We start from the raw sequence: 57,671 nt of genomic DNA, 5'->3' as shown, positions 1-57,671 counted from the left end.
GTCCCCTTTGCAGCTGCTGGAGTCTGAAAGCATCCATATCCTGCGCGAGGCGCTGGCCGAGGCCGAGCGTCCCGTGATGCTCTATTCCATGGGTAAAGACAGTTCGGTGCTCTTGCATCTGGCGCGCAAGGCCTTCTGGCCGGCGCCGCTGCCGTTTCCGCTGCTGCATGTGGACACCGGCTGGAAGTTCCGGGCGATGTACGAACAACGAGACAGGGTGGCCTCGCTGCCGGGCGTGCAGCTGCTGGTGCATCGCAACCCGGAGGCACTGGCCCGGGACATCAATCCCTTCGACCATGGCTCCCAGCTGCACACGGATCTGTGGAAGACCCAGGGGCTGCTGCAGGCCCTGGCCTTGCACCGCTTCGATGCAGCGATTGGCGGCGCCCGGCGCGACGAAGAAAAGAGTCGCGCCAAGGAGCGGATCTTCAGCCTGCGCAGCAGCAGCCAGCGCTGGGACCCCAAGCTTCAGCGTCCCGAGCTCTGGCGCCTGTACAACGGGCGCAAGCGCGCGGGCGAGTCCTTGCGGGTGTTCCCGCTCAGCAACTGGACCGAGGCGGAGGTGTGGCGCTACATCGTGCAAGAGGGCATAGAGACCGTGCCGCTCTATTTCGCGCAGGAGCGCCCCGTGGTCGAGCGCGATGGCGCGCTGATCGTGGTGGACGACGCGCGCATGCGGCTGCGCCCGGGCGAGCAGCCCCAGTGGCGGCAGGTACGCTTTCGCACCCTGGGTTGCTATCCGCTGTCCGGGGCCATCGAGTCGCAGGCGCGGACGCCCGAGGCTGTGCTGGCCGAGATGCAGGCCTCGCGCAGCAGCGAGCGCCAGGGGCGATTGATCGACCACGATGGCGCGGCCTCCATGGAGCGCAAGAAGCAAGAGGGGTATTTTTGAATGACGGCGAACGGCCCGATGGGCACGCAGGCTGTGGATGCCGCTCCTCAAAGCGTTCTGAGGCTGATCACCTGCGGCAGCGTGGATGACGGCAAGAGCACCTTGATGGGGCGCCTGTTGTACGAGCTGGATGCCATTCCCGAAGACCAGCTCGCGGCGCTGAAGGCGGACAGCCGCCGTTGGGGGACGCAGGGGGCAGCGCTGGATTTCGCGCTGCTGCTGGACGGGCTCAGCGCCGAGCGCGAGCAGGGCATCACCATCGATGTGTCCTACCGCTACTTCGCGACGGCCCGGCGCAAGTTCATCGTGGCGGACACGCCGGGGCATGAGCAATACACCCGCAACATGGTCACGGCGGCGTCCACGGCCCAGTTGGCCGTGTTGCTGGTGGATGCGCGCCAGGGCGTGCAGACCCAGACGCGGCGGCACAGCCAGCTCTTGCGCCTGGTCGGCGTTCGTCACGTGCTGCTGCTGATCAACAAGATGGACCTGGTGGGCTGGAGCGAGGCGGTGGCCGCGCGCATCGCGGCCGAGTACGGCGATTTCGCGGCGCGGATCGGGCTGGCCGCGCCGCAGGTGATTCCGGTCAGCGCGCTGCGGGGCGACAACCTGCTCCGGCGCAGTGGCGCGATGGATTGGTACCGCGGGCCCACCCTGATCGAGGCGCTGGAGGATGATCGCCTCGACGATGGGGCGGCGCGCGGTCAAACCCCGCTGCGGCTGCCGGTGCAATGGGTGTGTCGGCCCCATTCCGATTTCCGCGGCTACGCGGGTCTGATCGTGGCCGGCAGCGTCAAGCCCGGCGACGCGATTTGCGTCCAGCCCTCCGGGCAGGAGGCGCGGGTGCAGCGTTTGGTCTCGCCCGGGGGCGATCGCGACCACGCAGGGGTGGATGAGTCGGTGATGCTGACCCTGGATCGCGAGCTGGACATCTCGCGCGGCGATCTGATCTGCGCCGCCGAGGCGCCCGCCGCCGTGGCGGAGCGTTTCGAGTGCAGCCTGGTCTGGATGGCGGAGGAGCCGCTGCTGCCCGGTCGGTCCTACCTGCTCAAGTTGGGCGCCCGCACGGTCGGGGCCCAAGTGGCCGAGCTTCATCATCGCCTCGATGTCGGGGGCGGGCAGACCCTGGCCGCCGAGGCGCTCGGCCTTAACGAGATCGGGGTGTGCACGCTGGTGCTGGACCGGGCGCTGCCCTTTGATCCCTATGCCGAGAATCGAGATACCGGTGGGTTCATCCTGATCGACCGACTGAGCCAGTCCACGATCGCCGCGGGCATGCTGCACCGTGCGCTGGCGCCGGCGCGCGATTTGCATCCACAGCGCCTGAGTGTGGACCGGGCCGCGCGCCAGCAGCTCATGGGGCATGGCAGCGCCCTGGTCTGGCTCACGGGGCTGTCCGGAGCGGGCAAGTCCACCATTGCCAATCTGCTGGAGCAGCGCCTGCATGCGCAGGGCTGTCACACCTATCTGCTGGACGGCGATCATGTGCGCCGAGGCCTGTGCAAGGACCTGGGGTTCAGTCACGTCGACAGAGTGGAGAACATCCGTCGCTTGGCGGAGGTGGGACGGCTGATGGTCGATGCCGGCCTCATCGTGCTGGTGGCCGCGATCTCGCCCTTTCGGGCCGAACGGCGACTGGCCCGCGAGCTGATGGAGCCGGGCCGCTTCCTGGAGATTCATGTGGACGTGCCCCTGGCCGTGGCCGAGGCGCGTGATCCCAAGGGCTTGTACCGCAAGGCCAGGCGGGGCGAACTGCCCAATTTCACCGGCATCGACTCGCCCTATGAAGCGCCAGATCAGCCCGAGCTGCGCATCGACAGCAGCCGGCAGAGTGCGCAGGAGGCGGCGCAGCAAATCCATGAGTTGCTTCGAAGGCAGAACATTGTTTGAGTGCATGCGTGGGATGCCGTCTGGCGATCGCGGAGATGCGATGCCGCAATGGCCGAAGCCGCGGATCATGATGGGCCTGAAGACGCCGATCACCGGCGGCGCGGTCCTGCCCATGTTCAAGGTCCACCGGCCCCACCGTCCGACTGTCCACGCCTTCGCGCGGACCACACCCAGAGCCCAGCTGAATCGCCGGTCAGGGCTGTTTCATTGCCGAGGAATTCGATGAAGGATCTTTCCCGTTTCGCCATCACGCGCAAATGGCCCGCGCGCCATCCGGACCGCCTGCAGCTGTACTCGCTGCCCACGCCCAATGGGGTGAAGGTGTCCATCTTCCTGGAGGAGACCGGGCTGCCCTATGAGGCGCACCGCGTCAGCTTCGACAGCCAGGACCAGCTGTCGCCGGAGTTCCTGTCGCTGAATCCGAACAACAAAATCCCCGCGATCCTGGATCCCGATGGCCCGGGCGGCGAACCGCTCGCCTTGTTCGAGTCCGGCGCGATCCTCTGCTATCTCGCCGAGAAGACCGGGCAGTTGCTGCCGTCCGATCCCGCGCAGCGCTACCAGGCGCTGCAGTGGCTGATGTTCCAGATGGGCGGCGTGGGCCCGATGTTCGGCCAGCTGGGCTTCTTCCACAAATTCGCCGGCCGCGAGTACGAGGACAAGCGGCCGCGCGATCGCTATGTGGCTGAATCGCGGCGGCTGCTGGGCGTGCTGGATCGGCATCTGGCGGGTCGCGACTGGATGCTGGACAGCGGCTACTCCATCGCCGACATCGCGATCTTCCCCTGGGTCAACAACCTGATCGGCTTCTATGCCGCGGGCGAGCTGGTGGACTATGCCGGCTTTGCCCAGGTGGATCGCGTGCTGAAGACTTTCCTGGCGCGTCCGGCGGTGCAGCGCGGACAGCAGATCCCGGCAGCCTGACAGGCCGGCCGCGGCCGGGCATACGCCTTGCCCGGCCTCACGCGGGCCCGGCGTTCAGTAGTGAGGTGGCAGTTCGTCGCGCAGGCTGCGCGGGCCGTCGCGGCCTTCGGGCATTTGCTGGCGCAGCCGGGCGATCTCGCGCAGCAACGCGTCGATCTGCGCCTGCTGCTGAGCCACCAGCGCGTTCAGGTGGTCCAGCAGGTCTTCGCTGAAGCTGGCCTTGATCTCGAGTTCGGTGACGCGCCGCTCCAGCGGCGACTCCTGTCCGGGGTCATGTGTTGCGCTCATGGCCCGCATTGGACCGCAAATCCATCCCGACGCAGGCGGGCGCGCAGCGCATTGTGACGGCGCCGCGCGCTTGCCGGCGCCCCGGGCATGCCGAGAATCGGGCGCATCGGGGGGACTGCATGGAAACAAGGGCAGGGGAGGCGCCGCGCGCCAAACGTCTGATCGGGCTGGACCTGGCGCGCGCCTGGGCGTGGTTGGGCATGCTGCTGGTCAACTTCCGCGTCGCGATGGGCGTGGCAGAGGACGCTCAGGCGCCGCGCTGGCTGCAATGGGGGTTCGACGCGCTGTCCGGCCGCGCCGCGGCCTTGTTCGTGGTGCTGGCCGGCATGGGCTTGGCGCTGGCCACGCGGGGCATGGACGGGGCCGAGCGCTGGGCATGGATCTGGCGGCGCTCGCTGTTCCTGGCGGCCGTCGGCTTGCTCAATCTGCTCGTTTTCCCGCCAGACATCATCCACTACTACGCGCTGTACTTTTTGGTGGGCGCGGGCGTGCTGGCCCTGCCGCGGCGCAGCTGGCCGGCGCTGGCGCTGCTGGTCATGGGCTTGTCCACGCTGTGGATGCTGACGCACGACTATGGGGCCGGCTGGGACTGGTCGCGCATGGAATACGTGGGCCTCGGTTCCGCGGCCGGCTTTGTTCGCCACCTGCTCTTCAATGGCTGGCATCCGGTGCTGCCCTGGTGCGCTTTCCTGATCTGGGGGCTGTGGCTGCAAGGTCTGGCGCTGCAGCGCGTCTCGACCGCGTGCTGGCTGGTCGCGGGCGGCGCGGCGGTGGCGGCGCTGGCGGGCGTCGTGTCTCGCGCGGGGCGTGCGGCCTGGCCGGACTGGGTCGGCTTCCTGGGGGTGGACCCGCTGCCACCGGTGCCGCTGTACATGCTGTCGGCGGGCGGCAGCGCGACGGCGGCCGTGGGCATGGCCTTGCTGCTGGGACGCCTGGGCGGCAGGGTCTGGGGCTGGCTGCTGCCCGCGGGGCGCATGACGCTGACGCTGTACCTGGCCCATATCCTGATCGGCATGGGCGTGCTGGAGGCGCTGGGTTGGCTGGACCCGGCGCGTCGGGCTGGCCTGCCCGAGGTGCTGCTGGCCGCGCTCGGCTTCGCGCTGGTGGCGCTGCTGTTGGCCTGGCTCTGGATGCGCCGCGTACCGCAGGGGCCGCTCGAATGGGTGATGCGCCGGCTCACCCGGCCGCCGAGGCCTCCCGGCCCCGGCGCCTGAGCAGCGGCGGTGCCGCTGGGGTCAGGGCTTGCCCGTGGCGGGCTGGGCCATCAGCGCCGCGATGGCGCTGACCGGCGCGTTGCCATAGCTCAGGAACTGCTCGTGGAAATCCTTGAGCCGGAAGGCCGGGCCCAGCGCCTGGCGGCGCGCTTCGCGCAATTCCATGATCTCGCTGTAGCCGCTGAAATAGCTGGTCAGCTGCACCGACGTGAGCTGCACCCGGCGCCATTTCTCCTGCGCCTCGCGCTCGGTCTGGAAGGCCTGGCGGCTCAGCAGGTCCAGGGCCTCGCGCTCCTGCATGCCCAGCACGTGCACGCTGTAGTCCAGGATGGTGTTGGTGACGCTGCGCAGATTCCATTTGCAGTACATCAGCCACATCTCGGGCGAATTGCCGCCGTAGCCCGACTCCAGCATCATGCGCTCGCCATAGACGGCCCAGCCCTCCACCATCGCGCCGTTGCCGAACAAGGCTTTCACCAGCGACGGCGACTTGTTGGCGTAGACCAGCTGGGTGTAGTGACCCGGGATGGCCTCGTGGATGTTGAGGATCTGCAGGATCCAGTGGTTGTACTCGCGCAGCGAGCTTTCGGCGTCGGCCTCGCTGAGGCCGTCCAGCGGGGTCACGTTGTAATAGGTGCGGTCCTGTGGCCGGTAGGGGCCGGGGGCTTCGATGCCCGCGCCGGCCACGCCGCGCTGGTAGACCGGGGTCTCGCGCACCACCAGCGGCTTGGCGGGGTCCAGCGTGAGCAGGTCGTGCGCCATGATCCAGCGCTCCAGCTCGGGGATCTGGGCGCGGATCTCCTTGACGAAGTCCTCGCGGCGGACGTGGCGCTCGGAGAGCTTGGCGATCACGCGGCCGATCTTGTCGATGCGATCGGCCGGCTTGGGGGTATCGCCCTGGGTCTGGGTCCACAGCTGGTCGGACAGCTGCTCCATCTGTGCCAGCAGCGCCTCGCGCGCGGCCAGGGCCTTGGCGTAGACCTGTTCGGCGCTGTGGGCCGATTGGATGTCGTGGCGGAACTTGGTGTCGTACAGCGACCGTCCGAGCCGGAAGGAGCGCGCCTGGCCGCTGGCCTTGAGTTCGGCCAGGCGCTGTTGCAGATGCGCGCGATAGCCGTCGACGGCCTGGCGGGCGGCGTCCACGCGTTGCCGCAACAGACGCTGCTCGGCCGCCGGCAGCGACGAGGACCGCGCCACCTTGAGCACCTCGTCCAGCACGGCCAGCACGCCGGGCGCCTGGGCGATCGCCAGCTCGGTGTGCTCCAGCGTCGGTGTGCCCAGGCTGGCGCGCGCCGCGCGGTAGTAGGCGGGCACCGAGGCCAGGCGCTGCGTCAGCGCGCGCAGGCGCTGCGGCAGCGGGGCGTAGTCGGTGTTCAAGATCGCGTCCAGCGGACCGGCCACGTTGTACAGCGAAGGGTTCCACTCGTGCTCACGCAATTCGGTGAGCGCGAAGACGTCGGCGCGCAGCTTGTTCAGCAGCTGGCCCAGGTCGGTGCGCTGGGCGGCGCTGAGACGGGCGGCATCCACGCCCTCGAACCGCGCCAGCCAGTGGCGCGCGAGTCGCTGTGCGCGCTCGCGCTGTGCGGCATCCGGGATGCTGGCGCGCGGGGCGAATTCATAGCGACCCACGGCGACCGCGTACTCGGGCTCCTGTCGCCACAAGGCCTCGATGTACTGGTGGCTCAGGCTCTCGAAGGCCTGGGCGTCGCGGGCCTGACTGGTCGCCGGGCCGGTCGCGGTGCCGGCCTGGGCCGGCGGCAGGGCGAGGCCGGCCAGGGACAGGCTCAGTGCCAGGGGGAGCAGGGCGCCGACGAGCGGGCGGCGGATGGGGCTGGGGCGGGCTTGCATGGGGCGCAAGCATAGGGCGTCCTCGCGCGCCCGCCAGCGGTCATGGGCGCGCCGGCTTCAGCCCCCGCCCAGCAGCCAGCGGCTGACGTGGAAGGTGATCCACGACGCCAGATAGGCCAGGCCGAACAGATAGGCCACCATCAGCGCGGGGATGCGGTAGCCGCCGGTCTCGCGGCGCACCGTCGCCAGTGTGGAGATGCACTGCGGCGCGAACACGAACCAGGCCAGCAGCGAGAAGGCGGTCGGCAGCCCCCAGGACTGGGCGATCAGCGGGGTCAGGGCTTGCGCGGTGTCGTCGCCGGTGGCGGACAAGGAATACACCGTGCCCAGCGCGCTGACGACCACCTCGCGGGCGCCCATGCCGGGCACCAGCGCCAGGCTGATCTGCCAGTTGAAGCCGATGGGCTCGAAGACCACGGCCAGCGCCCGGCCCAGCATGCCGGCGATGCTGTACTCGATCGGCGCGCCGGTGGCACCTTCCGGCGGACCGGGGAAGCTGGACAGCAACCACAGCAGCAGCGTCAGGGTCAGGATGATGCCGCCGACGCGCTTCAGGAAGATCTCCGCGCGCTGCAGCAGGCCGATCGCCACACTGCGCAGGTGAGGCCAGTGGTAGCTGGGCAGTTCCATCATCAGCGGACGCACCTGGCGCCCGCTGACGGTGAAGCGCTTGAGCACCCAGGCCACCGCCATCGCGGAGGCGATGCCGGCGAAGTACAGCACGAACAGCACCAGGCCTTGCAGTTCAATGCCGCCCCACAGCTCACGCTGCGGCACGAAAGCGCCGATGAGCAGCGCATAGACGGGCAGCCGTGCCGAGCAGGTCATCAACGGCGCGATCATGATGGTGACCAGGCGGTCGCGCGCATTGGAGATCGAGCGCGTGGCCATGATGCCGGGAATGGCGCAGGCGAAGCTGGACAGCAGCGGGATGAAGCTGCGCCCGGACAGGCCCACCGAGCCCATCAGCCGATCCAGCAGATAGGCGGCGCGGGGCAGGTAGCCCGACTCCTCCAGCACCAGGATGAAGAAGAACAGGATCAGGATCTGCGGCAGGAAGACCAGCACGCCGCCGACGCCGGCGATCAGCCCGTCCACCACCAGGCTGCGCAGCCAGCCCTCGGGCAGCCAGGCGCCGGCCTGTGCGCCCAGCCAGGCGGTGGCGGCTTCGATCCAGCCTTTTGGGGCCTCGGCCCAGGCAAACACGGCCTGGAACAGGAAGAACAGCAGCACGGCCAGCAGCACCGGGCCCAGCACCGGATGCAGCAGCACGCGGTCGATGCGGTCGCTGGGCAGCTCGCCGTGGTGGGCGTCCATTCCCAGCGCCTTCAGCAAGGCCTGGATGCGCACCTGGTCCTGTTCGGGACTGTCGTCCTGGGCGGGCGCGCTGGCGGTTTCGGGGCGGGTCCAGACTTCCGGGCGATCCAGCAACTGGCGCAGTTCTTCCAGGCCTTCGCCCTGGGTGGCGACGGTCTGAACCACCGGCAGGCCCAGCAGGCTGGAAAGCCGCTGCACGTCCACGCGCAGCCCGCGGCGCTCGGCCAGGTCGGACATGTTCAGCGCCACGACACAGGGCAGGCCCTGGCGTTGCACGGCCAGCAGCAGGCGCAGATTGCGACGCAGGTTGGTGGCGTCCAGCACGCAGACCACGAGGTCGGGGCGCTTCTCGCCTCGGGCCTGGCCGGCCAGCACCTCGCAGGTCACGCGTTCGTCCGGCGAGCGCGGATAGAGGCTGTAGGTGCCTGGCAGGTCCAGCACCCGCAGACTCTTGCCGCCGGGGGTGCGGAATCGGCCTTCCTTGCGTTCCACCGTGACGCCGGCGTAGTTGGCGACCTTCTGGCGGCTGCCGGTCAGGCGGTTGAACAGCGCCGTCTTGCCGCAGTTCGGGTTGCCCACCAGGGCCAGCAGGGGGCCGGCCGGGTGGACGTGGACGACGGCCTCATGCATGGGAAGCCCCCTTGCCCGGCTCGTCGCCGGCCTCGTGCAGCAGCACGCAGGCCGCTTCGGCGCGACGCAGCGCATAGGTCGATTGCCCCACGCGCACGACCAGCGGATCGCGGCCGGGCAGCGCGTGGCTCAGCACGCTGACATGCTCGCCGGGCAGGAAGCCCAGTTCTTCCAGCCAGGATTTCCATTCCGGCGCATGGTCGGGAGCCGCCAATGCCCGTACCCGGTGGGGCCGGCGCAGCGGAGCGAGTGAGAGGTTCAGGGCGTTGGGGGAGCGCATGGCGGTCCTGGGCAGACGGTCCGGTTCGAAACCGCAGATGATACTGATTCTCAATATCCGGTTCTTGCGCCAGCGCAGTGAAAGGGCGATTTTCAGACCGCCGGGCCGCAGACTTGGGCGCCGTCAACCCAGGCAACAGAGGGGCGCAAACGTTTAGCGTTTTCCTTAGAGTGGTCTACACTCCCGCCTTCTTAGAATTGCCGCTGCTCCGTTCAGTCCCTGGCAGGGGTGGCCGCGATGGCCTGCTTTCTGCTGCATGCTGGCGGGTCCATCAATCAGTCGCATTGGGTTTGCAATGAAGCGTTCCGCCCCGATTCCCGTGTCGTTCAAGCTGGCCGGCGTCCTGCTGGCGCTGGCATCCGGTCTGGCCTCGGCCCAGACGACGCCGGCGGTGATCTTCGACATGGGCGGCAAGTTCGACAAATCCTTCAACGAAGCCGCCTACCGCGGCGTCGAGCGCTGGAAGGCCGAAACCAAGGGCAAGTACCTCGAATTCGAGATCAGCAACGAAACCCAGCGCGTGCAGGCCATACGCCGGATGGCCGAGCGGGGCGCCAGCCCCATCATCTCGGTGGGCTTCGCTCAGGCCTCGGCGCTGAGCCAGGTGGCCAAGGACTTCCCCAAGACCAAGTTCGTCATCATCGACGAGAAGGTCGCCATGCCCAATGTGCAGTCGGTGGTCTTCAAGGAGCACGAAGGCAGCTTCCTGGTCGGTGCGCTGGCCGCGTTGACCAGCAAGAGCGCCAAGGTGGGCTTCGTTGGCGGCATGGACATCCCGCTGATCCGCAAGTTCCAGTGCGGCTATGAGCAGGGCGCCAAGGTGGCGAATCCCAAGGTCGAGGTCTTCAAGAACATGACCGGCACCACCGCGAGCAGCTGGAACGACCCCACGCGCGGTGGCGAGCTGGCCAAGGCGCAGTTCGCCAAGGGCGTGGACGTGGTCTTCGCCGCGGCCGGCGGCACCGGCGTGGGCGTCTATCAGGCGGCCAAGGATGCCGGCAAGTTCGCGATCGGCGTGGACAGCAACCAGAACCACCTGCAGCCGGGCACCATGCTGAGCTCCATGGTCAAGCGCGTCGACGTGGCCGTGTACAACGTGCTGAAGGAGTGGAAGCCCGGCATCAGCGTGCTGGGGCTGAAGGAAGGCGGCGTGGAATATGCCGTCGACCAGCACAACGAGAAGCTGATCCCCGCGCCCATCAAGGCCAAGCTGGAGGCCTACAAGGCCGACATCATCGCCGGCAAGATCAAGGTGGCGGACTACATGGCGGACAACGCCTGCAAGCTCTGACCGGCTCTTCCGCAGCACAGCGCATCTTCCATGGCTGAACTTCCACGCGGCGGCCCGGGCGTGCCGCCCGCTGTCCGTCTGTGCGACATTTCCAAGCGCTTCGGCGCCGTGCAGGCCAACCGCGCCGTCCATCTGAGCGTGGCGCCGGGCACCGTGCATGGCCTGATCGGTGAGAACGGCGCGGGCAAGAGCACGCTGATGGCCATCCTCTACGGCTACTACCTTGCCGACGAGGGACATATCGAGGTGAATGGCCGGCGTGTGCAGATCGGCAATTCGCACCAGGCCATCGCGCTGGGCATCGGCATGGTGCACCAGCACTTCATGCTGGTCGAGACGCTGAGCGCGCTGGACAACGTGATGCTGGGCGCCGAAGGCGGCTTCTTCCTCGGCGCCGCGCAGCGCCGCGTGCGCCGCGAGCTGGACCGCCTGATGCAGGAGACCGGGCTGCATGTGCGCCTGGACGCCCTGGTGTCCGAGCTGCCGGTGGGCGAGCTGCAGCGGCTGGAGATTCTGAAGGCGCTCTACCGCGGCGCGCGCATCCTGATCCTGGACGAGCCCACCGCGGTGCTGACGCCGCAGGAAACCGACCAGCTCTTCGAGGTGCTGCGCCGGCTGCGCGAACGCGGCACCACCATCCTGCTGATCACGCACAAACTGCGCGAGGTGATGGCCTTGTGCGATGCCGTCACGGTGATGCGCGCCGGCGAGGTGATCAAGACCTGCGCGATCGCCGACACCAGCCCCGAGGATCTGGCCGAAAGCATGGTGGGCCGCAAGGTCAACCTGGCGCGGCCGGACATGGACGGCGCGCCGCAGGCCCAGGCCCCGGTGCTCAGCGCCGAGGGGCTCAGTCTGCGCAGCGAGGCCGGCGTGGCGCTGCTCAAGGAGGTCAGCCTGTCGCTGCGTCCCGGAGAGATCGTCGGCGTGGCCGGCGTGTCGGGCAACGGGCAAAGCGAGCTGCTGGAGCTGCTGTCAGGCATGCGCGCGCCGGACGCGGGTCGGCTGTCGCTGGCTGGCCGCAGCTTCTCGGCCCAGTCCTGGCTGGACCCGCGCAGCGCGCGCGCCTTCCGGCTCGCCCACGTGCCCGAGGACCGACACCTGCTGGGCATGGTGCTGAGCTTCCCGGCCTGGGAGACCGCGGCGCTGGGCTATCACGAACAGGCGCAGTACCGCGCCGCGCCGCTGGGCTTGGGCATGGACCAAGCCCATATGCGCAGCCAGACGCGTCAGATGATGGAACAGTTCGACGTCCGCCCCCGCAACGCGGAGCTGGGCTCGTCCAAGTTCTCCGGCGGCAATCAGCAAAAGCTGATCCTGGCGCGCGAGATCAACCAGAAGCCGGCGGTGCTGCTGGTGGGCCAGCCCACCCGCGGCGTGGACATCGGTGCCATCGAGTTCATCCACGGCCAGCTGCGCCGCCTGCGCGACGAGGGCTGCGCGGTGCTGGTGGTGTCCAGTGAGCTGGACGAGATCCTGGCCCTGTCCGACCGCGTGCTGGTGATGAACTGCGGACGCATCACTGGCGAACTGGCGATTCACGAATGCAACGAAAAGACCCTGGGATTGCTGATGGCGGCGCAGCCCGACACCGCCGCGTCCGAGACGGGGAGGGCTGAGCCATGAGCAGCCAGGCGCTGACGATGCCGCGCTGGATGGACCTGGTGCTGCTGCCGCTGTGGAACCTGCTGGTGGCGCTGCTGGTGGCCGGGGGCGTGGTGCTGGTGATCGGCCAGAGCCCCTGGGACGCGTTGACGGTGCTGCTCAACGGCGCGCTGGGCAGTGCCCGCGGCCTGGGCTACACGCTGTACTACACGACGACCTTCATCTTCACCGGGCTGGCGGTGGCCGTGGCCTTCCATGGCGGCCTGTTCAACATCGGCGGCGAAGGCCAGGCCACGCTGGGCGGCATCGGCGTGGGCCTGCTGGCGCTGTGGCTGGGCCCCAAGCTGCCGGCGGCGCTGATGCTGCCGCTGCTGGTGTTGGCGGCGGCCGGCTTCGGCATGCTGTGGGCGGCGGTGCCGGGCTATCTGCAGGCCTGGCGTGGCAGCCATGTGGTGATCACCACCATCATGTTCAACTTTCTCGCCGCCAGCCTGAACGGCTATCTGCTCGTGAACTGGCTGCGCCCGGCGGGCTCTATGTCGGTGGAGAGCGAGGCCTTCGCCGACTCGGCGCGCATGCCGGCCATCCATGAACTGGCCGCCCGGCTGGGGCTGGAGCTGCCGTCGTCGCCGCTGAACCTGTCCATCGTGTTGGCGCTGCTGGCCTGCGTCTTCGTCTGGTGGTTCCTGTGGCGCAGCCGCGCCGGCTATGTGCTGCGCGCGGTGGGGGCCAACCCCAGTGCCGCGCATTACGCGGGCATCGCGCCGCGCTGGCAGGTGCTGGCGGCCATGGGGCTGTCGGGTGCGTTGGCCGGGCTGGTGGGCGTCAACGAGATTTCCGGCGTGCAGGGCAAGCTGACGCTGGACTTCGTGGCGGGCGCCGGCTTCACCGGCATCGCGGTGGCCTTGATGGGCCGCAACCATCCGGTCGGCATCGTGCTGGCGTCGCTGCTGTTCGGCATCCTCTACCAGGGCGGCGTGGAGCTGTCCTTCGAGCTGCAGGGCTTCAGCCGCGAGATGGTGGTGACGGTGCAGGGCCTGATCGTGCTGTTCGCCGGCGCGATGGCCATGGTCAGCGCGCCGCTGTTCGCCAGGCTCTATGCCTGCGTCCAACGTTCCGAGGTGAAGACTCATGGATGAGGTGCTGATCGCCTCGGTGCTGGGGTCGACGCTGCGCGTCACCACGCCGCTGCTGTTCGCGGCGCTCGCCGGCCTGCTGTCCGAGCGCTCGGGGGTGGTGGACATCGGGCTGGAAGGCAAGATGCTGGCCGCCGCCTTCGCCGCCGCGGCCGTGACCAGCGTCTACGGCTCCATGCCGCTGGGCCTGCTGGCGGCGGTGCTGGTGGCTTGTTCGATGTCGGCCGTGCACGGCTTTGCCTGCGTGACGCATCGCGGCGATCAGGTTGTTTCCGGTGTCGCGCTGAACATGGTGGCCGCCGGATTGACCGTGGTGCTGGGCATCGCCTGGTTCAACCAGGGCGGGCAAACGCCGCCCATCGCGGCAGAGCAGCGCATCACCGGCCTGGCCACGCGCTGGGCGGAGCCCGCGGCGGGCGACTGGCTCGGTTCCATCGTCGGCCACGGGCTGCTGAGCCACAACACGCTGGTGTATCTGGCGTTCGCGCTGGTGCTGGTGGTGTGGTTCTTCCTGGAGCGCACCCGGCCCGGGTTGCGCCTGCGCGCGGTGGGCGAGAACCCGGCGATGGTGGACGCCGCCGGCGTGTCCGTGCCGCGCCTGCGCTACGCTGCGCTGATGCTCAACGGCGTGCTCTGCGGCCTGGGTGGCGCCTACCTGACGCTGGCGCAGAATGCTTCGTTCTCGCCCAACATGACCGCGGGGCGTGGCTTCATCGCGCTGGCCGCGATGATCTTCGGCAAGTGGCGGCCCATCCCGACGCTGCTGGCCTGCCTGCTGTTCGGCTTCCTGGACGCGGTGGCGATACGCATGCAGGGCGTCACGCTGCCGGCGGCGCTGGGCGGCGGCGAGGTGCCGGTTCAGGCCGTCCAGGCCTTGCCCTATGTGCTGACGGTGGTGCTGCTGGCCGGCTTCATCGGCCAGGCCGTGGCGCCCAAGGCGCTGTCGCGCCCCTATGTCAAGGAACGGTGATCGCCCCATGAACGCCCCGAGTCTTTCCGACGATCTGCTGCAGCAGATGTTGCGCGCCGCGCTGGCGGCCCGCGAGCAATCCTACGCGCCGTACTCCCGCTATCGGGTGGGCGCGGCGGTGCTGGACGAGTTGGGCCGCATCCACGCCGGCTGCAACGTGGAGAACGCCGCCTATCCGCAGGGCTGGTGCGCCGAGACGAATGCGCTGGGACACATGATCATGGGCGGGGGCCGCCGCGCCCGCGCGGTGCTGGTGGCCGGGCCCGGCCCGGAAATCATCACGCCCTGCGGCGGCTGCCGCCAGAAGCTGCGCGAATTCGCGCAGCCCACCGAACTGCTGGTGCTGGCCGCCGACGCGGGCGGCGTGCGCCAGCAATGGCTGCTTGAGCAGCTGCTGCCGGCGAGCTTCGGCCCGGACCATCTGCGGTCCAGCTGATCGACGACGAACAACGAGAAACGCGCCGCCGCATCCTGGTGGCGCCAAGGAGAAGCACATGTCCCTGCCCCTGAGCGGCGCGGCGCTGGATGCCGCCATTGCCCAGAGCGTTGCCACGCTGAAGTCCAGCTTTGGCGAAAAGGCCCCCGAGGTCGCCGTCGTGTTGGGCTCCGGCTGGTCCGGCGCGATCCACCAACTGCAGGATGCGAAGCATCTGGCCTATGCGCAACTGCCCGCCTTTCCTCAACCCAAGGTCGAAGGCCACGTGGCCGAAATCGCCGTGGGCCAGGTGGGCGAACAGCGCGTGGCCATGTTGCGCGGCCGCGCCCACACCTACGAGAGCGGCGACTGCACCGGCATGGCCGGCGCGATCCGCAGCCTGAAGGCCTGGGGCGTCAAGCTGCTGCTGTTGACCAATGCCTCGGGCAGCCTGCGCAGCCACCTGCCGCCGGGCAGCCTGATGCTGATCGCCGACCACATCAACGCGCCGCAGCGCTCGCCGCTGATCGGCCAGCCCGGCAATGACCGCTTCACCGACATGAGCGCGGCCTACGATCCCGAGCTGCGTGAGCACGCGAAGAAGGTCGCCCGCGCGCACAACCTGGCGGTGGGCGAGGGCACCTATGTCTGGGCGCTGGGCCCTCAGTTCGAGACGCCGGCCGAGATCCGCATGTTCTCGGCCTGGGGCGCGGACGCGGTGGGCATGAGCACCGTGCCCGAAACCATCCTGGCCCGCCATGCCGGCCTGCGCGTGATGGGCCTGGCCTTGATGACCAACATGGCCGCCGGCCTGTCGGAGGAGGCGCTGACCCATGCGCTGACGCTGCAGCAGGCCCAGCTCTCTGGCGAGCGCGCGGCGAACTACCTGGGCTGGGTGCTGGGCTCGCTGGCCCAGGTCGAATCGCTCAGGAGCTGACCATGAACATCCGTGACGCGGCGCAACTGGCGCTGCAATGCCTGGACCTGACGAGCCTGAACGATCAGGACACGGCGGAGGACATCGCCCGGCTGTGCGCGCGCGCGCAGGGCCCGCATGGTGCGGTGGCGGCCGTCTGTGTGTGGCCGCGCTTCGCGGCGCAGGCGCGCGAGGCGCTGCCGCGCGCCATCCGCGTGGCCGCGGTGGCCAACTTTCCCGACGGCAGCCTGGACCTGGCGCGCACCCGGGCCGAGATCGATGAGATCGCCCGCGCCGGTGCGCAGGAGGTCGACGTGGTGCTGCCCTACCGCGCGTTGATCGCGGGCCAGACCGCGGAGGTGGCCGACTTCCTTGCCGAGGTGCGCGAGGCGGCCGAGGGGCTGACGCTGAAGATCATCCTCGAGAGCGGCGAACTGGCCCAGCCGGAACTGATCGCCGAGGCCACGCGCCTGTCGCTCGCCGCGGGCGCCGACTTCGTCAAGACCAGCACGGGCAAGAGCCCGGTGTCGGCCACGCCCGAGGCGGCCGCGGTGATGCTGCAGGAAATCGCCACCAGCGGCGTGGCCGCCGGCTTCAAGGCCTCGGGCGGCATACGCAGCGTGGCCGAGGCCCAGGTCTATCTGGACCTGGCCGCCGCCAAGCTGGGGGCCCAGGCCCTGAATCCGCAGCGCCTGCGCTTCGGCGCCAGCGGCCTGCTCAACGACATCGAGGCGCAGTTGTCCGGCCAGACCGGCGCGACGCCGGCCTCGCACGGGTACTGAAGATGCTGGCTCAGGAAATCATTCGCGCCAAGCGCGAAGGCGGGGCGCTGGACGAGGCGCAGATTCAGCACTTCGTGCGCGGCCTGGTGGATGGCAGCTGGAGCGAAGGGCAGGTGGCGGCGCTGGGCATGGCCGTCTTTCTGCGCGGCATGAACCGCGCAGAAGCGGTGGCCTTGACCCGCGCGATGATGCATTCGGGCCGCGTGCTGAGCTGGCCCGACATGCCCGGTCCGGTGCTGGACAAGCACTCCAGCGGCGGCGTCGGCGACAAGCTGAGCCTGATGCTGGCGCCCATGGTCGCCGCCTGCGGCGGCTACGTGCCCATGATCGCCGGCCGGGGCCTGGGCCATACCGGCGGCACGGTGGACAAGCTGGAGGCCATCCCGGGCTACAACACCACGCCGGCGCCGGCCGACTTCGACCGGCTGGTGCGTCGGCTGGGCTGCGCCATCATCGGCCAGACCGGCGACCTGGCGCCAGCCGACAAGCGCTTCTATGCCACCCGCGACGTCACCGCGACGGTCGAGAGCGTGCCGCTGATCACCGCCAGCATCCTGTCCAAGAAGCTGGCCGCCGGGCTGCAGGGGCTGGCGATGGACATCAAGTGCGGCAACGGCGCCTTCGCCGCGACGCCGGAGTTCGGTCGCGAACTGGCGCAGAGCATCGTCGAGGTGGCCGCGGGCGCCGGGCTGCGCACGCGCGCGCTGATCACCGACATGAACCAGGTGCTGGGCTGGGAGGTCGGCAATGCGCTCGAAGTGCAGGGCGCGATCGCCTATCTGAAGGGCGACGGCCCGCGCGAGCCGCGCACCCACGAACTGACGCTGGCGCTGTGCGCCGAGATGCTGGTGCTGGGCGGGCTGGCACCCGACACCGCGCAGGCGCGCACCCAGCTGCAGGCGGCGCTGGACAGCGGCGCGGCGGCGGAGCGCTTCGCGCAGATGGTCGCCGCGCTGGGCGGCCCGGCCGATCTGCTGGAGCGGCCCCAGGCCTACCTGCCGGCCGCGCCGGTCGTTCGTCCGGTGCCGGCGCCGCGCGCGGGTCGCCTCTGCGCGATGCAGACGCGTGAGATCGGTCTGGTCATCGTCGAGCTGGGCGGCGGCCGCCGCCAGCCCGGCGACGCGATCGACATGCGCGTGGGCCTGAGCGGCATGCGCCAGCTGGGCGAGGTGCTGGCCGCGGGCGAGCCGCTGGCCCTGGTGCATGCGGCCGACGAGGCGGCGGCCCAGCGCGCGGTCGCGCAGGTGCAGGCGGCCGTGACCCTGATCGACGCGGACGCGCCCTGGCAGGCGCATCCGCTGGTGATGGACCGGCTGGGCTGAGCCCGCGGGCGGTGGCCGCAGGACCTAAAATCCCGCGCCCGACTGCAGTTCTTTCGATGACCATGAGCCTTCCTTCCCCGACCTCCACGCCGGATCCGGCCACCCCGTCCGACGAGCCGCAGGCGTCCGGGGCCGCGGAGGCACCGCGCCGCGCCATCCGCAGTTTCGTGGTCCGTGCCGGCCGCATGGGCACGGGGCAGGTGAGGGCGCTGGCCGAGCTGGGGCCTCGGTTTGTGCTGCCCTTCAAACCCGCAGCGCTGGACTTCGCCGCCACCTTCGGCCGCGACGCACCGGTGGTGCTGGAGATCGGCTTCGGCATGGGGGCGGCGACGGCGCAGATCGCGCGCAGCCTGCCCGACCATGATTTCATCGGCTGCGAGGTGCATGAGCCCGGCGTGGGCGCGCTGCTGAAGCTGATCGGCGAGCAGGACATCCCCAACATCCGCATCTTCCAGCACGACGCGGTGGAGGTGCTGGAGCACATGATCCCGCCCGCCACTCTGGCCGGCGTGCACATCTTCTTTCCCGATCCCTGGCACAAGAAGCGCCACAACAAGCGCCGGCTGATCCAGCCCGCCTTTGTCGCGCGCCTGGTGCAGCATCTGCGTCCGGGCGGCTATTTGCATTGCGCGACCGACTGGGAACCCTATGCCCAGCAGATGCTGGAGGTGCTGTCGGCCGAGCCGCTGCTGGAGAACACGGCGGCGGGTTATGCGCCCAAGCCCGACTACCGGCCGCTGACCAAGTTCGAGGCGCGCGGGCTGCGGCTGGGCCACGGGGTCTGGGATCTGGTGTTCCGGCGCAAGATCTGACCCCACGCGCCGCGGTCAACGGCGCGCTGCTGATAGAGTGCCACCATGTCTGAAGCCACACCCCTGGCCGGCAAGCATCTGCTGCTGGGCCTTTCCGGCGGCATCGCCTGCTACAAGGTCGCCGAACTGACGCGGCTGCTGGTCAAGGCCGGCGCCACGGTGCAGGTCATCATGACCGAGGCCGCCGAGGCCTTCATCACGCCGGTCACCCTGCAGGCGCTGTCCAACCGTCCCGTGTACACCAGCCAGTGGGACGCCCGCCAGGACAACAACATGGCGCACATCAACCTGGGCCGCGAGGCGGACGCGATGCTGATCGCACCGGCCAGCGCCGACATGATCGCCAAGCTGGCACAGGGCCGGGCGGACGAGCTGCTGAGCCTCACCGCGCTGGCGCGGCCCGCGCAGCGCTGCGCGCTGCTGGTGGCGCCCGCGATGAACCGCGAGATGTGGGCGCATCCGGCCACGCAGCGCAATGTCGCGCAGCTGGTGGCCGACGGCGCGGAGCTGCTGGGCCCCGGCACCGGCGACCAGGCCTGCGGCGAGGTGGGCGATGGCCGCATGCTGGAGCCGCAGCAACTGCTCGATCGGGTCGTGGCGCATTTCCAGCCCAAGCTGCTGGCGGGGCGCCGGGTGCTGATCACCGCCGGCCCGACCTATGAGGCGATCGACCCGGTGCGCGGCATCACCAACCGCTCCAGCGGCAAGATGGGCTTTGCGATCGCGCGAGCCGCGGCCGAGGCCGGTGCGCAGGTGACCCTGGTCGCCGGGCCTGTCCACCTGCCGACGCCGCAGGGCGTGCGCCGCATCGACGTGCAGAGCGCACGCCAGATGCTGGACGCGGTGCTCGCCGAGACCGCGACCCAGGACGCCTTTGTCGCCACCGCGGCCGTCGCCGACTGGCGGCCGGCCGACGTGGCCGAACACAAGATTAAGAAGAACGCCGCGCCCGGCCAGGCCGCCGTGCCGGCGCTGGCGCTGACCGAGAACCCCGACATCCTGGCCACCGTGGCCGCGCTGCCGACGCCGCCGCTGTGCGTGGGCTTCGCCGCCGAGAGCCAGGACCTGTTGAAGAACGCCCGCGACAAGCTGGCGCGCAAGCGCGTGCCGCTGATCGTGGCCAACCTGGGGCCGGCCACTTTTGGCCAGGACGACAATGCGCTGCTGCTGGTGGATGCCCGTGGCCAGCGCGAACTCTCGCGCGCCGACAAGCTGACGCTGGCGCGCGAGCTGGTGCGCGAGATCGCGCAGCGGCTCAACACGCCGGTGAGCCCGGCCTCCGCCTCCTGAACTCCTGAACCCGCGATGACCACGATAGACCTGAAGGTGCTCGATGCCCGCATGGCCGAGCAACTGCCCCAGTACGCCACCCCTGGCAGCGCCGGCCTGGACCTGCGCGCCTGCCTGGACGAGGCGCTGACCCTGGAGCCGGGCCAGACCACGTTGATTCCCACCGGACTGGCCATCCACATCGGCGATCCGGGGCTGGCCGCGCTGATCCTGCCGCGCTCGGGACTGGGCCACAAGCACGGCATCGTGCTGGGCAATCTGGTCGGCCTGATCGACTCGGACTACCAGGGGCAGCTGATGGTCAGCTGCTGGAACCGCGGGCAGAGCGCCTTCCGCATCGAACCGATGGAGCGCATCGCCCAGCTGGTGCTGGTGCCCGTGGTGCAGGCCAGCTTCCGCCGCGTCGACGACTTCGACGCCTCGGCGCGCGGCGAGGGCGGTTTCGGGTCGACCGGCAAGGCCTGACCCCGTCCCGGCCGCAGCGAGCAGGGCGAGGCCCCGCCCCAGGCTGCGTCAGTGGAGGGACTCGCCCGCCGACGGGCCGCTCATCACCGTGAAGCCGGTATCGCCCAACGTGCCGGCCTCGGCCTCCTCATCGGTGGCCTCGCGCACGTCGCAGACCTTGATGTGCATGCGCAGTCCCAGGCCCGCCAGCGGGTGGTTGCCATCCAGCACCACATGCTCGGGATAGACCTCGGTGACGGTGTAAATGGTGTCGGGTGGCATGTCCTCGGTCGCCGAGCCTTCGGGCAGGCCTTCGAACTGCATGCCGACCTGCACGTTGTCCGGGAACAGACCGCGCGACTCGAAGCAGACCAGGTTGGAGTCGTAATCGCCGAAGGCGTCCTCGGGCTGCAGTGCGACGCTGACCTCGTAGCCGTTTTCCTGGCCGGCCAGCGCCTGCTCGACCTTCTCGAACAGATCCTCGCCGCCGAAGAAGAATTCCATCGGCTGGTCCAGCGACTCGATGGGCTGGCCTTGGGCGTCCTCCAGTCTCCAGGTGAGGGAGACGACGCAGGGAGCATTGATTTGCATCGTCAAATTGTCTCACGCGATGTTGCGCGCCGCGTTCAGCGCCGACAATCGCGCCCATGGACATCGACATCGAACAAAAGACCCCGCTGCTGGGGGGACTGAGCCCCGAGCAGTTCATGCGCCGGCACTGGCAGCGCAAGCCTTTGCTGGTCCGCCAGGCGCTGCCCGGCATCCAGCCCCCGGCCTCGCGCGCCGAACTGGCGCAACTGGCGACCAGCGAGGATGTGGAATCTCGGCTGGTGACGCAGTTCGACGACCGCTGGGCGCTGCGTCACGGCCCGGTGGCCAAGCTGCCGCCGTGGAGCAAGCCGCGCTGGACCCTGCTGGTGCAGGGGCTGGACCTGCATGTGCCGGCCGCGCGTGCGCTGCTGGAGCGCTTCCGCTTCGTGCCCGAGGCGCGGCTGGATGATCTGATGGTCTCCTATGCCAGCGATGGCGGCGGTGTCGGCCCGCATTTCGATTCGTACGACGTCTTCCTGATCCAGGTGGCAGGCAAGAGGCAGTGGCGCATCGGCCGCATGGGTGTGTCCACCACGGGTGAGCTGCGCCAGGACGTGCCCGTCAAACTGCTGACCGAGTTCAACCCCGAACAGGAGTTCGTGCTTGAGCCCGGCGACATGCTCTACCTGCCGCCGGGCTGGGCGCATGACGGCATCGCGGTGGGCGGCGACTGCATGACGGCTTCGGTGGGCTTCCGCACGCCCTGGGGGCGTGAACTGGCCAACGAGCTGCTGGTGCGGCTGACCGAGGAGGAGGAAGACGGCCATCGCGGCGACCGCATGTACTGCGATCCGCGCCAGGAGGCGACGCAGGCGCCGGCCCTGATTCCCCCGGCACTGCAGCAATTCGCGCGCGACGCCGTGCTGAAAGCGGCCAACGCGCCACTGGCACTGGAGCGCGCGCTGGGCGAGGCGCTGACCGAGCCCAAGCCGCGTGTCTTCTTCGATGCCGGCCGGCCGCTGCGGCCCGGCGAGGGCGTGCGCCTGAGTCCGCGCAGCCGCATGATGTATGACCGCGCCCATGTGTTCATCAACGGCGAGTCCTTCCGTGCCGGCGGGCGCGACGCCACGCTGATGCGCCGTCTGGCCGACCGCCGCCGCCTCGCGGGCGCCGAAGTCGCTCGCCTCAGCGAAGGCGCGCGCGAGCTGCTGGACCAATGGGCGGAAGACGGCTGGGTGCTGGCCGAGTGAGGTAAGCGCAATGGGCGTGAGCGAAGGGCTGATCGAATCCCGCGCGGGCGTCGCGACCGCCCTGGCCGAGGCCTTGCTGAAGGCCGCGACACAGGGCGGACGCGAGCTGTGCTGGATGGCGCCGGATTTGGCCGACTGGCCGCTGTCCGACCCCGCGCTGCTGGATGCGCTGCACGCCTGGGCTTTGCCGCATCGTCGCCTGCATCTGCTGTCGCAGGGCTACGAGGCGGTGCGTCGCAAGCATCCGCGCTTCGTGCAATGGCGCGTGACGCACGACCACGTGATCAGCGCGCGCAGCTTCCAGCCGGACGACCTGAAGGCCGCCGGCGAGGACCTGCCGGGCGGCATGCTGCTGGCGCCGGGGCTGCTGCTGCTCAAACTCTGGACGCCGGAGCGGGCCTGGCTGAGTTGTCAAGCCGCCGACTTGCTTTACGCAAGAGAAGCGTTTGACGCAATAGCGCAACGCTCGTGCGATAGCTTCAGCGCTAGCACTCTGGGCTTGTAAAAGGATTACAAAAGCCGTGGCTATAATTGCGGGCTAGGCGAAGGAAGCGCTCGAGGTTTCCGCGTCTTGGACATTGGGGCTTTCACGGAGGCTTGCCTCCCCCGAGCTTCACAATTACCGGTAATTTGTTCGTCTCAAAGTCACCTGAGGACAAGTATGAAAAAGTCGATCCTGTTGGCCTCCCTGCTGGCCGCTGTTGCTCTGACCGCTTGCGGCAAGAAGGAAGAAGCCGCTGCTCCGGCTGCTGCTCCCGCTCCCGTGGAAGCCTCGGCGCCTGCTTCGGCTCCGGTGGAAGCTTCGGCTCCCGCGGCTGACGCTTCGGCTCCCGCTGCCTCCGCTGCCGCCAGCAACTAATTCTGCTGCGTCCGCAAAGAAAGCCGCCGGGTTCGCCCAGGCGGCTTTTTTACGTCCCTGCGAGTCTCGGCGCATTGGCCCTGGCGCAAATGAGGTCCAGACGTCGTTTCTCGCAACACGGGGACACAAAAGAAAACGCCATCGCGTCTGCGATGGCGTTTGCATTTGCGGTGATCTGCTGGATTTAGCGCAGGTCGTCCATCAGCAGGTTCAGGATGCGCTTGGCGATCTCGTTGGTCTGCTGCTGGCCCTTGTCGTCCAGGATGGTGATGGTGCTGCGCTCGCCTTCGGACTTGACCGACACGCGATAGCGGCCGGCCACGACACCCTTGTCGCCGCCGAAGAGCTTGGAGAAGAAGCCCGGCTCTTCCTTGCCCACCATGTTGGGGTCGGCGTAGCGCAGGAAGAACAGGCCCTGCTTGCGGTCGCGGTCTTCGATGGTGAAGCCATGGCGGTCCAGCGATTGGCCGACACGGCGCCAGGCGCGCTCGAAGCCCTCGTTGACCTGCAGTGCATTGGGCACCTCGGACAGCGGGCGCGTGGCGGCCTGCGACTGCGGCACCGCGGGCTGGCTGAACTTGCTGTCCTGACGCGCCGGCGTGGCAGCCTGCTGGGCGAGGACGGCCTTGGCCTCTTCCTCCTTGGCGCCCAGCTTGAGCATCAGGCGCGACAGCATCTCGGCTTCCAGGGCGGGATCGCTGGGGCGGGCCTGCCAGCCGGTCTGGTCGCGCTGGGCGCCGGTGTACACCTCCTGCACGCCGCGGTGGGCGATGTAGATGTCGGTGCCCCCCTGTGCGTTGCGTTCCACGCGGGTGCGATATTTATCGCGCTCGCCGGTGGAGTAGAGGCCGTCCAGCACGCGGCCCACGGTCTGGCGGACGATGTCCTGTGGCAGCTTGGCGCGGTTCTCCAGCCAGTTGGTTTCCATCACGCCAACGGCCGCGTCGTCCAGCGGCAGCTCGAAACCGCGCTCCTGCCAGAAGCTGCGCAGCTGAGGCCACAGCTGTTCGGGCGCCAGCGCGCTGCTCAGCCAGCGCTGATCGCCTTCGCGCATCAGCTTGACCTGACCGACGGCCTGGACCGCGACGTTGTTGACGAGGGCCGGATTGTTGGCGGCCGGCGCGGCATTGGCCGCCTGCAGCAGCTGCGACGCGCTGACGCTGCCGCCCTGGACCGGCGAGCGGTTCTCGCGCGACAGCTGGGTCAGGTCGGGCGGCACGTCCAGGCCGGTGGTCTGCTTGGCGGCGCCGCGGTAGTCCACCCGGTCGGAGCTCAGCACGCCGTCCATGGCGCTGCAGCCGGCTAGCAGGCCCGTGATCAGGGCAGCGCAGGCCAGGCGAACCGGCGTGGAGCCGGTGGATTCGGAAAGAGAACGGATCACGCTAGACATCTCCGGGGTTGGGCCTGCGGCGGCGCCGCAGGTCAGGGAAATCGGGTGGGAATCAGAGCAGGCCGGCCTCGCGCATGGCCTCGCGCACGCTGGCCTGGCCGGCCGGCGTCAGCGGGGTCAGCGGCAGGCGCAGATGCTCGCTGCAATGGCCCATCTGGCTCAAGGCCCACTTGGTGGGGGCCGGGGAGGGCTCGCAGAACAGCTGCTTGTGCAGGCCCAGCAGCTTGAAGTGCAGTTCGGTGGCATCCTTGACGCGGCCTTCGATCGCGGCCTTGCACATCAGGTGCATGTCGCGCGGCGCCACATTGGCGGTGACGCTGACATGGCCGCGGCCACCCATCAGCATCAGCGCGATCGCGGTGCCGTCATCGCCCGAATAAATGCCGAAGCCGGCGGGCGCGTTCTTGATCAGCCAGGCGGCGCGCTCGATGTTGCCGGTGGCTTCCTTGATGCCGAACACGCCGGGCAGGCTGGCGCAGCGCAGCGCCGTCTCGGGCTGCATGTCCGCCACGGTGCGACCGGGCACGTTGTACAGCATCATCGGAATGTCGACCGCCTCGGCAATGGCCTTGAAGTGGCGGTAGATGCCTTCCTGGGAGGGCTTGTTGTAGTAGGGCACGACGGACAGCGTCGCGTCGGCGCCGACGGCCTTGGCATAGCGGCTCAGCTCGATGGCTTCGGCGGTGGAGTTGGCGCCCGTGCCCGCCAGCACGGGGCGACGGCCCTTGACATGCTCGACGGCCACACGGATGACCTCGCGGTTCTCCTCCATCGTGACGGTGGGCGATTCGCCGGTGGTGCCCACCACGCCGATCACGTCGGTGCCCTGGGCGATCTGCCAGTCGATGAGCTTGCGCAGACCGTCGAAGTCGATCTGGCCGTCTTCATGCATGGGCGTGACCAGCGCCACGATGCTGCCAACAAATGCGTTCATGGAGGGATTCCTTGAGATCGGAGGATTCTACTGAAGCGCGAGGCCCCGAAACCGTTGTCACGCACCGGGGCCCTTCAGCCCAGGTGGTAGCGGGCGAAGCCTCCGGGTTCGGGCGCCTCGGCGCGAACCGCTGCAACGCGCTGGACAAAGCGCTCGTTGACGCCGCCGCCGTGGCCCGCGCCCAGAAATCCATCCTCGTAGGCGACGATGCGCAGGCCCTCGCAGGCGCGCAGAAGCTCGCCAGGCTGGAGCAGGAAATCCGGCCGCGAGGGCCGGCCCACGCTCTGTTGCCCGTGGGCAAAGGTCTCGTAGATCAGCCAGCCGCCAGGCGCCACGGCATCAACGATGCGCGGCAGCAGCGGTCGCCAGAGATAGTGGGTGACCAGCACCAGGTCGAAGCGGCGCGCGGCCAGAGGCCAGGGGCCTTGTTCGATGTCGGCGGCGATCAGCTCGGCCGCGGGCGCCCGGGCGGCGGCCGTGGCCAGTGCCTGTGCGTCGCGGTCCACGCCGGTCACCCGCAGGCCGGCTTCGGCCAGCAGGGCCAGATGGCGCCCCGAGCCGCAGGCCAGGTCCAGCGCCGTTGCGCCAGGACGCTCGCGCCAGGCCTGGGCCCAGCGCATCAGCCAGTCGCTGGGCGCGCCGGCCATGCCTTGTTCGACGACGGTCATGAACGCGCGGCCTCCTCGCGCTTGACCGCCTTCCAGGCCAGGCGGTCGATCAGCGCCGGCGCCAGCAGCTTGAGCCAGCGGCCCAGGCGGCCCTGGACGGTCATCACGATGTCGCGCCGGCGCGCCAGCGTGCCGTCCAGGATCAGCCGCGCGCAGGTCTGCACCGACATCGCGCCATCTTCCACCAGGCCGCTGACGCCGGCCGGTTCTCCGCGCGCATTGAAGCCGCGGTAGCGGATCTGCGTGGAGACCACGCCAGGGTAGGCGATGGTGACGCTGACGCCATCCTCGGTCAGCTCGGTACGCAAGGCCTCGAAGAAGCCGTTCATCGCGAACTTGCTCGCGCTGTAGGCGGTGCGGCCCGGCACGCCGACCAGCCCGGCCAGGCTGGAGACCGCGACGATGCGGCCGCGGCTGGCCTTCAGCGCGGGCAGCGCGGCCTGGGTGCACCAGACGCTGCCCCACAGATTAATGCGCATCAGCCGCTCGTACCAGCCCAGGTCCTCGACCTGCTCGAACAGCGCATGGGCCGAGCGTCCGGCGTTGTTGACCAGCACGTCGATGCGGCCGAAGACCCGCAGCGCCGCGTCGATCAGCGCGCGGCAGTCGTCCTGCGACTCGACGTCGCAGCGCAGGGCCAGCGCCTGCGCGCCTTGCGCGCGGCAGTGCTGGGCGACCTCGGCCAGCTTGTCCTCGCCGCGCGCCGCCAGCACCAGCTTCAGCCGGCCGCCCTCGCGGGCCGCCCATTGGCGCGCCAGCTCGGCGCCTATGCCGTCCGAGGCCCCGGTGATCACGACCACTCGCTCGTCCATGGACTCACTCCTCCCGTCAAAGTCGGTGGCGCGCCAGGCTGTGCCCAGGCGCGGCGCTCAAAAGCAGGCCCAGATCTGGTCGGCCATGCTCTGCATCAACGCCGGCTGGGCATAGGCGAGAAAGACCAGCGTCAGCGCGGCGGCCAGGGCCAGCCGCCAGATCCAGGACCGCAGGCGCTGGCGCATCGCGTCAGGCCATCCCGGGCTGCGGCTGGCGGGCGATCGCGGTCTCGCGCACCGGCAGGTTGACCAAGGCCGCCATCACGCCCAGCGCGACGGCCAGCCACCAGACGATGTCGTAGGAACCGGTCGTGTCGTAGAGCTTGCCGCCCAGCCAGACGCCCAGGAAGCTGCCGATCTGGTGACTGAAGAACACGAAGCCGCCCAGCATGGACATGTGCTGCACGCCGAAGATCTGCGCCACGATGGCATTCGTCGGTGGCACGGTGGACAGCCACAGAAAGCCCATCACCGCGGCAAACACGTACACGCTGGTCGGGCTCAGCGGCACGTTCAGGAAGGTAACGATGGCCACCGAACGCAGGCCGTAGATGGCCGACAACAGATAGCGCTTGGGCAGGCGCTGGCCCAGGCTGCCGGCCGCATAGGTGCCGAACACGTTGAACAGGCCGATCAGCGCCAGCGCATAGGTCGCGACCTGCGGCGACAGGCCGTGGTCCTTCAGATAGCTCGGCAGGTGCACGCCGATGAAGACGACCTGGAAGCCGCAGACGAAGTAGCCCAGCATCAGCAGCTGGAAGCTGCGGTAGCCGAAGGCTTCGCGCAGGGCCTCGGCGATGCTCTGGTGCGGGCCGCTGGCGGCCTTGCCCAGCTGCGGTTCGCGCAGCTGGAAGGCCAGCGGCACGATCAGACAGGCCGCCAGTGCGAGGATGAACAGCGCGTTCTGCCAGCCGGTATGGCCGATCAGCCAGCTTTCCACCGGCACCATCAGGAACTGGCCGAAGGAGCCCGCGGCGGCGGCCACGCCCATGGCCCAGGACCGCTTGTCCGGCGCCACATTGCGCCCGATCACGCCGTAGACCACCGCATAGGTGGTGCCCGACTGGGCCAGGCCGATCAACAGCCCCGCGCTGCCGAGGAAACCGCTGGCGGTGGTGGAGACGGCCATCAGCGCCAGCCCCAGCGCGTACAGCAGCGCGCCGGAGATCAGCACGCGCATCGCGCCGAAGCGGTCCGCCAGCATGCCGGCGAAGGGGCCGGCCAGGCCCCAGGCCAGGTTCTGCACCGCGATCGCCAGCGCGAAGGCCTCGCGGGTCCAGCCCCGGTCCACCGTGATGGGCGTGAGCCACAGGCCGAAGCCGTGGCGTATGCCCATGGAGAGCGTGACGATCATTGCGCCGCAGAGCAGCACCTGCTGCAGGGACAGGGGCTGTGGCGCGGCGGCGGGCTGGGGGTGGGGCGTGGAGGGCATCGGCGCAATGTAACGGCTTCAGCGTTTGCTTGCCGTCGCCTTCTTGACGGCCGACTTGGCCGTGGGCTTGCTCGCCGCCTTGGTCCCGCCGCTTTTGCCCTTGGCGGCGCCGGCCTTGGTGTTCTTGCCGCCCCCCTTGGCGGACTTGGCGCCTTTCTTCTTGGCGCCGCCCGCGGCCTTGCCCGAGGCGAGCGCTTGTTCGCGCTCGGTGCTCTCGGCCACCTGTTCGGACTGGGTCAGGATGCGTCCGCGTTTGACGCGCAGCAGGGGCAGGTCCAGCGCCGCCGCGTCTTCCAGCGGATTGCCGGCCAGCACCAGGAAGCTGGCCTCGCAGCCGGGCTCGAAGCAGCCCAGGCGGCGCTGCGGGAACAGCGCGCGCGGCGTGTCCACGGTCGCGATGCGCAGCAGTTCGGCCGGCTCCAGCACCTTCAGCGCGTCCAGGCTGTGCCATTCCGCCAACGCGGTCGCGGTGAAGACGTCCGATCCCAGCAGCAGCGCGACACCGGCCTCTTTCAGCTGGCGCAGGTTCTGCTGCTGCACGGCGCGGATGCGGTTCAGGCGCTCGGGTTCGGCCTGGAAGAGCTGGGTCGCGGCCGTGGTGGTGATCACCTGGATGCGCGCCTGCGCGGCGCGGCGGGCCAGTTCGGGCGGGATCAGATAGGTGTCGGGATCGGCGCCATGGTGGTTGAAGTAGCCCGGCAGGTGGGCGATCTGGTCGGCGCCGGCATTCACCGCCGCCTCGAAGTCGGCCACGCTGTCTACATGGACCGCGACGCGCAGCTTGGATTCGTGCGCCTTGCGCACGATGGCCGCCAGGGTTGCGGCGTCCACGCCCAGCTTGCCGCGCAGTTCCGGCTTCTGGTGCAGCTCGGGATGCTCGCTGTAGCTCATCACGACCTTGATCAGGTCGGTCTTGCGGCCCATCACCAGCTGCCATTTGTCGCGGACCTGCTGGGGGTTGTCCATCACGATCACAGCTTTGTCGATGAAGTCGCTGGCCGGCAGCTCCGACTTGCCGTCCGGTCCGGTGGGGCCGGTCAGCATGGCCAGCGGATGGCCGTCGGACGAGGTGATGCAGGCGGTGACGAACAAGGTGTCCGGCGTCGCGTCCAGGGCCGCCAGCGGGCGCAGCGGGTCCACTTCGCTGGGGTCGCCGCAGAGCATCGCGGTATAGAACACGCCGTCCTGGATGTAGCGCTGGGCGAAGCGGTCCCAGCCCCACTGGTTCTGCAGGTTGTGGTTGTGCGCCTCGGCCAGCGGGGGCACCAGGTACTGCCCGCGCAACTCCATGTGACGGTGCACCTTGGCCGGGCGGCTGGCGACGAATTGGCCGTCGACGACGAACAGGCTGCCGCGCTGGAAGCCCTTGCCGTCGAACCAGCGCGCGTTCTTCAACTCCATGGTCAGGCTCTGGCTGGCATGGAAGGGGGCAACGGCCTTCAGGGCCGTTGGCTCCTGCTGGGCTTGGATGGCGGGGGCGCAGAGGCTGAGCAGCGAAGCCAGCAGGGCGGAGACGGGGAGACGCATGAAGTGAGGCAGTGCGCGCGAGAGCTTGGCAAGCCGCGCATATTAAGCCCGGTCAAGCGCGCCGGAAGCCGGTGCGGATGGACTGGCCCGTCCGGGGCGCCCTGCGCGCTGCATAGAATCCCGCCCCATGGCAAGCAAAGCAGTCTCTTCCCCCGGCAGCTACGGTGAGGGTTCGATCCGCGTTCTCAAGGGTCTGGAGCCCGTCAAGCAGCGCCCGGGCATGTACACCCGGACCGACAACCCCCTGCACATCATCCAGGAGGTGATCGACAACGCCGCCGACGAGGCCCTGGCCAGTTTCGGCAAGCGCATTGCGGTGACCCAGCACGCCGACGGCTCGGTGTCGGTCGAGGACGATGGCCGCGGCATTCCCTTTGGCCTGCATCCCGAGGAAGGCGTGCCGGTGGTGGAGATCGTCTTCACCCGGCTGCACGCCGGCGGCAAGTTCGACAAGGGATCGGGGGGCGCCTACAGCTTCTCTGGCGGCCTGCACGGCGTCGGCGTGTCGGTGACCAACGCCTTGGCCAAGCGGCTGCAGGTCACGGTGTACCGCGAGGGGCAGGTGGCGACGCTGGCCTTCTCCGGCGGCGACGTGGTCGAGCCGGTGCAGGTGCGCAAGGCCGAGCCCAAGGCCGGCGACCGCAAGCAGGGCACCACGGTGCGCGTCTGGCCGGACGCCAAGTATTTCGAGAGCGCCGAGCTGCCCAAGGGCGAGCTGGTGCATCTGCTGCGCTCCAAGGCGGTGCTGATGCCCGGCGTGACGGTCACGCTGACGAACGAAAAGAGCGGCGAGGTCCAGACCTGGACCTACAAGGGCGGCCTGCGCGACTACCTGATGCAATCGCTGGCGGCCGACCCGCTGATCCCGCTGTTCGAGGGCGAACAATACGCCAACAGCCAGGAGAGCGAGAACTTCGCCGAAGGCGAGGGCGCGGCCTGGTGCGTGGCCTTCACCGAAGAAGGCCAGGTCATGCGCGAAAGCTATGTGAACCTGATCCCCACGGTGGCCGGCGGCACGCACGAGTCGGGGCTGAAGGACGGCCTGTTCGGCGCGATCAAGAGTTTCATCGAGCTGCACAGCCTGCTGCCCAAGGGCGTCAAGCTGATGGCCGAGGACGTCTTCTCGCGCGCCAGCTTCGTGCTCTCGGCCAAGGTGCTGGACCCGCAGTTCCAGGGCCAGACCAAGGAGCGGCTCAACTCGCGCGACGCGCTGCGTCTGGTATCCACCTTCGTCAAGCCGGCGCTGGAGCTGTGGCTGAACCAGCATGTGGAGCACGGCAAGAAGCTCGCCGAGTTGGTCATCAAGCAGGCCCAGACCCGCCAGCGCGCGGCGCAGAAGGTCGAGAAGCGCAAGGGTTCCGGCGTTGCCGTGCTGCCCGGCAAGCTGACCGACTGCGAGAGCCGCGACCTGCTGCACAACGAGCTCTTCCTGGTCGAGGGCGACTCGGCCGGCGGCTCGGCCAAGATGGGGCGCAACAAGGAGACCCAGGCCATCCTGCCGCTGCGCGGCAAGGTGCTCAACGCCTGGGAGGTGGAGCGCGACCGTTTGTTCGCGAACAACGAAATCCACGACATCTCCGTCGCCATCGGCGTGGATCCGCATGGCAAGAACGACAGTCCTGATCTCTCCGGGCTGCGCTACGGCAAGATCTGCATCCTGTCGGACGCGGACGTGGACGGCGCCCACATCCAGGTGCTGTTGCTGACCCTGTTCTTCCGCCACTTCCCCAAGCTGATCGAGACCGGCCATGTCTATGTGGCGCGTCCGCCGCTGTTCCGCGTCGATGCGCCGGCCCGTGGCAAGAAGCCCGCGGCCAAGCTCTATGCGCTGGACGAGGGCGAGATGAGCGCCATCCTGGACAAGCTGCGCAAGGAAGGCGCCCGCGACGGCAGCTGGACCATCAGCCGCTTCAAGGGCCTGGGCGAGATGAGCGCCGAGCAGCTGTGGGACACCACGCTGAACCCCGAGACCCGCCGCCTGCTGCAGGTGGCCTACGGCGCGCTCGACCTGGGCGAGACCGAGGGCGCGATCAACAAGCTGATGGGCAAGGGCGAGGCTGCCGCGCGCCGCGAGCTGATGGAGCTGCATGGCGACGCGGTGGAGGTGGATGTCTGATGACGACGGGGGCCGTCTTATGAAAACCGTGTTCAACGGCCGCCATGGTCTGCATGCGGCCACGCACGAGTTCTTCCGCGGGCGGCTGGTGCCGGCCTTCGAGATCCCGGCGCGGGCCGACTTCGTGCTGAACGCGCTGCGGGAGCGGCCGCTGGGCGAGCTGCTGGCGCCGGTGGACCACGGGATGGCGCCCCTGGAGCGTGTTCACGCGCCGGCCTATCTGCGCTTCCTGCAGGGCGCCTGGGACGAATGGCAGCAGCTGGGCGGCGAGGGCGATGCCTTCCCGGCCGTGTGGCCGGTGCGCACGCTGCGCAGCGACGTCGAGCCGCGCAGCTTCGCGGCGCGCATGGGCCTGTATTCGATGGACAGCGGCACGCCGCTGACCTCGGGCAGCTGGGAGGCGGCCTATTGGGGCGCGCAGTCCGCGCTGACGGCGCTGGACCAGGTGCTGGCCGGCGAGCGCGGCGCCTACTGCCTGACGCGGCCGCCCGGCCACCATGCCGGGGCCGACTTCTTCGGCGGCTATTGCTTCGTCAACAACGCCGCGGTGGCGGCGCAGGCCGCCCGCGATGCGGGGCTGGCGCGCGTGGCCATCCTGGACGTGGACTACCACCACGGCAATGGCACGCAGGCGATCTTCTATGAGCGCGCCGACGTCTTCTTTGCCAGCATCCACGGCGACCCGCAAACCGAGTACCCCTTCTTCCTCGGCCATGCCGACGAGCAGGGCGCGGGCGCGGGCCTGGGTTTCAACGCCAACTTTCCGCTTCCGGTGGGCGTGGACAACGAGCGCTGGTTCGACGCTCTGGAGCAGGCGCTGGGCCGGCTGCAGGCCTTCGATCCGCAGCTGCTGGTCGTCTCGCTGGGCGTGGACACCTATGGCGGTGACCCGATCTCGCATTTCAAGCTGGACCGCCCCGAGTTCGCGCGCCTGGGCGAGCGCCTGGCGCGCCTGGGCTGGCCCACGCTGTTCCTGCAGGAAGGCGGCTATGCCACCGAGGCCATAGGCTGGAACGTGCATGCCGTGCTGCAGGGCTTCGCGCAGGCGGCGCGCTGATCGGCCATGGCCATGACACCGGCTCGCGTGCATCTGCGTCCGACCATGCTGTCGGACCTGGACTTCGTCGTCACGGTGGAGCAGGACGCGGCCAACCTGCCCTTCATCACGGCCTGGGAGCGCACCCAGCACGAGGGCGCGATCCGCTTCCCCGATGCGCGCCACTTCATCGTCGAACTGGACGGCCAGCGCGCCGGCTTCGTGATCCTGCAGGGCTGCCGCAATCCCCATCGCTCGGTGGAGCTCAAGCGCATCGTGCTGGGCCCCAAGGGGCAGGGCCTGGGTCGCGCCTGCGTGCGGCTGCTGAAGAAGATGGCCTTCACGCAGCTGGGCGCGCACCGCTTCTGGCTGGACGTGAAGGGCTTGAACCTGCGCGCTCAGCAGCTCTATCTGAGCGAAGGCTTCGTCGAGGAGGGGCGGCTGCGCGAGTGCGTCAAGGTGCAAGGAGCCGATGGCTACGACGCCCTGATCGTGATGTCCATGCTGGACCGCGAGTACCAGGCCCGGCTGGCGCTGGGCGAGGAGCTGGCGTGACGGGGGCTCGATCGGGCCTGATCGCCCTCGGTCTGGCGCTGGTCCTGGCGGCCCCGGCGCGCGCGGAGCTGTGGGGCTATGTCGATGCGCGCGGCATCGCCCATTTCGCCGCCCGTCCGCTGGATTCCCGCTACCAGCCGGTGCTGTCCACCGGCACCGCGGTGCAGCGCGTGCCGGGCAAGACCGACCATGGCCGCGGCGTGCTGACCTGGCTGGACATCGCGCCGGAGGTGAAGGCGGTCCAGCCCTATCTGCGCGAAGCGGCCGAGGCCTCCGGCGTGGACGTGGAGCTGCTGAAGGCCATCATCGCCGTCGAAAGCAGCTACCAGCCGCAGATCGTGTCGCCGCGCGGCGCGACCGGGCTGATGCAGATCACGCCGCAGGCGGCGCAGCGCTATGCCAGCGAGGCCGAGCAGAAGCGCCCCGACCTGCTGCTGGACGCGCGCAGCAATGTGCGGATCGGCGCGCGCATGCTGGCCGATCTGCTGCGCCGCCACGAGCGCCTGGACGCGGCGCTGGCGGCCTGGAATGCGGGCGAGGGCGCGGTGCGCCGCGCCGGCGGGCGCATGCCCGATATCGCCGAAACCCAGGCCCATGTGCAGATGGTGCTGGAGCTGTACTGGGCGCTGCTGCAGCGCAGCCAGAGCCGCCTGGCCCAGGAAATGAGAATCCACAGCCCGACGCCCTAGGCGCGGCTTGATCCCGTATGAACCAAGACACTTTCGATTTCGACGATCCGCAAGCCCAGCCGTCCGGTGCGACGGCCGACGATGGCAACGCCCTGACGCTGGGGCAGTACGCGCAGCAGGCCTACCTGGAGTACGCGCTGTCGGTGGTCAAGGGGCGCGCGCTGCCGCTGTTCTCCGACGGCCAGAAGCCGGTGCAGCGCCGCATCCTGTACTCGATGGAGCGCATGGGGCTGGCCTTCGCCGGCACCAGCGGCGCCAAGCCGGTCAAGAGCGCGCGCGTGGTCGGCGACGTGCTGGGCCGTTTCCATCCGCACGGCGACCAGGCGGCCTATGACGCGCTGGTGCGCATGGCGCAGGACTTCAGCCAGCGCTATCCGCTGATTGACGGCCAGGGCAATTTCGGCAGTCGCGATGGCGACGGCGCCGCCGCGATGCGCTACACCGAAGCCCGCCTGGCGCCCATCGCGCGGCTGCTGCTGGACGAGATTGACGAAGGCACGGTGGACTTTCAGCCCAACTATGACGGCTCCACCGACGAGCCGCGCCAGTTGCCGGCGCGCCTGCCCTTCGTGCTGCTCAACGGTGCTTCGGGCATCGCGGTGGGCATGGCCACCGAGGTGCCCAGCCACAACCTGCGCGAGGTCGCCGATGCGGCGGTGGCACTGCTGAAGAACGACAAGCTCAGCGACGACGAGCTGTTCACCAAGCTGCCGGGGCCCGACTATCCCGGCGGCGGCCAGCTGATCAGCTCGCCCGACGAGATCCGTGCCGCCTATGCCAGCGGGCGCGGCAGCCTGAAGCTGCGCGCGCGCTGGAAGATCGAGGACCTGGCGCGAGGTCAGTGGCAGCTGGTCGTGACCGAGCTGCCGCACGGTGTCTCCAGCCAGAAGGTGCTGGAGGAGATCGAGGAGCTGTCCAACCCCAAGGTCAAGGCCGGCAAGAAGGCGCTGAGCCCCGACCAGCTGCAGCTCAAGGCCAGCCTGCTCGCGGTGCTGGACGGCGTGCGCGACGAGTCGAGCAAGGACGCGCCGGTGCGCCTGGTCTTCGAGCCCAAGAGCCGCACGGTGGAGCAGCAGGACCTGATCACCACGCTGCTGGCCCACACCAGTCTGGAATGCTCGGCGCCGGTGAACCTGACCATGGTCGGCGCCGACGGGCGCCCGACGCAGAAGACGCTGCGCCAGATCTTGACCGAGTGGGTGGAGTTCCGGCTGCAGACGGTGACCCGCCGCACCCAGCACCGGCTGGACAAGGTGCGCGACCGCATCCATGTGCTGGAAGGCCGGCAGCTGGTGCTGCTGAACATCGACGAGGTGATCGCGATCATCCGCGGCTCGGACGAGCCCAAGGCGGCGCTGATCGCGCGCTTCAACCTGAGCGACCGCCAGGCCGAGGACATCCTCGAGATCCGGCTGCGCCAGCTGGCGCGCCTGGAGGCGATCAAGATCGAGCAGGAGCTGAAGGCGCTGCGCGAGGAAGCCGCCAAGCTGGAAGACATCCTGGGCAGCCCGGCCAGCCTGCGCCGCACCGTGGTCAAGGAGATCGAGGCCGACGCCAAGCAGTTTGGCGACGAGCGCCGCACGGTGATCCAGGAGGAGAAGCGCGCGGTGGCCGAGGTGCGCATCGTCGACGAGCCGGTCACGGTGGTGGTGAGCCTGAAGGGCTGGGTGCGCGCGCTGAAGGGCCACGAGGTGGACCCGGCGGCCCTGAGCTTCAAGTCGGGCGACAGCCTCTACGGCGTCTTCCCCTGCCGCAGCGTGGATCCGCTGATCGTGCTGGGCAGCAACGGCCGGGTCTACTCGGTGGCGGTGGCGACGCTGCCCGGGGGGCGCGGCGATGGCCAGCCCATCACGACGCTGATCGACCTGGAGCCGGGCACGCAGATCGCGCATTACCTGGCCGCGTCGCCGACGCAGCGCCTGGTGCTGGCCGGCACGGGCGGCTTCGGACTGGTGGCCGAGGTGGGCGACCTGGTGGGGCGGCAGAAAGCGGGCAAGAGTTTCCTCAGCCTGGAAGGCGACGAGCGGCCGCTGGCGCCGGCGCTGGTGCCGGCCGGCGAACTGGCGGCGCTGCAGCTGGGTTGTCTGTCGTTGAACGGCCGGCTGCTGAGCTTCCCGCTGGACGAGCTGAAGCACCAGCCCAAGGGCGGTCGGGGCCTGACGCTGATGGATCTGGAGCCCAAGGACGCGCTGGTCAGCGTGGCCGCGTTCGGCCAGCAGTTGCTGGTGCAGGGCAGCGGGCGCGGCGGCAAGGCCAAGGAAGAGCTGCTGAAGGGGGCGGCGCTGGCGAGCTATGCGGGCAAGCGCGCGCGCAAGGGCAAGGCGGTGGAGGGGCTGCAGAAGGTGTTGAGGCTGCTGGATCCGCTGTCGTCGCGCTGAGTCTGTGTTGTGGGTTGTGGGAGCGCGATGGATGCGCCGGGCCAGGGCCGCCACTCGTGTCCCCCGGCCTGCGGCCTCCTCCTTGACCTCGCGGCAGCCCTGACCCGACACATCCATCCGGAACCGCTCTGGCATCTCTGATGCTCTCTGGATTATTCGGGCCGCTTTGGCATCTCTGATCCCTCGGATCATTCGGAGCGCTCTGGCCCTGTGGTCCAGGCGGCTCTGATTCATCGTGAGAGGGACCGGAAAGACAAACGCCCGGCGGTGCCGGGCGTTTGCAGCGGAGGCGAGAAATGCTTACTCGCTGGCGGCCAGCGCGATGTGGCTGAAGCCACCGTCCACGTAGATGATCTCGGAGCTGATGCCGCCCGACAGGTCGGACAGCAGGAAGGCTGCGGTGTTGCCCACGTCGTCGATGGTCACGTTGCGGCGGATCGGCGTGCTGGCGGCGAACTGGCTGAGCAGCTTGCCGAAATCCTTGATGCCGGAGGCGGCCAGGGTCTTGATCGGGCCGGCCGAGATGCCGTTCACGCGCACGCCCTTGGCGCCCAGGTTGTAGGCCAGATAGCGCACGCTGGATTCCAGCGAGGCCTTGGCCAGGCCCATGGTGTTGTAGTTGGGCACATAGCGCTCGGCGCCCAGGTAAGACAGGGTCAGCAGCGCGCTGCCGGCGCGCAGCCGGGGCAGGGCGGCCTTGGCCATCGCGGGGAAGCTGTAGGCCGAGATGTCATGCGCGATGCGGAAGTTCTCGCGGCTCAGGCCGTCCAGGAAGTCGCCGGCGATGGCCTCGCGCGGAGCGAAGCCGATGGAATGCACGAAGCCGTCGAACTCGGGCCAGACCTCGCCCAGCTCGGCGAACAGGCGCTCGATCTGCGCGTCGTCGCCGACGTCGCAGTCATAGATCAGCTGGGAATCGAACTCGGCGGCAAATTCGGCGATGCGGTCCTTGAAGCGCTCACCCACATAGCTGAAGGCCAGTTCGGCGCCCTCGCGGCGGCAGGCCTTGGCAATGCCGTAGGCAATGGAACGGTTGGACAGCACGCCCGTGATCAGCAGTCGCTTGCCGGCGAGAAAACCCATGTCTACTCCTGTATTTCGAACGAGTCCGGGATTCTCTCAAGAAAACGACAGGCTGCCCGGAGTTTCTTGAACCCGCCGCCAGCGGGCCGCGCACGGTGGGCCGCGGGCTGCCTCCGCCACTCTGGGCTGGCAGTCATGTTGCTGATGGTGTCTTTGCGTTGTACAATCTGAGCTTCGCTGTGAAAGCAGGCCGCAAGAGCTTAGGGCTTTAGAGGCTTGCTGGGTGGGAGTGACGGAATTGGGCGGATTCATCCAGCCCATTTTTTTTGCTCCGTTACCGAGCCTTCAGGTTTGTTGCCGATATTTCGCGGGTCCCGGTGGGGTTTTCGAGCGCGGCTGGGGTCTGGAGTATTGCAGCGTCTGGATTTTGTGAGGCCTTGCCGGGCTGTCGTGGCGGTTGGAAGTTGCCCCTTGGGGCGCGCCGATCACTGCGGCGGCGGGCAGGGCTGTTGTACTGAGGAATCGCCAGCCAGGCGATCCGGGGTCGCCGGCCCTGGGGATTCTGGCGCCGGGGAAACATTGAGAGAGTCGTCACACGTCGAATGAATTGGCAAGCCGTTGTTGAAAAGACCGTGACCGGTCTGGGTTATGAGCTGGTGGGCTGCGAGCGCAGCGCCGGTGGCTTGCTGCGTGTGTTCATCGACAAACCTTGGGCGCCGGGCCAGGATCCGACGGAGCCTGTCAATGTGGACGACTGCGAGCGCGTGACGCGCCAGCTCCAGTACGTGCTGGAGGTCGAGAACTGCGACTACCAGCGCCTGGAGGTGTCCACGCCGGGGCTGGACCGCCCGCTGACCAAGCCCGTCGACTACGAGCGTTTTGTCGGCGAACAGGTCGAGATCACGCTGCGCCAGCCCTTCCAGGGCCGCAAGAAGTACCGCGGCGAGCTGGCCGCCGGTGTGGCGGATGCGCAAGGCGAAGCGACGCCGTGGCGGGTGATCTTCAACGACGGCAAAGAGGACCAGGCGCTGGATTTCGCGCTGGACGAGGTGCGCTCGGCCAAGCTGGTTCCCATGGTGAGTTTCAAGCGCGCCCCGCAGGGCCAACCAGGCGGCAAGGGCGCGAAAGACACGGGCAAGGCGGCCAAGGCTTCGAAAACATCGAAGAAGAAGAGCAATGCCAAGTCCAGGCAGGCGGCGGACGAGCCGGCTGCCGCACAGGATGACAAGGTTGACGGAGGTCTCGAGCAATGAACCGCGAACTGTTGATGCTGGTGGACGCCATCTCGCGCGAAAAGAGCGTGGAGCGCGATGTGGTGTTTGGCGCCGTGGAAGCCGCGCTGGCTTCGGCCACGAAGAAGCTCTACAGCGGCGAGGTCGATATTCGCGTGGCGATTGACCGCGACACCGGCGAGTACGAGACCTTCCGCCGCTGGCATGTGGTGCCCAACGAGGCCGGCCTGCAGAACCCGGACGCAGAAATCCTGCTGTTCGAGGCCCAGGAGCAGATCGCCGACATCGAGGTGGACGACCACATCGAGGAAGGCATCGAGTCCGTGCCCATCGGCCGCATCGGTGCGCAAGCCGCCAAGCAGGTGATCCTGCAGAAGATCCGCGACGCCGAGCGCGAGCAGCTGCTGAACGACTTCATGTCGCGCGGCGAGAAGATCTTCGTCGGCACGGTCAAGCGCCTGGACAAGGGCGACATCATCGCCGAGTCCGGCCGCGTCGAGGGCCGGCTGCGCCGCAACGAAATGATCCCCAAGGAAAACCTGCGCACCGGCGACCGCGTGCGTGCGGTGATCCTGGGCGTGGACCCCACGCAGCGCGGCCCGCAGATCATGCTCTCGCGCTCGTCGCCCGAGTTCATGAAGGAGCTGTTCGCGCAGGAAGTGCCCGAGATCGAGCAGGGCCTGCTGGAGATCAAGAGCTGCGCCCGCGACTCCGGCAGCCGCGCCAAGATCGCCGTCGTGTCGCATGACAAGCGTGTCGACCCGATCGGCACCTGCGTCGGCGTGCGCGGCTCGCGCGTCAACGGCGTGACCAACGAGCTGGCCGGCGAGCGCGTGGACATCGTGCTGTGGTCCGAGGACCCGGCGCAGTTTGTGATCGGCGCGCTGGCGCCGGCCAACGTGCAGTCCATCGTCGTCGACGAGGAGCGTCACGCGATGGACGTGGTCGTCGACGAGGAAAACCTCGCGATCGCGATCGGCCGTGGCGGCCAGAACGTGCGCCTGGCCTCGGAGCTGACCGGCTGGAAGATCAACATCATGACCGCCGAGGAATCGGCGGCCAAGCAAGCCGAGGAATCGGAGTCGGTGCGCAAGCTCTTCGTCGACAAGCTCGACGTGGACGAGGAAGTCGCCGACATCCTGATCGCCGAGGGCTTCACCAGCCTGGAAGAAGTGGCCTACGTGCCCATGCAGGAAATGCTGGAAATCGAGGCCTTCGACGAAGAGACCGTCACCGAGCTGCGCACCCGTGCCAAGGACGCGCTGCTGACGATGGAAATCGCCCGCGAAGAAAAGGTCGAGGAAGTCTCGCAGGATCTGCGCGACCTGGAAGGGATGACGCCGGAGCTGCTGGCCAAGCTGGCCGACGGCGACATCCACACCCGCGACGATCTGGCGGACCTGGCTGTGGACGAGCTGGTGGAGATCGCCGGCATGGACGAGGCGGCTGCCCGCGCGCTGATCATGAAGGCGCGCGAGCACTGGTTCAACGCATAAGCCCTAAACAAGGCTGCAAGCCGAACCGCATCGCCCGCCCCGTCGTATTGGATTAAGGATTTCACAATGGCCGTGACCACCGTCGCCCAGTTTGCTGCAGAGCTGAACAGGCCTGCGAGCACGCTGCTGGAGCAGCTGCAAGCCGCGGGCGTCAAGAAGGCGTCCGCCGAGGACACCCTCAACGAAGCCGACAAGGAACGTCTGCTGGACCACCTGCGCAATGCGCATGGCACCGGCGGCGCCGAGCGCAAGAAGATCACGCTGACTCGCAAGTCGACCAGCGAGATCAAGCAGGCCGATGCCTCCGGCAAGGCCCGTACCATCCAGGTTGAAGTGCGCAAGAAGCGCGTCTTCGTCAAGCGCGAGGACGGCATGGACGAAGCCGCCGCCCAGGCCGCCGAGGAAGCCGAGCTGAAGCGCCGCGAAGAAGAAGCCCAGGCTCAGGCCGAGGCTCTGCGCCGCCAGGAAGAAGAGCTGGCGCAGCGCATGCGCGAGCGCGAGGAAGCCGAGCGCAAGGCGCGCGAGGCCGAAGAGAAGCGCCGCGAGGAAGAGCGCCTGGCCCGCGAGGCCGAGGCCGCCCGTGCCGCCGCCGAAGCCGCCGCCAAGGCCGCGGCCGAGGAAGAGGCGCGCCGCGCCGCCCAGGCCCAGAAGAAGGAAGCCGAGAAGAAGGAAGCCGCGCCGGCCGCTGCCGCGCCGGCACCTGCGCCCGTGGCTGCGGCGCCGGCCGCCCCCGTGGCTCCGGCTGCGCCGGCCGCGCCGGCCGAGGCACCCAAGCCCGTGCTGCGCGTGGTCAAGGCCGCCGACAACGGCGCCGACGAGAAGGCCCGCCAGGCCGAGCTGGAGCGCCGCCGCAAGGCCGCCGAGGCCGAGGCTGCTGCCATCCGCGCGATGATGAACGCACCCAAGAAGGTGCTGGTCGCGAAGAAGGAAGAGCCCAAGCCCGAAGCCGCCGCCGGTGGCATCAAGGGCACCATCCACAAGAAGCCTGGCGCCGCGCCGGGTGCCGCCGGTGCGCCGGCGCCGGCCGGAGCCGGTGCCAAGCCGGGCGACAAGAAGTCGGTCAAGAGCGAGAAGCTCTCGTCCAGCTGGGCCGACGACGCCGCCAAGAAGCGCGGCCTGAAGACTCGTGGCGACGCACCGGCCGGTGCGGGCGCCGCGCGTCCGGGCTGGCGTGCGCCGGGCGGCAAGGGCCCGGGCCGCCGTGGCGACCGCAACGACCGTGGTGCCAGCAGCTCCAACTTCGTCGCGCCGACCGAACCGGTGGTGCAAGAGGTGCATGTGCCCGAGACCATCTCGGTCGCGGACCTGGCGCACAAGATGTCGGTGAAGGCCTCGGAGGTCATCAAGCAGTTGATGAAGCTGGGCCAGATGGTCACCATCAACCAGCAGCTGGACCAGGAAACGGCCATGATCCTGGTCGAGGAAATGGGCCACAAGGCCTTCGCGGCCAAGCTGGACGATCCGGATGCCTTCCTGGAAGAAGAGGGCGCCGCCGCCGAAGCCGAACACGAGCTGCTGCCGCGTGCCCCGGTGGTGACCGTGATGGGTCACGTCGACCACGGCAAGACCTCGCTGCTGGACTACATCCGCCGCAGCCGCGTCGCCGCGGGCGAAGCCGGTGGCATCACCCAGCACATCGGTGCGTACCACGTGGACACCCCGCGCGGCACCATCACCTTCCTCGACACCCCGGGTCACGAGGCCTTCACGGCCATGCGTGCCCGCGGTGCGAAGGCGACCGACATCGTCATCCTGGTCTGCGCGGCCGATGACGGCGTGATGCCGCAGACCAAGGAAGCCATCCACCATGCCAAGGCCGCGGGCGTGCCCATCGTCGTGGCGATGACCAAGGTCGACAAGCCCGACTCCAACCTGGATCGCGTCAAGAGCGAGCTGGTGGCCGAGCAGGTCGTGCCGGAAGAGTTCGGCGGCGATTCGCCCTTCATCGGCGTGTCGTCCAAGACTGGCCAGGGCATCGACGAGCTGCTGGAGCAGGTGCTGCTGCAGGCCGAGGTGCTGGAGCTGAAGGCGGCCAAGGATTCGCTGGCCAAGGGTCTGGTGATCGAAGCCAAGCTGGACAAGGGCCGCGGCCCGGTGGCCACGGTGCTGGTGCAGAGCGGCACGCTCAAGCGCGGCGACGTGGTGCTGGCCGGTTCGACCTATGGCCGCGTGCGCGCCATGCTGGACGAGGACGGCAAGCCGACGAACGAGGCCGGTCCCTCCATCCCGGTGGAGATCCAGGGCCTGACCGAGGTGCCGCAGGCCGGTGACGAGTTCATGGTGCTGGCCGATGAGCGCCGCGCCCGCGAGGTCGCGACCTTCCGCCAGGGCAAGTACCGCGACGTCAAGCTGGCCAAGCAGCAGGCCGCCAAGCTGGAGAACATGTTCTCCGACATGGCCGCCGGCGACGTGCAGACCCTGCCGCTGATCATCAAGGCCGACGTGCAGGGCTCGCAGGAAGCGCTCGCCGCCTCGCTGCTCAAGCTCTCGACCGACGAGGTCAAGGTGCAGATCGTGCACGCCGCGGTCGGTGGCATCAGCGAGTCGGACGTCAACCTGGCGATCGCCTCCAAGGCCATCGTCATCGGCTTCAACACCCGTGCCGATGCCGGCGCGCGCAAGCTGGCCGAGGGCAATGGCGTCGACATCCGCTACTACAACATCATCTACGACGCCGTGGATGAGGTGAAGGCGGCGATGGGCGGCATGCTGGCGCCCGAGCAGCGCGAGGAAGCGCTGGGCACGGCCGAGATCCGCGTGGTCTTCGTCGCGTCCAAGATCGGCACGGTGGCCGGCTCCATGGTCACCTCCGGCCTGGTGCGCCGCAACGCCAAGTTCCGCCTGCTGCGCGACAACATCGTGGTCTACACCGGCGAGGTCGAATCGGTCCGCCGCGAGAAGGACGATGTGAAGGAAGTCAAGGAAGGCTTCGAGTGCGGTATCAAGCTCAGGAACTACAGCGACATCAAGGAAGGTGATCAGCTGGAGTTCTTCGAGATCAAGGAAGTGGCCAGAACGCTCTAAACCCCGAGCGCCCGGCCAGATGCCCGGCGGGTCGCCCCGCCGGGCTTTGTTGTTTGAAGGAAGGACGAGGTATGCGACACAAGCGATCCATCCCCAACCGCGGTCTGCGCGTGGCGGACCAGATCCAGCGCGACCTCTCGGAGCTGATCCGCGAGCTGAAGGACCCGCGCATCGGCATGGTCACGATCAATGCGGTCGAGGTCACGCCGGACTATGCGCACGCCAAGGTGTTCTTTTCGCTGCTGGTCGGCGACCCGCAGGGCAACGAGGAGGCGCTGAACGAGGCGGCGGGTTTCCTGCGCAACGGCCTGTTCAAGCGCCTGCAGATTCACACCGTGCCCAGCCTGCATTTCCATTTCGACCGCACCATCGAGCGCGCGGCCGAGATGGGCGCGCTGATCACCAAGGCCAATGCCAGCCGCGCGCTGGACGACAGCGACGGCCGCGAGGACTGAACCCTCCGGGCCGCCCGATGACGATTTGACGATGTCCGCTCCCGCTCCCCGCCCCAAGATCCCGCGCCGTGCCGTGCATGGCGTGCTGATGCTGGACAAGCCCCTGGGCCTGACCAGCAACGACGCCTTGCAGAAGGTCAAGCGCCTGCTGCGCGCGGAAAAGGGCGGGCATACCGGCACGCTGGATCCGCTGGCCACCGGGCTGCTGCCGCTGACCTTTGGCGCGGCGACCAAGTTCAGCCAGGTCAGCCTGGAGGCGGACAAGGCCTACCGCGCGACGCTGCAGCTGGGCGCCACGACCACCACCGGTGACGGCGAGGGCGAGCTGCTGCAGCAGCGCGAGGTCCAGGTCACGCCAGCGCAGATCGCCGAGGCCTGCGCGGCCTTCACCGGCACGATCTCGCAGCTGCCGCCGATGTATTCGGCGCTCAAGCACCAGGGGCGGGCGCTGTACGAGCTCGCCCGCGAAGGCAAGACCGTCGAGCGCCAGCCGCGTGAGATCACGATTCATCGCATTGCCATCGTCGGCTGGGACGATGCAAGCCACCAGCTCGTGATCGACGTGCGCTGCAGCAAGGGCACCTACATCCGCACGCTGGCCGAGGACATCGGCGAGCGCCTGGGCTGCGGTGCCCACCTGGCCGGACTGCGGCGCACCGGCAGCGGGCCGGTGGCGGTGGAGGGCAGCGTGACCCTGGAGCAGCTGGAGGCGATGGACGAGGACGCGCGCCTCACGCTGCTGAAGGCGCCGGACAGTCTGCTGGCCGAATGGCCGGCGGTGGCGCTGGATCCGGACGAGGCGGGGCGCTTCCTGTCCGGCATGCGCCGCCGCGTGGACCAGCCCGACGCCCCCCAGGTGCGGGTCTATGGCCAGCGGCCGCACGCCTTCCTGGGCAGTGCCCACATCCAGGCCGGCGAGCTGATCGCCGACCGCCTGCTGAGCCCCAACGAGATTGCCACCATGCTGTTGCAGCAGGCGGCCTGAGCGAATTTCCCAAGAAAGCTGTTTATGAGCAAGCAAATCCGCAACATCGCCATCATCGCCCACGTGGACCATGGCAAGACCACCCTGGTGGACCAACTGCTGCGCCAGAGCGGCACCTTCGCCGAGCACGAGAAGGTCGGCGAGTGCGTGATGGACAGCAACGCGATCGAAAAGGAACGCGGCATCACCATCCTGGCCAAGAACTGCGCGGTGCGCTGGCAGGATACCCACATCAACATCGTCGACACCCCGGGCCACGCGGACTTCGGCGGCGAGGTGGAGCGCGCGCTGTCCATGGTCGACGGCGTGGTGCTGCTGATCGACGCGCAGGAGGGCCCGATGCCGCAGACCCGCTTCGTCACCAAGAAGGCGCTGGCCCTGGGCCTGCGCCCCATCGTGGTGGTGAACAAGGTGGACAAGCCGGGCGCCAAGCCCGACGCGGTGATCAACGCCGCCTTCGACCTGTTCGACAAGCTGGGCGCGACCGACGATCAGCTGGATTTCCCGGTGGTCTACGCGTCCGGCATCAACGGCTGGTCCTCGCTGGAAGAGGGCGCCCCGGGCGAGAAGTGGGGCGAAGACATGGCCCCGCTGTTCAACACCATCCTGAAGCATGTGCCGCCGCACGCCGGTGACCCGGCCGCGCCGCTGCAGCTGCAGATCAGCTCGCTGGACTACTCCACCTTCGTCGGCCGCATCGGCGTGGGCCGCATCAACGCCGGCACGCTCAAGCCCGCGCAGGACGTGCTGGTGATGGAAGGCCCGGACGGCAAGTCGCTCAAGGGTCGCGTCAACCAGGTGCTGAAGTTCCAGGGTCTGGACCGCATGCAGGTCAGCGAGGCCGGCCCCGGCGACATCGTGCTGATCAACGGCATCGAGGACATCGGCATCGGCGTCACCATCACCGACCCGGCCAATCCGCAGCCGCTGCCGATGCTCAAGATCGACGAGCCGACGTTGACCATGAACTTCTGCGTCAACACCTCGCCGCTGGCCGGCCGCGAAGGCAAGTTCGTCACCAGCCGCCAGATCTGGGACCGCCTGCAGAAGGAACTGCAGCACAACGTCGCGCTGCGCGTGCGCGAGACCAGCGAGGACGGCATCTTCGAAGTGTCCGGCCGTGGCGAACTGCACCTGACCATCCTGCTGGAGAACATGCGCCGCGAAGGCTTCGAGCTGGCCGTCTCCAAGCCGCGCGTGGTGTTCCAGGACATCGACGGCGAGAAGTGCGAACCGATCGAGATGGTCACCGTGGACGTCGAGGAAAACCACCAGGGCGGCGTGATGCAGGCGCTGGGCGAGCGCAAGGGCGAGCTGGTCAACATGGAGCCGGACGGCCGTGGCCGCGTGCGCCTGGAATACCGTATCCCGGCGCGCGGCCTGATCGGCTTCTCCAACGAATTCCTGAACCTGACCCGGGGCTCGGGCCTGATCTCCAACATCTTCGACGGCTACGAGCCGCACAAGGGCGAGATCGGCGGCCGCAAGAACGGCGTGCTGATCTCCATGGACGCCGGCGAAATCTTCACCTACGCGCTGGGCAAGCTGGATGACCGCGGCCGCATGTTCGTCAAGGCCGGTGACCCGGTCTATGAAGGCATGATCGTCGGCGTGCACAACCGCGACAACGACCTGGTCGTCAACGCCACGCGCACCAAGCAGCTGACCAACTTCCGCGTCAGCGGCAAGGAAGACGCGATCAAGATCACCCCGCCCATCGAGCTGACGCTGGAGTACGGCGTGGAGTTCATCGAGGACGACGAGCTGGTCGAAATCACGCCCAAGAGCATCCGCCTGCGCAAGCGCTTCCTGCAGGAGCATGAGCGCAAGCGCCAGGCGCGCGAAAGCGCCTGAGGCGGTCCGAGGCAGGCGTCCGCGGCCGCAAGCCACAAAGGGGTATGACGCACCGCAAGGCGGTCTTCCTGATGGTGCTGGTCACGCTGCTGTGGAGCACGGCGGGCGTGGTCACGCGCCATCTGGAGGCGGCGCGCAGCTTCGAGATCACCTTCTGGCGCAGCGCCTTCAACGCGCTCACGCTGATGGTCGCGCTGCGCTGGATGCGCGGCGCGGCGTTCTGGGGCCAGCTGCGCCGCGCGCCGCGCGTGGTGTGGTGGTCGGGGCTGTGCTGGGGCGTGATGTACACCGCCTTCATGCTGGCGCTGACCCTGACCAGCGTGGCCAACGTGCTGGTCACGATGGCGCTGGGGCCTCTGCTCACGGCGCTGTTCGCACGCGTCTTCCTGCACCACCGGCTGCCCGCCCGTACCTGGGCCGCGATCGGCCTGGCCAGCGGTGGCATTGCGTGGATGTTCGGGCGCGAAATGCAGGGCAGCCCCGGCTCGCTGGCCGGCATGGCGATCGCCTTCGCGGTGCCGGTGGCCGCGGCCAGCAACTGGACCCTGCTGCAGCATCAGCGTGCGCATGTCGACCGCCATGCGGGCTCGGGCAATGCGGCGCCGGACATGCTCAGTGCCGTGCTGCTGGGCGCGCTGATCTCTGCGCTGGCCACGCTGCCACTGGCCTGGCCCATGCAGGCCTCGGCCCATGACCTGGGCCTGCTCGCGCTGCTGGGCGCCACGCAGCTCGCGCTTCCCTGCCTGTTGGTGGTCGCGCTGGCGCGCGTGCTGCCCGCGCCGGAACTGGCGCTGCTGGGGCTGCTGGAAGTGTTGTTCGGTGTGCTGTGGGCCTGGCTGGGGGCAGGGGAGATCCCGTCTTCCTCGGCGCTCTCCGGCGGTGCTATGGTGCTGGCTGCGCTGATTGGCAATGAGTTGCTGGGCCTCTGGACCCGTCCGCCCGCCTCGCGCACCACCCCCCGTTCCAACCTCTGAGCACCTCACAAAGGGAGTCGGCCATGTCTGCCGCTTTGATCCCCGCATTGCAGTCCCAAGGCCAGATCCTGGCCGAGGTGAACGGCTGCCTGGGCCTCATCACGCTGAACCGCGCGAACGCGCTCAATGCGCTGTCGCTGGCGATGATCCGCGACCTCACCACGCTGCTGCGGGCCTGGGCCCGCGAGCCGGCCATCCAGGCCGTGGTGGTGCTGGGCGCTGGGCGCGAGGGCAAGCCGGCGGCCTTCTGCGCGGGCGGCGACATCCGCTTCTTCCACCAGGCCGCGATGGCGCAGACCCCCGAGTCGCTGGCCGAGCTGGATGCCTTCTTCACCGAGGAATACGCGCTCAACCATCTGATCCACAACTTCCAGAAGCCCTATCTCGCGCTGATGGATGGCATCGTGATGGGTGGCGGCATGGGCATCAGCCAGGGCGCGCGGCTGCGCGTGCTGACCGAGCATTCCAAGCTCGCGATGCCCGAGACCCACATCGGTCTCTTCCCCGATGTCGGCGGCGGCTACTTCCTGTCGCGCTGCCCCGGGTCCAGCGGCGAATGGCTGGCGCTGACCGGTCAGGTCATCGGCGCGGGCGACGCGATCGAGCTCGGGCTGGGCGATGTGTTCGTGCGCAGCAGCGAGCTGCCCGCCATCGTCGAGGCCTTGCGCCACGGCCGGCAGGACAGCGCCGAGCACGTGGTGGCGACCGTGATGGAGCGCGCCGACCTCGCGCCGGCGCCCGAGCACTGGGCCTCGCGCGCGCGCATCGACCGCCACTTTGGCCAGCCCGACCTGCGCGCCATCCTGGCCTCGCTGCAGGCCGCCGCGAACGCCGACGATGCCTGGGCCGCCCAGCAGCTGGCGACGCTGTCCAAGCGCTCGCCGCTGATGATGGCGGTCACGCTGGAGCAGGTGCGCCGCGCCCGCCGCATGGAGCTGGCCGAGGACCTGCGCATGGAGCGCGATCTGGTCTATCACTGCTTCCGCCTGCGTCCCGGTGCCGCGAGCGAGACGGTGGAGGGCATACGCGCGCTGGCGGTGGACAAAGACCACCAGCCGCGCTGGAACCCGGACTCGGTCGACGGCGTGGACGCTGGGATGGTCGAGGCCTTCTTCCAGAGTCCCTGGACGCCCCAGCAGCACCCGCTGCGCGAGCTGGCCTGAGGGCCCGCGGGGCCACGGGGCCGCAACGGTCCCGTCCTTTGACGCAGAGCAAGCAGCGCGGCGGCTCGCGGCGGCGGCGCAGCGCGTGGCAGGCATGATGGGCGCTTTGATTGGAGTGCCCTCATGCAAGGCCAAGCCGCCGTGATCGACGCCCTCAATGCCCTGCTCGCGGGCGAACTGGCGGCGCGCGACCAGTATCTTTTCCATGCCCATGTGCTCGCCGATGCCGGGCTGGCCCGCATCGCGGCTCGCATCGCCCATGAGTCGACGGACGAAGCGGCGCATGCCGAGGTCCTGATCCAGCGCATCCTCATGCTGGGCGGCCTGCCGCGCATGGTGCCCGCCGCGTTGAACGTCGCCACGGACCTGCCGACCATGCTGGCCAACGACTTGGCCGTCGAGGTCCAGGTCGCCCAGCATCTGCGCGAGGTGATCGCGCTGTGCGAGACGCAGCGCGACTACGTCACCCGCGATCTGCTGCTGCCGCTGCTGATCGACACCGAGCAGGACCACGCGCACTGGCTGGAGCAGCAGCTGCGCCTGATCCAGCAGCTGGGCCTGCCCCACTACCTGCAAAGCCAGCAGGGCTGACCCGGCCCGCTGTCCCGGCCCAGCTCCTGGGCCGGCGCGGAGGTGCCCGGGATGCGATGGGCACCGTCCGCTGCCGCGCGCGCCACCGCTGCGCCGCGGAACGACGCATCAGTCCTCCTTCCTCCTCCTCCGCCCCCGCCCCCGTATCCCCGCATCGCCACGCGGCAGCGCTTCGCCGCGGCCCTGGCATCGCGTTGCCGTGTTGGCCCATGTCAAGGTCGACAAACAGTTATCAGCAGTTGTTTCGAGTCCGCACCTACCAGGGCATGTAGGTGGTGCGCGAAGGCATCCGATGGGACAGTGGGCGCTGTTCTCTTTGGCAGGCGCAAGGCCGCGCACCTCCTCGCAAGGCCGTGCACCTGATCGAGTAAGCACTCAAGAGTACGCCAGCCAACTTCATGCTCAACGAAGTCGAGCCAGTCAACGTGACAGATCCATCTGTCATCGCGTGGAAGGAGCAGGGGATGCTGATCGGGACAGACGAGCCATTCGGCTCGTAGCGCCACGCGGCGCGACATCAACAAGTCATCAAAGCTGACTCGACGCCGCCATGGCGTCGAGCGGACGAGCTCGGCCATTCACCAGGCGCGGACTGGCGGACGGGCTCGGTAGCACAGGGGGATCCATGGTCATGAATCGGGAATCGGGGCGGCGACACGCCCATGCGGCGCAGATGCAGGCAGGGCCGGCGGCCGAGGTGGCGTCAATGCCTTTGACGGGGTCGCAGCGCGACATCTGGGTCGAGCAGATCATCTATCCCACGCTGCCGCTTTACAACATCGGCGGACGTCTGCTGATCTCCGGGCCGTTGGACCCACTGCGCTTGCAGCGCGCGCTGCGCCATCTGATCGCGCAGCACGATTCGCTGCGCACGCAGCTGCTGCCGCCGGCCGAGCCGGGCGCGGTGGCGCGCCAGGCCCTGATGCCGCAGCTGGACCTGGCGCTGACGGTGCACGACCTGCGCGCCGAGTCCGACGGCGAAGCGATCGCCCAGCGTCTCATCGACGAGCAGGCCGCGCAGCCCTTCGAGCTGTATGGCCGCGCACTGTGCCGCTTCTCGCTGATCCTGGTTGCCGACGAGCGCAGCTACTTCGTCGACACCTACCACCACCTGATCACCGACGGCTGGGGCATCTCGCTGCTGCACCGCTCGCTGGCGGCGCTGTACAACGCCGACGCTCCGCCGACCGAGGCGGCACCGTCCTATCTCGACTACGTGCGTGACGACCAGGCGTTCCACGCCTCGCCGGCGCACGCGAAGCAGCTGCAGTACTGGCGCGACAAATACGCGGTGCCGGTGGAGCCGATTCTCGAGGCCAAGCCCGGCGCCGGCGTTGAGCCGCGGCCCAGCCGCCGTCACGGGGCCTGCATCGAGCGCGGTCTGTACCGGCGCATCGGCGCGCTGGCGCAGGCACAGGGGCTGTCGACCTTCCAATGGCTGCTGGCGTCAATCTGCGTGCTGCTGGGCTCGGTGTCGCAGCGCCAGCGCTTCGCGATCGGCCTGCCCATCGTCAACCGCGGCCATGCCCGCTGGAAGACCTGCAGCGGGCTGTTCGTCGGCGTCAGCCCGCTGCTGGTCGAGATGGACGCGGAGCAGTCCTTCGACAGCCTGGCGCAGCAGCTGGCCCGCAGCCTGAAGCAGGACTACCGCAACCAGCGCATCGCCATCGGCGAGCTGCAAAGCAGCTCCGGCGCGAAGAACGCCGAGCGCCGCATCTTCGACCTCAGCCTGTCCTACGAACCGCACAGCCACGACGTGTGCTTCGGCGACAGCCCCGCCACCGTCACGGCGCTGATGAACGGCTGGCAGCAGACGCCGCTGACGCTGTTCATCCGCGACTTCCATGAAGAGACCGATGTCGAGCTGGACTGGGTCTACAACACCGCCTGGTTCGACGACCGGGAGATCGACACGCTGGCGCGGCGCTGGAACCATCTGCTGGGCCAGCTGGTCGAGCAGACGGCGTTGCCCGTGAAGGAGATCTCGACGCTGATGCCCGACGAACGGGCGCAGCTGGCGCAGTGGCGGGACCAGACCTGCCGGCCGCTGCCCATGGGCGAGGACGTGCTGACCCGGGTGCGCGCGCAGGCGGACGCCACGCCGCAGGCCATCGCGCTGGAGCAGGGCGGCGAACGTGTCAGTTACGCGCAGCTGCTCGCGCATTCGCTGTCGCTGGGCGGCTGGCTGGCTGCGCAGGGCGCGGGCGAGGAAGAGCGGGTGGCCGTGTGCATGCCGCGTTCGATCGCTTGGGTGCAGGCCTTGCTGGGCAGCTGGCAGACCGGCGCCGGCTATGTGCCGCTGGACCCGCAGTGGCCGGACGCGCGCCTGGCGCAGACGCTCAAGGACTGCGCGCCCAAGGCCGTGCTGACCCTGGGGCCGATGCAGCACGAGCGCATGAGCCGGCTGCTGGACGGCGCGGCGGTGCCGGTGCTGGACCTGGGCCAGCCGCTGCCCGAAGGCCACGAGGCGCTGCGGCCTGGAAATCACCCGGTCTCGCGTCTGGCCTATGTGATCTACACCTCGGGTTCGACCGGCGTGCCCAAGGGCGTGATGGTGGAGCAGCGCCAACTGGCCAATCTGGTGGACTGGCATGTGCGCCGCATGGAGATGGGGGTCGGCCATCGCACGCCCTTGTGCGCCGGTGTCGCCTTCGATGGCAGCAGCTGGGAAACCTGGCCGGCCCTGGCCAGCGGTTCGACGCTGGTCATCGCACCGCTGGACGAGCACGGCGAAGGTCCGGACGCCATCGCGTTGCTGGACTGGTGGCGCACGCAGACGCTGCACAGCGGCTTCCTGGTGACGCCGCTGGCGGAGCTGGCGCTGGCCGACGGGCCGTTGCCGCAGGAGCTGCGCCTGCTGCTCACCGGCGGCGATCGGCTGCGTCGGATGCCGACCCACCTGCCGCCGGGGCTGACCGTGCTGAACAACTACGGTCCCACGGAGACCACGGCGATCGTGACCTCGGGCGTGGTGGCCGCGGGTCAGGAATCGCCGGACATCGGCGCGGCCATCCAGAACACCCGGCTGTATGTGCTGGACGCCCATCAGCGCGAGCTGCCGCTGGGTGCGGTCGGCGAGCTGTACATCGGCGGCGCGGGTGTGGCGCGGGGCTATCTGGGGCGTCCGGAACTGACGCAGCAGCGCTTCCTGCCCGATCCCTTCGTGGGCGGCGGCGCGCGCATGTACCGCAGCGGCGACCTGGTGCGCTGGCTGGACGACGGACGGCTGGCCTTTGTTGGTCGCAACGACGAGCAGGTGAAGCTGCGCGGCTACCGCATCGAGCTGGGCGAGATCGAGGCCCGGCTGCTGGCCCAGCCCGGCGTGCGCGAGGCCACCGTGCTGGCCCGCGAGGACGAGCCCGGCAAGAAGCGGCTGGTGGCCTACCTGGTCGTCGATGCGCAGACGCAGGACCCCGAGGCCGATCCGCTGCCGGCGCTGCGCGCCGCGCTGGAGCAGGACCTGCCGGCCTACATGGTGCCCAGCGCGTTCGTGCGGCTGGAGCGGCTGCCGCTGACGCTCAACGGCAAGATCGACCGGCGCGCGCTGCCGGTACCGGACACGCAGGACGCTGCCGAGCACGACTACGAGGCGCCGCGCGACGCGCTGGAGTCGCGGCTGGCGACGCTCTGGGCCCAGGTGCTGAAGCTGCCGCGTGTCGGCCGGCAGGACAACTTCTTCGCGCTGGGCGGGCATTCGCTGATGGCGCTGGAACTGATGTCGCGCATGGCCGCCGACGGGCTGGGCGCCGACGTGCGTCTGCTCTTCACCAGCACCAGCCTGGCCCATCTGGCGCAGCAGCTGCGCGACCGCCAGGGTGGCGCGACGGGCGTCGCGGCGTCGGCGCCCGTCTCCGTGCCGCCGCCGGCCATTCCACGCGATGCGACGCGCCTGACGCCGGACATGCTGCCGCTGGTGGCGCTAAGCCAGGCGCAGCTGGACACGCTGGTGGCTGATATCCCAGGCGGTGCCGCCAACGTGCAGGACGTCTATCCGCTCGCGCCGCTGCAGAGCGGCATGCTCTTCCATCACTTGCTCGATGAGCGCGGCGATGTCTATCTGCTGCGCGTGGCGCTGCGCTTCGACAGCCGCGCGCGCCTGAGCGCCTACCTCGCGGCGCTGCAGCAGGTGGTCGACCGCCACGACGTGCTGCGCACCTGCCTGCGCTGGAGCGGCCTGGCCGAGCCGGTGCAGCTCGTGCAGCGCCAGGCGGTGCTGCCGGTGGATGAGCATGACGCGCCCGTGGATGGCAGCAGCGCCGAAGAGCATTTGCTGCGCCTGACCGACCCGCGTACCCGCCAGCTGGACCTGCAACGCGCGCCGCTGATGGAAGCGCATATCATGCCGGAGCCCGGCCATGACAGCTGGCTGATGGCCTTGCTGGTCCACCACCTGGCGCTGGACCACCAGGCGCTGGAGGTGATGCAGCGCGAGATCTCGCTGTTGATCGAAGGCCGCGACGACGAGCTCGCGCCGGCTCAGCCTTTCCGCAACTATGTGGCGCAGGCGCGGCTGGGCCTGTCGGCCGAGCAGCACGAGGCCTATTTCCGCGAGCAGCTGGGCCGCGTGGAGGAGCCGACGCTGCCCTATGGGCTGGCGGACGTTCAGGGCGACGGGCGCGGCGTCAGCGAAGCGCGGCGGTCGCTGCCGGCGGCGCTGTGCGCGGGGCTGCGGGCGCAGGCGCGCCGGCTGGGTGTCAGCGTCGCCAGCCTGTGCCACCTGGCTTATGCGCAGGTGCTGGGCCGCATCAGCGGCCGTGACGATGTGGTCTTTGGCACCGTGCTGTTCGGCCGCCTTCAGGGTGGCGAGGGCGCGGACCAGGCGCTGGGGCTGTACATCAACACGCTGCCGCTGCGCGTGACCCTGGACGGCGCGGTGGACGACGCGGTGAAGCGCGTGCAGCGCGACCTTGCCGGCCTGCTGCGCCACGAGCATGCCCCGCTGGCCCTGGCCCAGCGCTGCAGCGGTCTGGGCGCCGGCGTGCCGTTGGTCACGGCGCTGCTGAACTACCGCCATGGCAGCGTGGGCGCCGCGCATGCGCCGCTGGCCGTGCCGGGTGCGGAGCCGCTGGCCGCCGAAGAGCGCACCAACTATCCGCTGCTGCTCAACGTCGACGACTTCGCCGATGGCGGACTGGCGCTGAGCGTGCAGCTGCGCCGGCCGCATGAGGCGCGCGCGCTGGCCGACACCCTGCAGCAGGCGCTGCAGCAGCTGCACGACGCGCTGGCCACGGCGCCGGACACCGCGCTGTCCGCGCTGGACCTGTGCACGCCGGCCGAGCGCGCGCAGCTGGCGGCCTGGAACGACACGGCGCTGCCGGTCGACGCGTCGCTGTGCCTGCACGAGCTGGTGCAGGCCCAGGCGCGCCGCAGCCCCGCGGCGCTGGCGGTGCGCCACCCCGGTGGCGAGGACCTGGACTACGCCACGCTCAATGCGCGCGCCAACCAGCTGGCCTGGAAGCTGCGCGCGCTGGGCGTCGGGCCGGACGAGCGCGTAGGCCTGTGCCTGCGCCGCAGCGAGCGCATGGTCTGGGCCGTGCTGGCAGTGCTCAAGGCCGGGGGCGCCTATGTGCCGTTGGATCCCAACTACCCGGTCGACCGCCTGGCCCTGATGCTGCAGGACGCGCAGCCGCGCGTGATCCTGCGCGATGGCGATCTGGACGAGGCGCTGGCCGCGATGCTGGCCGGCGCCGCCGCGCCTTGCCTGGACCTGCGGCGCGATGCCGGTGCATGGGCCGGTGAGCCCATCGCCGATCCTCAGCCCGGCGACGTTGGGCTGACGCCGGCGCACCTGGCCTATGTGCTCTACACCTCCGGTTCCACCGGGCAGCCCAAGGGCGTTGCGATCGAGCATCGCCAGGCGCTGAACTTCGTCAGCTGGGCGCGCCAGTCCTTCAGCGCGCAGGAGCTGAGCGCCACGCTGTGGGCCACCTCGCTGAACTTTGATCTCTCGGTCTTCGAGTGCTTCACGCCGCTGAGCGTGGGCGGGGCCTGCCTGGTGGTGGAAAACGCGCTGGCGCTGGCCGGGTCGTCGCTGCGGCCGACGCTGATCAACACCGTGCCGTCGGCGCTGGCCTCGCTGCTGGACCTGCAGGGCGTGCCGGACAGCGTGCAGACCATCAACCTGGCCGGCGAGCCGCTGAAGCAGGGGCTGGTCGAGCGCGCCTTCACGCATACGCGGGTGGCAAGGCTGTGCAATCTGTACGGGCCGACCGAGACCACGACTTACTCCACCTGGGTCGCCATGGCGCGCGAGGAGGGATTCAAGAGCGACATCGGCCGCGGCGTGGCCAACACCCAGCTGTATGTGCTGGATGCCCATGGGCGCCTGGTGCCGCCCGGCGTGGCTGGCGAGCTGTACATCGCCGGCGCCGGCGTGGCGCGTGGCTATCTGGGGCGGCCCGAAATGACGCGCGAGCGCTTTCTGCCCGACCCCTTCGTCGGTGGCGAGGCGCGCATGTACCGCACCGGCGATCTGGTGCGCTGGCGCGAGGACGGGGCGCTGGAGTATCTGGGGCGCAACGACCACCAGGTCAAGCTGCGCGGCTTCCGCATCGAGCTGGGCGAGATCGAAGCCCGGCTGCTGGCGCAGCCCGGCGTGCGCGACGCCGTGGTGCTGGCGCGCGAAGACCAGGCCGGCCACAAGCGGCTGGTGGCCTATGTGGTCGCGGCGGAAGCCTCGGCCGAGCTATCCGTCGAGACGCTGCGCCAGGGCTTGCAGCAGGAGCTGCCCAGCCACATGGTGCCCAGCGCCTTCGTGCGCCTGGACGCGCTGCCGCTGACGCCCAATGGCAAGGTGGACCGGCGCGCGCTGCCCGAGCCGGGCGTGCTGGACCATGTCACGCGCGGCTACGAGGCGCCGCAGGGTGAGCTGGAGCAGCAGCTGGCCGCGCTGTGGGCCGAGGTGCTGAAGCTGCCGCGCGTGGGACGGCACGACAACTTCTTCGAACTGGGCGGGCATTCGCTGCTGGCGGTGACGCTGACCGAGCGGCTGCGTCAAGCCGGCCTGGCCTGCGATGTGCGCGCGCTGTTCGGCGCGCCCAGCCTGGCCCAGCTGGCGCAGAGCATGGACGGTGGCGGCGACGCGCTGCGCGAAGTCGAGGTGCCGCCCAATCGCATTTCCGACCGTGCGGAGCGCATCACGCCGGAGATGCTGCCGCTGGCGAAGCTTGGCCAGGCGCAGATCGACGCGATCGTGGCCCAGGTGCCGGGCGGCGCCGCCAACGTGCAGGACATCTATCCGCTGGCGCCGCTGCAGGAAGGCATGCTCTTCCACCATCTGATGGGTGGCGAGGGCGACGTCTATCTGCTGCGCGCCGTGCAGCGCTTCGATGGCGAGCCGCGCGTGACGCGCTATCTGGACGCCCTGCGCCAGGTGTTGCGTCGCCATGATGTGCTGCGCACGGCGTTGTACTGGGATGGGCTGGACGAGCCGGTGCAGCTGGTGCAGCGCGAGGCCACGCTGCCGGTGCTGACGCTGGACGCAGCGGAGCTGGGCCTCGCCGCCGACGCGTCCGCGGACGACGCGCTGCGGGCGCTGCTGCGCCACAGCGACGCACGCCATCTGCGGCTGTCGCTGCAGCAGGCGCCGCTGATGCAGGTGCAGCTGCTGCGCGAGCCCGGCGGCGAGCGCTGGCTGATGGCGCTGCTGGTGCATCACCTGGCGGTGGACCACCAGGCGCTGGAGGTCCTGCAACAGGAGATCGCGCTGCTGATGGAGGGCCGCGGCGACGAGCTGGCCCCGGCGCAGCCCTTCCGCAACTATGTGGCCCAGGCCCGCCTGGGGCTGGGCGCCGCGCAGCATGAGGCCTATTTCCGCGAGCGTCTGGCCTCGGTCGACGAGGCCACGCGGCCCTATGGGCTGGCGGACGTGCAGGGCGACGGCAGCGCGGTGAGCGAGGCGCAGCTGGCGCTGCCTGCGGCGCTGGGGGCCGGTCTGCGGGCCCAGGCACGCCGGCTGGGCGTCAGTGTCGCCAGCCTGTGCCACCTGGCCTATGCCCAGCTGCTGGGCCGGGTCAGCGGTCGCGACGACGTGGTCTTCGGCACCGTGCTCTTCGGTCGCATGCAAGCCGGGGCCGGCGCGGACCGCGCGCTGGGGCTGTACATCAATACGCTGCCGCTGCGCGTGCGGCTCGAGGGCCGGGTGCAGGACACGGTCCGGCAGGTGCAGCACGAACTGGCAGGGCTGTTGCGCCATGAGCATGCGCCGCTGGCGCTGGCACAACGCTGCAGCGGGCTGGACGCCGGCGTGCCGCTGGTGACGGCGCTGCTGAACTACCGCCATGGGCAGGTCCAGGACAGCGGCACGGGCGGCGCCTGGCAGGGCGTGGAGCAACTGGCCGGCGAGGAGCGCAGCAACTACCCGTTCACCCTGAGCGTGGACGACCTGGGCGAGCATGGGCTGCATCTGCGTGCGCAGGTGCACCGGCCCGCG

45 protein-coding genes (1 of these 45 running past the window's edge) are annotated in these 57,671 nt (G+C 69.2%); 32 read left to right on the top strand and 13 right to left on the bottom strand.

Features of this window, described 5'->3' with window-relative positions; translation table 11 throughout:
* The 3 genes from cysD to LZ017_RS20835 all read left to right on the top strand — a co-directional run.
* A protein-coding gene (gene cysD / locus LZ017_RS20845; protein ID WP_241398858.1) for a sulfate adenylyltransferase subunit CysD crosses the window boundary here: on the top strand, positions 1-892 show its 3' portion. It extends 56 nt beyond the left edge of the window; the window shows 892 of its 948 coding nt (coding positions 57-948); its start codon lies beyond the left edge, outside the window; its stop codon occupies positions 890-892.
* Entirely contained in the window at positions 893-2,782 is a 1,890-nt protein-coding gene (cysC, locus tag LZ017_RS20840) for an adenylyl-sulfate kinase (protein ID WP_241398857.1), read from the top strand.
* Positions 2,783-3,004: 222 nt separating this feature from the next.
* Positions 3,005-3,706 (top strand): glutathione S-transferase N-terminal domain-containing protein, encoded by a 702-nt coding sequence (locus LZ017_RS20835; RefSeq protein WP_241398856.1) that lies wholly within the window; start codon positions 3,005-3,007, stop codon positions 3,704-3,706.
* Positions 3,707-3,760: 54 nt separating this feature from the next.
* On the opposite strand, the gene LZ017_RS20830 is transcribed toward LZ017_RS20835, so the two are convergent.
* The gene (locus LZ017_RS20830; RefSeq protein WP_241398855.1) at positions 3,761-3,994 is read right to left on the bottom strand and encodes a SlyX family protein; all 234 of its coding nucleotides are present in this window, start codon (positions 3,992-3,994) and stop codon (positions 3,761-3,763) included.
* A gap of 119 nt (positions 3,995-4,113) precedes the next feature.
* Here LZ017_RS20830 and LZ017_RS20825 point away from each other — a divergent pair, with 119 nt between their 5' ends.
* Positions 4,114-5,208 (top strand): DUF418 domain-containing protein, encoded by a 1,095-nt coding sequence (locus LZ017_RS20825; RefSeq protein WP_241398854.1) that lies wholly within the window; start codon positions 4,114-4,116, stop codon positions 5,206-5,208.
* A gap of 21 nt (positions 5,209-5,229) precedes the next feature.
* On the opposite strand, the gene LZ017_RS20820 is transcribed toward LZ017_RS20825, so the two are convergent.
* The 3 genes from LZ017_RS20820 to LZ017_RS20810 are packed head-to-tail and all read right to left on the bottom strand — an operon-like array spanning position 5,230 to position 9,283.
* Complete coding sequence (locus LZ017_RS20820; RefSeq protein WP_241398853.1) at positions 5,230-7,056, bottom strand: DUF885 domain-containing protein; 1,827 nt, start codon at positions 7,054-7,056, stop codon at positions 5,230-5,232.
* Positions 7,057-7,113: 57 nt separating this feature from the next.
* A complete protein-coding gene (locus LZ017_RS20815) occupies positions 7,114-9,003 on the bottom strand; it encodes a ferrous iron transporter B (RefSeq protein ID WP_241398852.1) in 1,890 nt (629 codons plus the stop codon).
* On the bottom strand, positions 8,996-9,283 hold the full coding sequence (locus LZ017_RS20810) for a FeoA family protein (RefSeq protein ID WP_241398851.1): 288 nt from the start codon (positions 9,281-9,283) through the stop codon (positions 8,996-8,998). Before LZ017_RS20810 ends, LZ017_RS20815 begins: the two co-directional genes overlap by 8 nt.
* A 295-nt stretch (positions 9,284-9,578) precedes the next feature.
* On the opposite strand from LZ017_RS20810, the gene LZ017_RS20805 reads away from it, so the two are divergent.
* The 11 genes from LZ017_RS20805 to dut are packed head-to-tail and all read left to right on the top strand — an operon-like array spanning position 9,579 to position 20,287.
* Positions 9,579-10,574, top strand: coding sequence for a BMP family protein (locus tag LZ017_RS20805; RefSeq protein WP_277604829.1), 996 nt, complete (start codon positions 9,579-9,581; stop codon positions 10,572-10,574).
* 30 nt (positions 10,575-10,604) lie between these two features.
* Complete coding sequence (locus LZ017_RS20800) at positions 10,605-12,200, top strand: ABC transporter ATP-binding protein (protein ID WP_241398850.1); 1,596 nt, start codon at positions 10,605-10,607, stop codon at positions 12,198-12,200.
* A complete protein-coding gene (locus LZ017_RS20795; protein WP_241398849.1) occupies positions 12,197-13,318 on the top strand; it encodes an ABC transporter permease in 1,122 nt (373 codons plus the stop codon). The genes LZ017_RS20800 and LZ017_RS20795 overlap by 4 nt, the downstream gene beginning before the upstream one ends.
* Positions 13,311-14,285 carry an ABC transporter permease gene (locus tag LZ017_RS20790; RefSeq protein ID WP_241398848.1) on the top strand — a complete coding sequence of 325 codons (975 nt, stop codon included), beginning with the start codon at positions 13,311-13,313 and terminating at the stop codon, positions 14,283-14,285. Before LZ017_RS20795 ends, LZ017_RS20790 begins: the two co-directional genes overlap by 8 nt.
* Positions 14,286-14,292: 7 nt before the next feature.
* Positions 14,293-14,721, top strand: coding sequence for a cytidine deaminase (gene cdd, locus LZ017_RS20785; protein ID WP_241398847.1), 429 nt, complete (start codon positions 14,293-14,295; stop codon positions 14,719-14,721).
* Positions 14,722-14,779: 58 nt separating this feature from the next.
* Entirely contained in the window at positions 14,780-15,637 is an 858-nt protein-coding gene (locus LZ017_RS20780) for a purine-nucleoside phosphorylase (RefSeq protein ID WP_241398846.1), read from the top strand.
* A gap of 2 nt (positions 15,638-15,639) precedes the next feature.
* The gene (gene deoC / locus LZ017_RS20775; protein WP_241398845.1) at positions 15,640-16,398 is read left to right on the top strand and encodes a deoxyribose-phosphate aldolase; all 759 of its coding nucleotides are present in this window, start codon (positions 15,640-15,642) and stop codon (positions 16,396-16,398) included.
* A gap of 2 nt (positions 16,399-16,400) precedes the next feature.
* Entirely contained in the window at positions 16,401-17,720 is a 1,320-nt protein-coding gene (deoA, locus tag LZ017_RS20770; RefSeq protein WP_241398844.1) for a thymidine phosphorylase, read from the top strand.
* A 56-nt stretch (positions 17,721-17,776) separates the two neighbouring features.
* Entirely contained in the window at positions 17,777-18,532 is a 756-nt protein-coding gene (gene trmB, locus LZ017_RS20765) for a tRNA (guanosine(46)-N7)-methyltransferase TrmB (RefSeq protein WP_241398843.1), read from the top strand.
* A gap of 45 nt (positions 18,533-18,577) precedes the next feature.
* Positions 18,578-19,822 carry a bifunctional phosphopantothenoylcysteine decarboxylase/phosphopantothenate--cysteine ligase CoaBC gene (gene coaBC / locus LZ017_RS20760; protein WP_241398842.1) on the top strand — a complete coding sequence of 415 codons (1,245 nt, stop codon included), beginning with the start codon at positions 18,578-18,580 and terminating at the stop codon, positions 19,820-19,822.
* Positions 19,823-19,837: 15 nt separating this feature from the next.
* The gene (gene dut / locus LZ017_RS20755; RefSeq protein ID WP_241398841.1) at positions 19,838-20,287 is read left to right on the top strand and encodes a dUTP diphosphatase; all 450 of its coding nucleotides are present in this window, start codon (positions 19,838-19,840) and stop codon (positions 20,285-20,287) included.
* Between the two features lie 48 nt (positions 20,288-20,335).
* Here dut and LZ017_RS20750 read toward each other — a convergent pair whose 3' ends face one another.
* Positions 20,336-20,857, bottom strand: a complete 522-nt coding sequence (locus LZ017_RS20750; RefSeq protein ID WP_241398840.1) for a peptidylprolyl isomerase — start codon at positions 20,855-20,857, stop codon at positions 20,336-20,338.
* Between the two features lie 62 nt (positions 20,858-20,919).
* Between LZ017_RS20750 and LZ017_RS20745 the strand changes: the two genes are divergently transcribed.
* Both LZ017_RS20745 and LZ017_RS20740 read left to right on the top strand, forming a co-directional pair.
* Entirely contained in the window at positions 20,920-22,047 is a 1,128-nt protein-coding gene (locus tag LZ017_RS20745) for a cupin domain-containing protein (protein WP_374109966.1), read from the top strand.
* Positions 22,048-22,057: 10 nt separating this feature from the next.
* Positions 22,058-22,552 (top strand): hypothetical protein, encoded by a 495-nt coding sequence (locus LZ017_RS20740; RefSeq protein WP_241398838.1) that lies wholly within the window; start codon positions 22,058-22,060, stop codon positions 22,550-22,552.
* 538 nt (positions 22,553-23,090) lie between these two features.
* Here the strand turns inward: LZ017_RS20740 and bamC are convergent.
* From bamC to LZ017_RS20710, 7 genes are all read right to left on the bottom strand, one after another.
* Entirely contained in the window at positions 23,091-24,287 is a 1,197-nt protein-coding gene (gene bamC, locus LZ017_RS20735; RefSeq protein WP_241398837.1) for an outer membrane protein assembly factor BamC, read from the bottom strand.
* A gap of 61 nt (positions 24,288-24,348) precedes the next feature.
* The gene (dapA, locus tag LZ017_RS20730) at positions 24,349-25,230 is read right to left on the bottom strand and encodes a 4-hydroxy-tetrahydrodipicolinate synthase (protein ID WP_241398836.1); all 882 of its coding nucleotides are present in this window, start codon (positions 25,228-25,230) and stop codon (positions 24,349-24,351) included.
* A 74-nt stretch (positions 25,231-25,304) separates the two neighbouring features.
* Positions 25,305-25,898 (bottom strand): class I SAM-dependent methyltransferase, encoded by a 594-nt coding sequence (locus tag LZ017_RS20725; protein WP_374109965.1) that lies wholly within the window; start codon positions 25,896-25,898, stop codon positions 25,305-25,307.
* Entirely contained in the window at positions 25,895-26,710 is an 816-nt protein-coding gene (locus tag LZ017_RS20720; RefSeq protein WP_241398835.1) for an SDR family oxidoreductase, read from the bottom strand. Before LZ017_RS20720 ends, LZ017_RS20725 begins: the two co-directional genes overlap by 4 nt.
* 57 nt (positions 26,711-26,767) lie before the next feature.
* On the bottom strand, positions 26,768-26,896 hold the full coding sequence (locus LZ017_RS22180; RefSeq protein ID WP_277604827.1) for a hypothetical protein: 129 nt from the start codon (positions 26,894-26,896) through the stop codon (positions 26,768-26,770).
* Between the two features lie 4 nt (positions 26,897-26,900).
* Positions 26,901-28,142, bottom strand: a complete 1,242-nt coding sequence (locus LZ017_RS20715; RefSeq protein WP_241398834.1) for an MFS transporter — start codon at positions 28,140-28,142, stop codon at positions 26,901-26,903.
* 18 nt (positions 28,143-28,160) lie between these two features.
* Positions 28,161-29,669, bottom strand: a complete 1,509-nt coding sequence (locus tag LZ017_RS20710; RefSeq protein WP_241398833.1) for an amidohydrolase family protein — start codon at positions 29,667-29,669, stop codon at positions 28,161-28,163.
* A 127-nt stretch (positions 29,670-29,796) separates the two neighbouring features.
* On the opposite strand from LZ017_RS20710, the gene LZ017_RS20705 reads away from it, so the two are divergent.
* Genes LZ017_RS20705 through parC form a run of 5 tightly spaced genes read left to right on the top strand, consistent with a single transcriptional unit; the run spans position 29,797 to position 36,443 of the window.
* Positions 29,797-31,785 carry a DNA topoisomerase IV subunit B gene (locus tag LZ017_RS20705; RefSeq protein WP_241398832.1) on the top strand — a complete coding sequence of 663 codons (1,989 nt, stop codon included), beginning with the start codon at positions 29,797-29,799 and terminating at the stop codon, positions 31,783-31,785.
* A 19-nt stretch (positions 31,786-31,804) separates the two neighbouring features.
* Complete coding sequence (locus LZ017_RS20700) at positions 31,805-32,842, top strand: histone deacetylase family protein (protein ID WP_241398831.1); 1,038 nt, start codon at positions 31,805-31,807, stop codon at positions 32,840-32,842.
* 12 nt (positions 32,843-32,854) lie between these two features.
* Entirely contained in the window at positions 32,855-33,376 is a 522-nt protein-coding gene (locus LZ017_RS20695; RefSeq protein WP_241398830.1) for a GNAT family N-acetyltransferase, read from the top strand.
* On the top strand, positions 33,373-34,065 hold the full coding sequence (locus tag LZ017_RS20690; RefSeq protein WP_241398829.1) for a lytic transglycosylase domain-containing protein: 693 nt from the start codon (positions 33,373-33,375) through the stop codon (positions 34,063-34,065). Before LZ017_RS20695 ends, LZ017_RS20690 begins: the two co-directional genes overlap by 4 nt.
* 17 nt (positions 34,066-34,082) lie before the next feature.
* Positions 34,083-36,443 (top strand): DNA topoisomerase IV subunit A, encoded by a 2,361-nt coding sequence (gene parC, locus LZ017_RS20685; RefSeq protein WP_241398828.1) that lies wholly within the window; start codon positions 34,083-34,085, stop codon positions 36,441-36,443.
* A gap of 300 nt (positions 36,444-36,743) precedes the next feature.
* Here the strand turns inward: parC and fabI are convergent, their stop codons facing one another.
* Positions 36,744-37,526 (bottom strand): enoyl-ACP reductase FabI, encoded by a 783-nt coding sequence (gene fabI / locus LZ017_RS20680; protein ID WP_241398827.1) that lies wholly within the window; start codon positions 37,524-37,526, stop codon positions 36,744-36,746.
* Between the two features lie 542 nt (positions 37,527-38,068).
* Between fabI and rimP the strand changes: the two genes are divergently transcribed.
* The 10 genes from rimP to LZ017_RS20630 all read left to right on the top strand — a co-directional run.
* A complete protein-coding gene (rimP, locus tag LZ017_RS20675; protein ID WP_374109963.1) occupies positions 38,069-38,719 on the top strand; it encodes a ribosome maturation factor RimP in 651 nt (216 codons plus the stop codon).
* Entirely contained in the window at positions 38,716-40,194 is a 1,479-nt protein-coding gene (gene nusA, locus LZ017_RS20670) for a transcription termination factor NusA (protein ID WP_241398826.1), read from the top strand. The genes rimP and nusA overlap by 4 nt, the downstream gene beginning before the upstream one ends.
* 66 nt (positions 40,195-40,260) lie before the next feature.
* On the top strand, positions 40,261-43,218 hold the full coding sequence (gene infB / locus LZ017_RS20665; RefSeq protein WP_241398825.1) for a translation initiation factor IF-2: 2,958 nt from the start codon (positions 40,261-40,263) through the stop codon (positions 43,216-43,218).
* A 71-nt stretch (positions 43,219-43,289) separates the two neighbouring features.
* Positions 43,290-43,673: a 30S ribosome-binding factor RbfA gene (gene rbfA, locus LZ017_RS20660; RefSeq protein ID WP_241398824.1), complete on the top strand. Its 384-nt coding sequence runs from the start codon at positions 43,290-43,292 to the stop codon at positions 43,671-43,673.
* A 31-nt stretch (positions 43,674-43,704) separates the two neighbouring features.
* A complete protein-coding gene (gene truB / locus LZ017_RS20655; protein WP_241398823.1) occupies positions 43,705-44,658 on the top strand; it encodes a tRNA pseudouridine(55) synthase TruB in 954 nt (317 codons plus the stop codon).
* 24 nt (positions 44,659-44,682) lie between these two features.
* Entirely contained in the window at positions 44,683-46,512 is a 1,830-nt protein-coding gene (gene typA / locus LZ017_RS20650) for a translational GTPase TypA (RefSeq protein ID WP_241398822.1), read from the top strand.
* Positions 46,513-46,556: 44 nt separating this feature from the next.
* Positions 46,557-47,486, top strand: coding sequence for a DMT family transporter (locus tag LZ017_RS20645; protein WP_241398821.1), 930 nt, complete (start codon positions 46,557-46,559; stop codon positions 47,484-47,486).
* A gap of 23 nt (positions 47,487-47,509) precedes the next feature.
* Positions 47,510-48,649, top strand: a complete 1,140-nt coding sequence (locus LZ017_RS20640) for an enoyl-CoA hydratase/isomerase family protein (protein WP_241398820.1) — start codon at positions 47,510-47,512, stop codon at positions 48,647-48,649.
* A 123-nt stretch (positions 48,650-48,772) separates the two neighbouring features.
* Positions 48,773-49,240, top strand: a complete 468-nt coding sequence (gene bfr, locus LZ017_RS20635) for a bacterioferritin (RefSeq protein WP_241398819.1) — start codon at positions 48,773-48,775, stop codon at positions 49,238-49,240.
* Between the two features lie 706 nt (positions 49,241-49,946).
* The coding region (locus tag LZ017_RS20630; RefSeq protein ID WP_241398818.1) for a non-ribosomal peptide synthetase at positions 49,947-57,671 on the top strand (7,725 nt) is incomplete at its 3' end.

The sequence above is a fragment of the Pelomonas sp. CA6 genome (assembly GCF_022549225.1).
Classification (GTDB): Bacteria; Pseudomonadota; Gammaproteobacteria; order Burkholderiales; family Burkholderiaceae_C; genus Roseateles.
The sequence above is the reverse complement of the archived record's forward strand: the minus strand, read 5'-3'. Positions and strand labels throughout refer to the sequence as shown.

Coding starts and splice junctions, on each gene's coding strand:
- LZ017_RS20790 (WP_241398848.1), top strand. CDS start 13,311: ATGGATGAGGTGCTGATCGCCTCGGTGCTGGGGTCGACGCTGCGCGTC.
- LZ017_RS20695 (WP_241398830.1), top strand. CDS start 32,855: ATGACACCGGCTCGCGTGCATCTGCGTCCGACCATGCTGTCGGACCTG.
- LZ017_RS20820 (WP_241398853.1), bottom strand. CDS start 7,056: ATGCAAGCCCGCCCCAGCCCCATCCGCCGCCCGCTCGTCGGCGCCCTG.
- LZ017_RS20720 (WP_241398835.1), bottom strand. CDS start 26,710: ATGGACGAGCGAGTGGTCGTGATCACCGGGGCCTCGGACGGCATAGGC.
- LZ017_RS20640 (WP_241398820.1), top strand. CDS start 47,510: ATGTCTGCCGCTTTGATCCCCGCATTGCAGTCCCAAGGCCAGATCCTG.
- deoA (WP_241398844.1), top strand. CDS start 16,401: ATGCTGGCTCAGGAAATCATTCGCGCCAAGCGCGAAGGCGGGGCGCTG.
- LZ017_RS20825 (WP_241398854.1), top strand. CDS start 4,114: ATGGAAACAAGGGCAGGGGAGGCGCCGCGCGCCAAACGTCTGATCGGG.
- LZ017_RS20830 (WP_241398855.1), bottom strand. CDS start 3,994: ATGAGCGCAACACATGACCCCGGACAGGAGTCGCCGCTGGAGCGGCGC.
- nusA (WP_241398826.1), top strand. CDS start 38,716: ATGAACCGCGAACTGTTGATGCTGGTGGACGCCATCTCGCGCGAAAAG.
- typA (WP_241398822.1), top strand. CDS start 44,683: ATGAGCAAGCAAATCCGCAACATCGCCATCATCGCCCACGTGGACCAT.
- coaBC (WP_241398842.1), top strand. CDS start 18,578: ATGTCTGAAGCCACACCCCTGGCCGGCAAGCATCTGCTGCTGGGCCTT.
- parC (WP_241398828.1), top strand. CDS start 34,083: ATGAACCAAGACACTTTCGATTTCGACGATCCGCAAGCCCAGCCGTCC.
- LZ017_RS20725 (WP_374109965.1), bottom strand. CDS start 25,898: ATGACCGTCGTCGAACAAGGCATGGCCGGCGCGCCCAGCGACTGGCTG.
- bfr (WP_241398819.1), top strand. CDS start 48,773: ATGCAAGGCCAAGCCGCCGTGATCGACGCCCTCAATGCCCTGCTCGCG.
- LZ017_RS20805 (WP_277604829.1), top strand. CDS start 9,579: ATGAAGCGTTCCGCCCCGATTCCCGTGTCGTTCAAGCTGGCCGGCGTC.
- LZ017_RS20780 (WP_241398846.1), top strand. CDS start 14,780: ATGTCCCTGCCCCTGAGCGGCGCGGCGCTGGATGCCGCCATTGCCCAG.
- deoC (WP_241398845.1), top strand. CDS start 15,640: ATGAACATCCGTGACGCGGCGCAACTGGCGCTGCAATGCCTGGACCTG.
- LZ017_RS22180 (WP_277604827.1), bottom strand. CDS start 26,896: ATGCGCCAGCGCCTGCGGTCCTGGATCTGGCGGCTGGCCCTGGCCGCC.
- LZ017_RS20835 (WP_241398856.1), top strand. CDS start 3,005: ATGAAGGATCTTTCCCGTTTCGCCATCACGCGCAAATGGCCCGCGCGC.
- LZ017_RS20800 (WP_241398850.1), top strand. CDS start 10,605: ATGGCTGAACTTCCACGCGGCGGCCCGGGCGTGCCGCCCGCTGTCCGT.
- LZ017_RS20700 (WP_241398831.1), top strand. CDS start 31,805: ATGAAAACCGTGTTCAACGGCCGCCATGGTCTGCATGCGGCCACGCAC.
- LZ017_RS20715 (WP_241398834.1), bottom strand. CDS start 28,142: ATGCCCTCCACGCCCCACCCCCAGCCCGCCGCCGCGCCACAGCCCCTG.
- LZ017_RS20740 (WP_241398838.1), top strand. CDS start 22,058: ATGGGCGTGAGCGAAGGGCTGATCGAATCCCGCGCGGGCGTCGCGACC.
- rimP (WP_374109963.1), top strand. CDS start 38,069: ATGAATTGGCAAGCCGTTGTTGAAAAGACCGTGACCGGTCTGGGTTAT.
- cysC (WP_241398857.1), top strand. CDS start 893: ATGACGGCGAACGGCCCGATGGGCACGCAGGCTGTGGATGCCGCTCCT.
- LZ017_RS20705 (WP_241398832.1), top strand. CDS start 29,797: ATGGCAAGCAAAGCAGTCTCTTCCCCCGGCAGCTACGGTGAGGGTTCG.
- fabI (WP_241398827.1), bottom strand. CDS start 37,526: ATGGGTTTTCTCGCCGGCAAGCGACTGCTGATCACGGGCGTGCTGTCC.
- LZ017_RS20795 (WP_241398849.1), top strand. CDS start 12,197: ATGAGCAGCCAGGCGCTGACGATGCCGCGCTGGATGGACCTGGTGCTG.
- LZ017_RS20810 (WP_241398851.1), bottom strand. CDS start 9,283: ATGCGCTCCCCCAACGCCCTGAACCTCTCACTCGCTCCGCTGCGCCGG.
- rbfA (WP_241398824.1), top strand. CDS start 43,290: ATGCGACACAAGCGATCCATCCCCAACCGCGGTCTGCGCGTGGCGGAC.
- LZ017_RS20750 (WP_241398840.1), bottom strand. CDS start 20,857: ATGCAAATCAATGCTCCCTGCGTCGTCTCCCTCACCTGGAGACTGGAG.
- truB (WP_241398823.1), top strand. CDS start 43,705: ATGTCCGCTCCCGCTCCCCGCCCCAAGATCCCGCGCCGTGCCGTGCAT.
- LZ017_RS20710 (WP_241398833.1), bottom strand. CDS start 29,669: ATGCGTCTCCCCGTCTCCGCCCTGCTGGCTTCGCTGCTCAGCCTCTGC.
- dapA (WP_241398836.1), bottom strand. CDS start 25,230: ATGAACGCATTTGTTGGCAGCATCGTGGCGCTGGTCACGCCCATGCAT.
- LZ017_RS20645 (WP_241398821.1), top strand. CDS start 46,557: ATGACGCACCGCAAGGCGGTCTTCCTGATGGTGCTGGTCACGCTGCTG.
- LZ017_RS20815 (WP_241398852.1), bottom strand. CDS start 9,003: ATGCATGAGGCCGTCGTCCACGTCCACCCGGCCGGCCCCCTGCTGGCC.
- dut (WP_241398841.1), top strand. CDS start 19,838: ATGACCACGATAGACCTGAAGGTGCTCGATGCCCGCATGGCCGAGCAA.
- infB (WP_241398825.1), top strand. CDS start 40,261: ATGGCCGTGACCACCGTCGCCCAGTTTGCTGCAGAGCTGAACAGGCCT.
- cdd (WP_241398847.1), top strand. CDS start 14,293: ATGAACGCCCCGAGTCTTTCCGACGATCTGCTGCAGCAGATGTTGCGC.
- trmB (WP_241398843.1), top strand. CDS start 17,777: ATGACCATGAGCCTTCCTTCCCCGACCTCCACGCCGGATCCGGCCACC.